Origin of the sequence: Tardiphaga sp. (assembly GCF_041424195.1) — a bacterium.
Classification (GTDB): Bacteria; Pseudomonadota; Alphaproteobacteria; order Rhizobiales; family Xanthobacteraceae; genus Tardiphaga.
This window is the reverse complement of sequence record NZ_JBGMOE010000062.1, coordinates 1-56004: the sequence shown is the minus strand read 5'-3', so window position 1 is coordinate 56004 and position 56004 is coordinate 1. Positions and strand designations below refer to the sequence as shown.

At 61.4% G+C, this 56004-nt stretch carries 59 protein-coding genes (1 of these 59 only partly in view); 35 read left to right on the top strand and 24 right to left on the bottom strand.

Annotated elements, in window-relative coordinates; all coding sequences use genetic code 11:
* Positions 1–21, bottom strand: the beginning of a protein-coding gene (locus tag ACEK02_RS10025; RefSeq protein WP_371421563.1) for a serine hydrolase domain-containing protein. It extends 1179 nt beyond the left edge of the window; the window shows 21 of its 1200 coding nt (coding positions 1–21); its start codon is at positions 19–21; the stop codon falls past the left edge of the window.
* A gap of 204 nt (positions 22–225) precedes the next feature.
* Between ACEK02_RS10025 and ACEK02_RS10020 the strand changes: the two genes are divergently transcribed.
* Positions 226–1233, top strand: a complete 1008-nt coding sequence (locus ACEK02_RS10020) for a helix-turn-helix domain-containing protein (RefSeq protein ID WP_371421562.1) — start codon at positions 226–228, stop codon at positions 1231–1233.
* Between the two features lie 4 nt (positions 1234–1237).
* Here ACEK02_RS10020 and ACEK02_RS10015 read toward each other — a convergent pair whose 3' ends face one another.
* The 3 genes from ACEK02_RS10015 to ACEK02_RS10005 all read right to left on the bottom strand — a co-directional run bounded on the left by ACEK02_RS10015 (position 1238) and on the right by ACEK02_RS10005 (position 6740).
* A complete protein-coding gene (locus ACEK02_RS10015) occupies positions 1238–2251 on the bottom strand; it encodes an NAD(P)H-dependent flavin oxidoreductase (protein ID WP_371421561.1) in 1014 nt (337 codons plus the stop codon).
* A 122-nt stretch (positions 2252–2373) separates the two neighbouring features.
* Entirely contained in the window at positions 2374–5526 is a 3153-nt protein-coding gene (locus ACEK02_RS10010) for an efflux RND transporter permease subunit (RefSeq protein ID WP_371421560.1), read from the bottom strand.
* A gap of 5 nt (positions 5527–5531) precedes the next feature.
* Complete coding sequence (locus ACEK02_RS10005; protein WP_371421559.1) at positions 5532–6740, bottom strand: efflux RND transporter periplasmic adaptor subunit; 1209 nt, start codon at positions 6738–6740, stop codon at positions 5532–5534.
* A gap of 265 nt (positions 6741–7005) precedes the next feature.
* On the opposite strand from ACEK02_RS10005, the gene ACEK02_RS10000 reads away from it, so the two are divergent.
* Together ACEK02_RS10000 and ACEK02_RS09995 are read left to right on the top strand one after the other, a co-directional pair.
* Entirely contained in the window at positions 7006–7620 is a 615-nt protein-coding gene (locus ACEK02_RS10000) for a TetR/AcrR family transcriptional regulator (protein ID WP_371421558.1), read from the top strand.
* A 93-nt stretch (positions 7621–7713) separates the two neighbouring features.
* Positions 7714–8136: a hypothetical protein gene (locus ACEK02_RS09995; protein WP_371421557.1), complete on the top strand. Its 423-nt coding sequence runs from the start codon at positions 7714–7716 to the stop codon at positions 8134–8136.
* A gap of 9 nt (positions 8137–8145) precedes the next feature.
* On the opposite strand, the gene ACEK02_RS09990 is transcribed toward ACEK02_RS09995, so the two are convergent.
* Positions 8146–9357: a glycosyltransferase gene (locus ACEK02_RS09990; RefSeq protein ID WP_371421556.1), complete on the bottom strand. Its 1212-nt coding sequence runs from the start codon at positions 9355–9357 to the stop codon at positions 8146–8148.
* Positions 9358–9616: 259 nt separating this feature from the next.
* On the opposite strand from ACEK02_RS09990, the gene ACEK02_RS09985 reads away from it, so the two are divergent.
* From ACEK02_RS09985 to ACEK02_RS09950, 8 genes are all read left to right on the top strand, one after another.
* Entirely contained in the window at positions 9617–10555 is a 939-nt protein-coding gene (locus ACEK02_RS09985) for a LysR family transcriptional regulator (protein WP_371421555.1), read from the top strand.
* 104 nt (positions 10556–10659) lie between these two features.
* Positions 10660–11550, top strand: coding sequence for a shikimate dehydrogenase (locus ACEK02_RS09980; protein WP_371421554.1), 891 nt, complete (start codon positions 10660–10662; stop codon positions 11548–11550).
* A gap of 60 nt (positions 11551–11610) precedes the next feature.
* A complete protein-coding gene (locus ACEK02_RS09975) occupies positions 11611–12753 on the top strand; it encodes an ABC transporter substrate-binding protein (protein WP_371421553.1) in 1143 nt (380 codons plus the stop codon).
* A gap of 209 nt (positions 12754–12962) precedes the next feature.
* Positions 12963–13838 carry a branched-chain amino acid ABC transporter permease gene (locus tag ACEK02_RS09970; RefSeq protein ID WP_371421552.1) on the top strand — a complete coding sequence of 292 codons (876 nt, stop codon included), beginning with the start codon at positions 12963–12965 and terminating at the stop codon, positions 13836–13838.
* The gene (locus ACEK02_RS09965; protein WP_371421551.1) at positions 13835–14830 is read left to right on the top strand and encodes a branched-chain amino acid ABC transporter permease; all 996 of its coding nucleotides are present in this window, start codon (positions 13835–13837) and stop codon (positions 14828–14830) included. The genes ACEK02_RS09970 and ACEK02_RS09965 overlap by 4 nt, the downstream gene beginning before the upstream one ends.
* Positions 14827–15570, top strand: a complete 744-nt coding sequence (locus ACEK02_RS09960) for an ABC transporter ATP-binding protein (protein WP_371421550.1) — start codon at positions 14827–14829, stop codon at positions 15568–15570. Before ACEK02_RS09965 ends, ACEK02_RS09960 begins: the two co-directional genes overlap by 4 nt.
* Before the next feature lie 10 nt (positions 15571–15580).
* The gene (locus ACEK02_RS09955) at positions 15581–16321 is read left to right on the top strand and encodes an ABC transporter ATP-binding protein (RefSeq protein ID WP_371421549.1); all 741 of its coding nucleotides are present in this window, start codon (positions 15581–15583) and stop codon (positions 16319–16321) included.
* Entirely contained in the window at positions 16318–18177 is a 1860-nt protein-coding gene (locus ACEK02_RS09950) for a bifunctional sugar phosphate isomerase/epimerase/4-hydroxyphenylpyruvate dioxygenase family protein (protein ID WP_371421548.1), read from the top strand. The genes ACEK02_RS09955 and ACEK02_RS09950 overlap by 4 nt, the downstream gene beginning before the upstream one ends.
* Positions 18178–18191: 14 nt before the next feature.
* On the opposite strand, the gene ACEK02_RS09945 is transcribed toward ACEK02_RS09950, so the two are convergent.
* The 3 genes from ACEK02_RS09945 to mnmA are packed head-to-tail and all read right to left on the bottom strand — an operon-like array spanning position 18192 to position 20467.
* Positions 18192–18563 carry a hypothetical protein gene (locus ACEK02_RS09945; protein ID WP_371421547.1) on the bottom strand — a complete coding sequence of 124 codons (372 nt, stop codon included), beginning with the start codon at positions 18561–18563 and terminating at the stop codon, positions 18192–18194.
* 51 nt (positions 18564–18614) lie between these two features.
* The gene (locus ACEK02_RS09940; RefSeq protein ID WP_371421546.1) at positions 18615–19253 is read right to left on the bottom strand and encodes a class I SAM-dependent methyltransferase; all 639 of its coding nucleotides are present in this window, start codon (positions 19251–19253) and stop codon (positions 18615–18617) included.
* 17 nt (positions 19254–19270) lie between these two features.
* Entirely contained in the window at positions 19271–20467 is a 1197-nt protein-coding gene (gene mnmA / locus ACEK02_RS09935; RefSeq protein ID WP_371421607.1) for a tRNA 2-thiouridine(34) synthase MnmA, read from the bottom strand.
* A 317-nt stretch (positions 20468–20784) separates the two neighbouring features.
* Here mnmA and ACEK02_RS09930 point away from each other — a divergent pair, with 317 nt between their 5' ends.
* The 8 genes from ACEK02_RS09930 (at position 20785) to ACEK02_RS09895 (ending at position 28766) form a co-directional block, all read left to right on the top strand.
* On the top strand, positions 20785–22311 hold the full coding sequence (locus tag ACEK02_RS09930) for a flagellar hook-length control protein FliK (RefSeq protein ID WP_371421545.1): 1527 nt from the start codon (positions 20785–20787) through the stop codon (positions 22309–22311).
* 10 nt (positions 22312–22321) lie between these two features.
* Positions 22322–23044 (top strand): flagellar hook assembly protein FlgD, encoded by a 723-nt coding sequence (locus ACEK02_RS09925; RefSeq protein WP_371421544.1) that lies wholly within the window; start codon positions 22322–22324, stop codon positions 23042–23044.
* Between the two features lie 140 nt (positions 23045–23184).
* Positions 23185–23460, top strand: a complete 276-nt coding sequence (locus ACEK02_RS09920; RefSeq protein WP_002714638.1) for a DUF1153 domain-containing protein — start codon at positions 23185–23187, stop codon at positions 23458–23460.
* Positions 23461–23631: 171 nt separating this feature from the next.
* Positions 23632–25245, top strand: a complete 1614-nt coding sequence (gene fliF, locus ACEK02_RS09915) for a flagellar basal-body MS-ring/collar protein FliF (protein WP_371421543.1) — start codon at positions 23632–23634, stop codon at positions 25243–25245.
* A gap of 5 nt (positions 25246–25250) precedes the next feature.
* Entirely contained in the window at positions 25251–26342 is a 1092-nt protein-coding gene (gene fliG, locus ACEK02_RS09910) for a flagellar motor switch protein FliG (protein WP_371421542.1), read from the top strand.
* Positions 26342–26962 carry a FliH/SctL family protein gene (locus ACEK02_RS09905; RefSeq protein WP_371421541.1) on the top strand — a complete coding sequence of 207 codons (621 nt, stop codon included), beginning with the start codon at positions 26342–26344 and terminating at the stop codon, positions 26960–26962. The genes fliG and ACEK02_RS09905 overlap by 1 nt, the downstream gene beginning before the upstream one ends.
* Positions 26963–26983: 21 nt before the next feature.
* A complete protein-coding gene (gene fliN, locus ACEK02_RS09900; RefSeq protein ID WP_089262063.1) occupies positions 26984–27328 on the top strand; it encodes a flagellar motor switch protein FliN in 345 nt (114 codons plus the stop codon).
* Positions 27329–27380: 52 nt separating this feature from the next.
* A complete protein-coding gene (locus ACEK02_RS09895; RefSeq protein WP_371421540.1) occupies positions 27381–28766 on the top strand; it encodes a sigma-54 interaction domain-containing protein in 1386 nt (461 codons plus the stop codon).
* On the opposite strand, the gene ACEK02_RS09890 is transcribed toward ACEK02_RS09895, so the two are convergent.
* Positions 28767–28943 carry a hypothetical protein gene (locus ACEK02_RS09890; RefSeq protein WP_371421539.1) on the bottom strand — a complete coding sequence of 59 codons (177 nt, stop codon included), beginning with the start codon at positions 28941–28943 and terminating at the stop codon, positions 28767–28769.
* Complete coding sequence (locus tag ACEK02_RS09885; protein ID WP_371421538.1) at positions 28940–29326, bottom strand: DUF4345 domain-containing protein; 387 nt, start codon at positions 29324–29326, stop codon at positions 28940–28942. Before ACEK02_RS09885 ends, ACEK02_RS09890 begins: the two co-directional genes overlap by 4 nt.
* Positions 29327–29502: 176 nt before the next feature.
* On the opposite strand from ACEK02_RS09885, the gene ACEK02_RS09880 reads away from it, so the two are divergent.
* The 6 genes from ACEK02_RS09880 to ACEK02_RS09855 all read left to right on the top strand — a co-directional run bounded on the left by ACEK02_RS09880 (position 29503) and on the right by ACEK02_RS09855 (position 33565).
* Positions 29503–30612 carry an ATP-dependent RecD-like DNA helicase gene (locus ACEK02_RS09880; protein ID WP_093759443.1) on the top strand — a complete coding sequence of 370 codons (1110 nt, stop codon included), beginning with the start codon at positions 29503–29505 and terminating at the stop codon, positions 30610–30612.
* A gap of 112 nt (positions 30613–30724) precedes the next feature.
* Entirely contained in the window at positions 30725–31114 is a 390-nt protein-coding gene (locus ACEK02_RS09875) for a BA14K family protein (protein ID WP_371421537.1), read from the top strand.
* Between the two features lie 216 nt (positions 31115–31330).
* Complete coding sequence (gene msrA, locus ACEK02_RS09870) at positions 31331–32047, top strand: peptide-methionine (S)-S-oxide reductase MsrA (protein WP_371421536.1); 717 nt, start codon at positions 31331–31333, stop codon at positions 32045–32047.
* Positions 32048–32088: 41 nt separating this feature from the next.
* On the top strand, positions 32089–32502 hold the full coding sequence (msrB, locus tag ACEK02_RS09865; protein WP_371421535.1) for a peptide-methionine (R)-S-oxide reductase MsrB: 414 nt from the start codon (positions 32089–32091) through the stop codon (positions 32500–32502).
* A 150-nt stretch (positions 32503–32652) separates the two neighbouring features.
* Positions 32653–33033, top strand: a complete 381-nt coding sequence (locus ACEK02_RS09860) for a hypothetical protein (RefSeq protein WP_371421534.1) — start codon at positions 32653–32655, stop codon at positions 33031–33033.
* Between the two features lie 247 nt (positions 33034–33280).
* Complete coding sequence (locus ACEK02_RS09855) at positions 33281–33565, top strand: hypothetical protein (protein WP_068733430.1); 285 nt, start codon at positions 33281–33283, stop codon at positions 33563–33565.
* Between the two features lie 40 nt (positions 33566–33605).
* Here ACEK02_RS09855 and ACEK02_RS09850 read toward each other — a convergent pair whose 3' ends face one another.
* From ACEK02_RS09850 to ACEK02_RS09840, 3 genes are all read right to left on the bottom strand, one after another.
* Complete coding sequence (locus ACEK02_RS09850) at positions 33606–34130, bottom strand: DUF4112 domain-containing protein (RefSeq protein ID WP_371421533.1); 525 nt, start codon at positions 34128–34130, stop codon at positions 33606–33608.
* Between the two features lie 114 nt (positions 34131–34244).
* Positions 34245–35474, bottom strand: coding sequence for a GGDEF domain-containing protein (locus ACEK02_RS09845; protein ID WP_371421532.1), 1230 nt, complete (start codon positions 35472–35474; stop codon positions 34245–34247).
* Between the two features lie 286 nt (positions 35475–35760).
* Complete coding sequence (locus ACEK02_RS09840) at positions 35761–36531, bottom strand: lytic transglycosylase domain-containing protein (protein ID WP_371421606.1); 771 nt, start codon at positions 36529–36531, stop codon at positions 35761–35763.
* A 924-nt stretch (positions 36532–37455) separates the two neighbouring features.
* Between ACEK02_RS09840 and ACEK02_RS09835 the strand changes: the two genes are divergently transcribed.
* A complete protein-coding gene (locus tag ACEK02_RS09835) occupies positions 37456–37692 on the top strand; it encodes a hypothetical protein (RefSeq protein WP_371421531.1) in 237 nt (78 codons plus the stop codon).
* Positions 37693–37930: 238 nt separating this feature from the next.
* Here the strand turns inward: ACEK02_RS09835 and ACEK02_RS09830 are convergent, their stop codons facing one another.
* The 3 genes from ACEK02_RS09830 to ACEK02_RS09820 all read right to left on the bottom strand — a co-directional run bounded on the left by ACEK02_RS09830 (position 37931) and on the right by ACEK02_RS09820 (position 40561).
* A complete protein-coding gene (locus ACEK02_RS09830; protein ID WP_371421530.1) occupies positions 37931–38857 on the bottom strand; it encodes a retron St85 family RNA-directed DNA polymerase in 927 nt (308 codons plus the stop codon).
* Positions 38854–39777: a retron St85 family effector protein gene (locus tag ACEK02_RS09825; RefSeq protein ID WP_371421605.1), complete on the bottom strand. Its 924-nt coding sequence runs from the start codon at positions 39775–39777 to the stop codon at positions 38854–38856. The genes ACEK02_RS09830 and ACEK02_RS09825 overlap by 4 nt, the downstream gene beginning before the upstream one ends.
* 373 nt (positions 39778–40150) lie before the next feature.
* Positions 40151–40561: a DUF4345 domain-containing protein gene (locus ACEK02_RS09820; RefSeq protein WP_371421529.1), complete on the bottom strand. Its 411-nt coding sequence runs from the start codon at positions 40559–40561 to the stop codon at positions 40151–40153.
* A 214-nt stretch (positions 40562–40775) separates the two neighbouring features.
* Between ACEK02_RS09820 and ACEK02_RS09815 the strand changes: the two genes are divergently transcribed.
* A complete protein-coding gene (locus ACEK02_RS09815) occupies positions 40776–40949 on the top strand; it encodes a hypothetical protein (protein ID WP_371421528.1) in 174 nt (57 codons plus the stop codon).
* A gap of 56 nt (positions 40950–41005) precedes the next feature.
* Here ACEK02_RS09815 and rpoD read toward each other — a convergent pair whose 3' ends face one another.
* Together rpoD and dnaG are read right to left on the bottom strand one after the other, a co-directional pair.
* Positions 41006–43132, bottom strand: coding sequence for an RNA polymerase sigma factor RpoD (gene rpoD / locus ACEK02_RS09810; protein ID WP_371421527.1), 2127 nt, complete (start codon positions 43130–43132; stop codon positions 41006–41008).
* 292 nt (positions 43133–43424) lie between these two features.
* The gene (dnaG, locus tag ACEK02_RS09805; RefSeq protein ID WP_371421526.1) at positions 43425–45437 is read right to left on the bottom strand and encodes a DNA primase; all 2013 of its coding nucleotides are present in this window, start codon (positions 45435–45437) and stop codon (positions 43425–43427) included.
* Positions 45438–45900: 463 nt separating this feature from the next.
* Between dnaG and ACEK02_RS09800 the strand changes: the two genes are divergently transcribed.
* From ACEK02_RS09800 to ACEK02_RS09785, 4 genes are all read left to right on the top strand, one after another.
* Complete coding sequence (locus ACEK02_RS09800; RefSeq protein ID WP_371421525.1) at positions 45901–46458, top strand: chlorite dismutase family protein; 558 nt, start codon at positions 45901–45903, stop codon at positions 46456–46458.
* Positions 46459–46577: 119 nt separating this feature from the next.
* Positions 46578–46910 carry a BrnT family toxin gene (locus tag ACEK02_RS09795; protein WP_093759459.1) on the top strand — a complete coding sequence of 111 codons (333 nt, stop codon included), beginning with the start codon at positions 46578–46580 and terminating at the stop codon, positions 46908–46910.
* Complete coding sequence (locus ACEK02_RS09790; protein ID WP_371421524.1) at positions 46852–47175, top strand: BrnA antitoxin family protein; 324 nt, start codon at positions 46852–46854, stop codon at positions 47173–47175. The genes ACEK02_RS09795 and ACEK02_RS09790 overlap by 59 nt, the downstream gene beginning before the upstream one ends.
* A gap of 194 nt (positions 47176–47369) precedes the next feature.
* Positions 47370–48587: an MFS transporter gene (locus tag ACEK02_RS09785; protein ID WP_371421523.1), complete on the top strand. Its 1218-nt coding sequence runs from the start codon at positions 47370–47372 to the stop codon at positions 48585–48587.
* Between the two features lie 59 nt (positions 48588–48646).
* On the opposite strand, the gene ACEK02_RS09780 is transcribed toward ACEK02_RS09785, so the two are convergent.
* A complete protein-coding gene (locus tag ACEK02_RS09780; protein WP_371421522.1) occupies positions 48647–49042 on the bottom strand; it encodes a gamma-glutamylcyclotransferase in 396 nt (131 codons plus the stop codon).
* An 8-nt stretch (positions 49043–49050) separates the two neighbouring features.
* Positions 49051–49959 carry a transglutaminase N-terminal domain-containing protein gene (locus ACEK02_RS09775; protein ID WP_371421604.1) on the bottom strand — a complete coding sequence of 303 codons (909 nt, stop codon included), beginning with the start codon at positions 49957–49959 and terminating at the stop codon, positions 49051–49053.
* A gap of 115 nt (positions 49960–50074) precedes the next feature.
* Between ACEK02_RS09775 and ACEK02_RS09770 the strand changes: the two genes are divergently transcribed.
* Positions 50075–50878 (top strand): N-formylglutamate amidohydrolase, encoded by an 804-nt coding sequence (locus ACEK02_RS09770; RefSeq protein ID WP_371421521.1) that lies wholly within the window; start codon positions 50075–50077, stop codon positions 50876–50878.
* Positions 50879–50916: 38 nt separating this feature from the next.
* On the opposite strand, the gene ACEK02_RS09765 is transcribed toward ACEK02_RS09770, so the two are convergent.
* Positions 50917–51891 (bottom strand): DUF3592 domain-containing protein, encoded by a 975-nt coding sequence (locus ACEK02_RS09765; protein ID WP_371421520.1) that lies wholly within the window; start codon positions 51889–51891, stop codon positions 50917–50919.
* Between the two features lie 69 nt (positions 51892–51960).
* Positions 51961–52578: a LysE family translocator gene (locus ACEK02_RS09760; RefSeq protein WP_371421519.1), complete on the bottom strand. Its 618-nt coding sequence runs from the start codon at positions 52576–52578 to the stop codon at positions 51961–51963.
* 109 nt (positions 52579–52687) lie between these two features.
* Here ACEK02_RS09760 and ACEK02_RS09755 point away from each other — a divergent pair, with 109 nt between their 5' ends.
* From ACEK02_RS09755 to ACEK02_RS09745, 3 genes are read left to right on the top strand one after another with little or no spacing between them, the layout of a single operon-like run.
* Positions 52688–53002 carry an ArsR/SmtB family transcription factor gene (locus ACEK02_RS09755; protein ID WP_371421603.1) on the top strand — a complete coding sequence of 105 codons (315 nt, stop codon included), beginning with the start codon at positions 52688–52690 and terminating at the stop codon, positions 53000–53002.
* Positions 52995–53447, top strand: a complete 453-nt coding sequence (locus ACEK02_RS09750; protein WP_371421518.1) for an SRPBCC family protein — start codon at positions 52995–52997, stop codon at positions 53445–53447. The genes ACEK02_RS09755 and ACEK02_RS09750 overlap by 8 nt, the downstream gene beginning before the upstream one ends.
* Before the next feature lie 10 nt (positions 53448–53457).
* Entirely contained in the window at positions 53458–53976 is a 519-nt protein-coding gene (locus ACEK02_RS09745) for an SRPBCC family protein (RefSeq protein ID WP_371421517.1), read from the top strand.
* A 142-nt stretch (positions 53977–54118) separates the two neighbouring features.
* Here the strand turns inward: ACEK02_RS09745 and ACEK02_RS09740 are convergent, their stop codons facing one another.
* Positions 54119–55729: an acyl-CoA synthetase gene (locus tag ACEK02_RS09740; RefSeq protein ID WP_371421516.1), complete on the bottom strand. Its 1611-nt coding sequence runs from the start codon at positions 55727–55729 to the stop codon at positions 54119–54121.
* Between the two features lie 79 nt (positions 55730–55808).
* The coding region (locus ACEK02_RS09735) for a hypothetical protein (protein ID WP_371421515.1) at positions 55809–56004 on the bottom strand (196 nt) is incomplete at its 5' end.

Genomic DNA, 56004 nt, shown 5'->3' with positions numbered 1-56004 from the left:
CATGACGTCACTCGGCTTCATCTCGACCTCGTATGGCGCTGCAGCATGATAGCGAACCACCCTAGCGGCCGCTCCGATGCGGGATCATCTGCGGGGGCGGCTTAAGCCGTTATCAAGAATCGGCAATTCTTACGAAAATCAGCACATGCCTTTCCGGCGGGACTGGCATAGGCTTTGCTAGATTGACGTCTGCATACTGATTGAGCGGCCAAGAGTGGATCCGGCATGTTGTTGTCTTCTGATGTCTCCGCTGGTGGCAGCGTCGGAATAGCCGGGAATTCCTGGCTATTCGACGCTGCAAGCAATGACGTCGATACGCATTGCGCAAATCTAGGCCGCTGGCGGCTGGACTACGATCAGATCAGTTGCGGCGCTTTTCGCGGCACTTTTACCGAGGTCCGGCTGCCCGGACTTCAGGTGTTCAGGGAAACCACGAGCCAGAAAGTGCGCCAATACGGAATGCTCGGCTCCGACAGCTTCGGCATTGCGTTACCGTGGAATACCCAGACCGACATCAATTTCAACGGCGCCTGCATGTCGCCAGGCAACGTCATCACGTGCTTCGATGCAGAAGTCGACATGTGCACGCCACCGGAATTCGAGTTGCGCGGCGTCGTGATGGACGCGGCCCTGATGGAAAAGACGCTGGCTGCATTGCAAATCGAATTGCCCGCCGGCCTCTGGCATCAGTTGAGGGAATTGAAGACGGACCCCGATGCGATCGACCGCGTTCGGCGTTTGCTGGCCTATGTGCACCAGGTTGTCGAGCAGACACCGCAAATTCTCGATGATGTCGCCGCGCGCCAGCATCTCGAGGACAATCTGCTGTCGGAAATCATCGACCTGTTACCGACGCTGCAGCCCTGCGATGACCTGCGCGGCGGCACTGCCCGCAAGCGCCTGGTCGAGCGCGCCTGCGCCTTGATGCTCGCCCGGCCGGATGAGCCGATGTCGATCCTCGATGTCTGCAAGGGGGTCGGCGCCAGCCGCCGCAAGCTGAACTACTGCTTTCAGGACGTGCTCGGCAGCAATCCGCTTCACTATCTCCGTGCTGTCCGGCTCAATCGCGTACGCCGCGAACTCAAGCAGTGTACCGATGAACAGATCGGTGTGTACGATATCGCGGTGAAATGGGGCTTCTGGCACTTCAGCCAGTTCTCGCTCGGCTACAAGCGCCACTTTGCAGAATTGCCTTCCGAAACCTTGCGCCGGGCGCGGATGCTTCACTCCTAGCGCGCTAGCCCCTCCGGCGAACGCCGTGTCGTTGACGCGCCGTCTCATACTCATCGCGCGTGCGGGCGACCAGCGTTGCTACGGGCTCAATTGCGGCAACACCTGAGACAGAGTGGCCTGCACTCCAGACGTCACGCCATCGCTTAACCCCCGACGTCGCTTGCCGGCCGTAGAGCGCATCGGCGCGCTCCCTGGTCATGTCTGTCGGCAAATCTTTCGGATCGAGCCCCGCGGCGACGATCGAGGGAACCAGCGTATTGGTTTCCAGACCGGTGAAAGCCCGAGACAGCAGCACGTCATCGAGTTCGGAGGTGACGAGCATCTGCTTGTACTCATCCACCGCCATGCTTTCCTGCGTCGCGATGAATTTCGTGCCCATGTAGCTGAGATCGCAGCCCAGCACCTCGGCAGCAAACACCGCCTGGCCGTCGGAGACGCCACCGGCCAGGACAACCGGTCCTTCATAAAATGAGCGAACCGCACGGACGAAGGAAAAACCATTGACCCAGCCGGTCTGCCCGCCGGCGCCCGCGGTCAGCAAGACGAGCCCATCGACACCGGCGGCGATGGCCTTCTTCGCATGGCGGATCGAGGCGACATCGGCAAAGACCATGCAGCCTGCGTCGTGCAGCGGCGCGACGACGGCGTCTGGCGACCCCACGCTGGTGATCACCATCTCGCAGCGATGCCGGATCACCGTGGCAAGATCATCCTGCAAGCTCTCGCGGCGGATGATGAGATTGGGGCAGAGCGGTGCGTCGCCCGCCTCGAGCGCAGCGAGAATGCGCGCTATCCAGCTATCGAGTTCTTCGTCGGTCCGGCAATTGGCGGTTGGAAACGAGCCAATCACACCGGCCTTGCAGGCCGCAATGACGAGATCCGGGCCCGACACGCGAAACATCGGCGCCGCGACCAAAGGCACCGACAGCCGCGGCCGAATTGTTTCCGCAAAACGCCCCGCACTCGCTTTGCCGGTGGAGTCGTCGATCACGTGGCGGTCACCCGAAAGCTGCGGCATCTGTTTCCATCCCTCTCGTTTTGTCGGGAGGATAACCGGAAAAGCCGGGTGACCGCTATAAGCTGGACAGATGGTCGCCCGTCATCGCGGACAACCATGACTTCCGGCCGAGAGCAGCGCGATTACTCCGCCGGCGACGCCACGGCGTGCTCATGCGCCCGCCCTTTCTCGTCCTTCTTGCGGCCCGGAAACAGGCGCTGCACCAGCACGTAAAGAACCGGCACGAAGAAGATGCCCAGCACCGTGGCGGTGACCATGCCGCCCGCGACGCCGATGCCGATGGCATTCTGGCTGGCCGAACCGGCGCCGGTCGCCATCGCCAGCGGCAACACGCCGAGAACGAATGCCAGCGAAGTCATCAGGATGGGGCGCAGACGCTGCCTTGCTGCGTGCAACGTCGCCTCGACCAGCGACTTGCCCGCCGCCTGCTGCTCGATCGCAAATTCGACGATCAGAATCGCGTTCTTCGCGGACAGGCCTATGGTCGTGAGCAGGCCGACCTGGAAATAGACGTCGTTGGCCTGCCCGAACATTGTGGCCGCCGCCAGCGCTCCAAGGATGCCGATCGGCACGGACAGCATCACGGCGAAGGGAATCGACCAGCTCTCATAGAGAGCCGCGAGGCAAAGGAACACGATCAAAACCGAGATCGCATAGAGATACAGTGTCTGGCTGCCGGTCAGCCGCTCCTGAAACGACAGCCCGGTCCATTCATGCGTATAGCCGGCTGGCAATTTCTTCATCTGTTCGTCGACCGCGGTCATCGCGGTGCCCGAACTCGTGCCGGGTGACGCCTGCCCCTGGATCTGCACGGCGGCCACACCATTGTAGCGCTCGAGACGCGGGGAGCCGTAGCTCCAGCGTTCGCTCGCGAAAGCTGTGAATGGCACCATCGATCCCGAATTGTTGCGCACATACCATCTGCCGATGTCAGTCGTGCCCATCCGGAATGGCGCGTCGCCCTGGACGTAGACCTGTTTCACGCGGCCGCGATCGATGAAGTCGTTGACATAGGAGCCGCCCCACGCCGCCGACAGCGTCGTGTTGAGATCGGTCAGGTTGATGCCGAGCGCCGTGGCTTTCGGCTGGTCGATATCAAGGTTGAATTGCGGCGTATCGTCCTGTCCGTTCGGCCGCGACTGCGCAATACGTTTGTCGCCTGCGAGCTGTCCAAGCAGTTGATTACGGGTCTTCAGCAGTTCCTCGTGGCCGGCCCCGCCGGAGTCCTGCAGATAGAAGTCAAAGCCGCTGGCATTGCCGAAGCCCGGCAGCGACGGCGGCAACACGGTGAAGGCCATCGCATCACGAATCTTCGAGAACACCGCCATTGCACGCCCGGCAATGGCTTGCGCCGACTTGGCATGATCCGCACGTTCGGCAAACGGTTTCAGGCTGACGAAAGCAAGGCCGACATTCTGCCCCTGACCAGCAAAGCTGAAACCGCGCACCGCGAACACGCCCTGCACCGTGTCCTTCTCATTCTCCATGAATTGATGTTCGACCTGCTTGATCACATCGAGCGTACGGCCGGCGGTGGCGCCAACCGGCAGCTGAATCAGCGAGATAAGCGTGCCCTGATCCTCATCCGGAAGGAACGAGCTCGGCAAACGTACGAACAAAACAACCATGCCGGCGACGACAGCGACAAAAGCGATCAAGGCCACCGCCGGCCGTCGCACGACAGCGCCGGTGGTCTTCTCATAACCATTGGCAGTGCGATCGAAACTGCGATTGAACCAGCCGAAGAAACCGCGCTTATGGCCATGACTCTTTTCGGGCTTTTTCAGGATCGTGGCACACAGCGCTGGCGTCAGGATCAGCGCCACCAAGACGGAAAGCACCATGGCCGACACGATGGTGAGCGCGAACTGCCGATAGATGATGCCGACCGAACCGGAGAAGAAGGCCATCGGAATGAACACGGCCGACAGCACGACGCCGACGCCAACCAGCGCGCCGGTGATCTCATGCATGGACTTCTCAGTCGCCTCGCGCGGCGACAGGCCTTCTTCCTCCATCACGCGTTCGACGTTCTCCACCACGACGATGGCGTCGTCGACGAGAAGGCCGATAGCCAGCACCATCGCGAACATGGTCAGCGTGTTGATGGAATATCCGGCAATCGACAGCACGCCGAAGGTGCCAAGCAGGACCACCGGCACCGCAATCGTAGGAATGATGGTCGCACGCCAGCTCTGCAGGAACACAAACATTACAATGAAGACCAGCACGATCGCCTCGAACAGCGTGTGCACGACCTTCTCGATCGAGAGTTTCACGAATGGTGTCGTGTCATAGGGATAGATCACCTTCAGCCCCGCCGGCATATTCGCCGTGAGCTGATTGATGCGTGCTTTCACACCCTCCGACGTTGCCACCGCGTTGGCACCGGTTGCCAGGCTGATGCCCATGCCCGCAGCCGGCTTGCCATTGTAGCGCGCCACGGCGTCATAGCTCTTGGAGCCAAGCTCGACCCGGGCGACGTCCTTGATGCGAACCGTCTGGCCCGACGTGCTGGTACGCAGGATGACGTCGTTGAACTGTTCGATGGTCTGCAGGCGGCTTTGCGATGTGATCGTCGCGTTGAGCTGCTGGCCATCGACTGCCGGCAGACCGCCGAGCTGGCCTGCCGTGACTTGAGTATTCTGCGCCTGAATGGCCGCAGTGACATCACCCGGCATCAGATTGTATTTCGCGAGCTTGTCGGCATCGAGCCACACCCGCATCGCATATTCGGCGCCGAACAACTGCACCTGACCGACGCCAGAGACGCGGCTGATCGGTTCATTGATCGAACTCGCCACGTAATCCGCAATGTCGCTCGCGGTCATGCTGCCGTTTTCGGAGACGAAGCCGAGAACCATCAGGAAGCTCGACGACGACTTCACCACGCGCAGGCCCTGCTGCTGCACCACCTGCGGGAGCAGCGGCATCGCAAGCTGCAGCTTGTTCTGCACCTGCACCTGCGCGATGTCGGGATTGGCTTCGTTGCTGAAGGTGATCGAGATCTGCACGGTGCCGGTGGAGGTCGAATAGGACGACATATATTGCAGATAGTCGACGCCGGTCATGTTCTGCTCGATGACCTTGGTCACCGAATTCTCCGCCGTTTGCGCATTGGCGCCCGGATAGGTCGCGGAGATCGTGATCACTGTCGGCGCGATCTGCGGGTATTGGGCAATCGGCAAGCCGAGAATGGCTAGCAAGCCGCCGAACATGATCAGGATCGCAAGGACCCATGCAAAGATCGGGCGTTTGATGAAGAAATGCGACATATCCGTTATTCCTTGCGGGCCGCGGGTGCAGCGTCGGAGCCCGCATCGGCCTGCTTGCCGGGATTAAGGGTTAGGCCGGTGGCGGGATCGACGGTCACCTCGACAGTCCGGGCATTGGCGCCCGGTTTGACCTTCTGCAATCCGTCGATGATCACGCGATCGCCCGATACGGCGCCGCGTTCGACGAGCCAGTTATTGCCGATCGCCTGAGCGACTTCGATGATACGCTGCTCGACCTTGCCGTCCTTGTCGACGAACATGGCGGTCGCCTGCCCGAGCGGATTACGCGACACCGCACGTTGCGGGATCATGATCGCGGCGGGATCGACACCGGCCACGACGCGCGCACGCACATACATGCCGGGCAATAGCGCCCGGTTTGGATTTGCGAAGATGGCGCGGGTGCTGACCGAACCGGTCGCCTCATTCACGCTGGAATCGGTGAAGCTGTATTTGCCTTTCTGATCGTAGGTCTTGCCGTTCTCCAGCAACAGCTCGATCTGGACATGGCCGTCAGGCTGCTTCAACCGCCCGTTCTGAAGCTGCGATCGCAGGCGCTCCATTTCCGAGGTCGATTGATCGAGATCTACATAGATCGGATTGAGTTGCTGGATCGTGGTCAGCGCACTGGCCTGGCTCGCGGTGACCAGGGCACCCGGCGTGATCGACGACTTACCAATGCGGCCGGAAATCGAGGCGGTTACCTTCGTGCGATCCAGGGCGATTGCCGCGGTATCGCGATTGGCCTCTGCAGCCTTCAAATCTGCTTCGCCCTGCTTGAAGGTCGCGACCGCATCATCGACATCCTGCTGACTGGCCGCATTGGTCTTGAGCAACTGCGTCTTGCGCTCGGCCTTGAGCCGCACACTCACGAGATTGGCCTGCGCCTTCAGAACCGCAGCCTCCGCGCTCTCCAGTGCAGCCTGATATTGAACCGGGTCGATCTCATAAAGAAGATCGCCGGCTTTCACTTCCGAGCCCTCGACAAAGTTTCGCTTCTGCAGGATTCCTGTGACTTGAGGGCGCACTTCCGAGACCTGATAGGCGTTGACGCGGCCAGGCAACACCGTGGAGACCGGCGCCTCGCGCGTCTTCAGAACAAGGACGCCAACTTCAGGCGCCGGCGGTACCGCAGCTTCCTTCTTCGCCTCACCACATCCAGCGAGCACCAGCAGGCCAACCAGGGCGAAAGGGCGCGCAATTTCAAGGCTCATCATCAGCTCACCAATGCAAAACGGCGCCCGGCATCCACGCAAATCGCGGATGACGTCGCCGTTGGAAATATGTGGAAACTCTACGGTTTCCGTACAGGAAACTTGGTAGTTTCCTTTTGGGAAGTCAAGCGCTACGCTGCGCGGGAGGTCGCTGCTCAAGCGTTTGTGAGGCGGCCTTCATTAACGGGATCGATGCGCGATGGTTGCAACAAGAAGTGCGAGGAAGAATCGCGACGGCACTTTGTCGCAGGCAATAGGTCTGCCCATGGCCAATCCTGCCGCATCAAGCGCTTCGGCTCCGCCCTCCGGCGAACGCACCGAGCATCTGCTCACGGTGGCCAAAGCCACCTTTACGGTGAAGGGCTTCGCGGCGACCACCATGGATGATATCGCTGGTGCGGCCGGGATGTCGAAGAAAACGCTCTACAAGATGTTCGCCAGCAAGAGCGAACTGTTCCGCGCCATGCTGCTGCGCAGCCTGCCGCAGGTCCGGTTTGGTCACGTGGAAGCCAAGGGCACTCCGATCGACCAGTTGAGGCTATCGCTGAAGCGAATTGTCGATATCGCGCTGGCGCCCGACGAGATCGCGCTGCATCGGCTGATTATCAGCGAACGCCTGCTCTCCCCGGATATCGCCGGTATCTTCGCCGAGGTCATCTTCGAGCTGGGTGCCAGGGACATGGTGGAGGCCCTTAAGCGCGTGACACTCCGGTCAGAGCTGCGCGATCAACCCATCAAGCAGGTGTCCGAAATGCTGCTCGGCATGGTGTTCGCCAATGATCATTTCAGGCTGATGGCGGACAACAGTTATCGTCTCAACCGGCGCATGCTTAACGCGCGGATCGACGCGGCGATCGCGATGTTCTGCAAGCCCGCCTGATCGCGCATCCGATTTCTTAACCGATTGATCACCATAATCGGCCAAGCTCCGCCATTGTGCGGCATACCGCCGCGCGCTTGGACCGGATACGGCATGTTCCAGATGTTCCTGCGGGCTCGTGCCCAGAACTATCTTCGCAGCCTTGTCGGCGAGCGTGAGTTCAGGGCACGTTCGGCCGAGCGCGATGCCGAGACCGATCGCGAGCGGCTAGATTTCGTCCTTTCGGCCCTTGATAGCGCACTTAGCAATGCCGAAGCCGAGCAGGCCGGCCTCACCCGGCGCGTCGACGATGTGCTGGCGCGCGCGGCTGTGACCTTCGGCAATGGGGACGATGAGTATCTGACGCGGGAGAAGCTCGACAGCGATCATCTGGATCTGTTCGAGACCGAAATTTCAAACGGCCAGCGCCGGTTGCGCGACCTTGCTGTCAGCATCTCGCACTTCAAGTTCCTGAAGGCCGCCATGCTGTCGCGGTTTCCGGATTACAAAGCCCCTGGGTCGCGGGCACCATCATAACGCAAACGCCTATTCGCTGCGGGCGGAATCCTTGGCATCGCTCCAGCGTCGCTTGAAGCCCGCCGGATCCGGCGACCCGCCATCGCGATTGCGCCGCCGCTCACCGCTGAATGTCCGCATGTGATCATTCACGAACGACGTCAGTTCATTACGGAAACGCTCGGCCGAGAACTTCTCGGCCTGCATCCGGCAGTCAGCGCGCGAAAATGAGCTTTCATTCGCGACGAATGCACGAACGCATTCCGCAATCGCTTTCGGCTCGTTGGAATCGAAGAACATGCCGGTGCGCAATTCGGGCGAGGCCGAAACCGTTTCACGCGCACCGCCGCGGCCGAATGCCAGAACCGGCGCGCCCTCGGATTCCGCTTCCACAACGATGATTCCGAAATCTTCCTCCGCGGCAAAGACGAAGGCACGCGCCGTCGCCATCAATTCGCGCAGCTTCTCATCACTGACGAATCCGACAAATGTCACGTTCGGGCCAGCGATGGCCTTCAATCGCTCGGCATCCGGGCCGTCGCCCGCGACGATCAGCTTCTGGTCCGGCAGTTCGGCAAAGGCCTGGATCACAGCTTCGATTTTCTTGTAGGGCACCAGACGACTTGCCGCGAGGAAGTGGTCCCCGGTCGGCAGATCAGCCGGCAGCTTCGACATGGTCACTGGCGGGTAGATGACCTTGGCGTCGCGGCCATAGACCTTCTTGATCCGCTTGGCGACGAAATTGGAATTCGCCAGCATGGCATCCGGTCCATGGGCCGTGCGCACGTCCCAGATCCGGATCCGGTGCAGCAGCGCTCGCGCCAGCGCGCTCTTGATGCCAGCGGTGTAGCCACTCTCGTTCAGATATGCATGCTGCAGATCCCAGGCATAGCGCATCGGCGAATGTACATAGGATATATGAAGCTGGTTGGGCCCGGTGATGACGCCCTTGGCCACGGCATAACTGCTGGAAATAACAAGGTCGTAGCCAGACAGGTCGAACTGCTCGATCGCGATCGGCATCAGCGGCAAATATGACCGATGACGTTTGCGGATGAACGGCATTTTCTGCAGGAAGCTGGTACGCGCCTTCTTGAAGCCGATCTTGGCGCGATCTTCCGGCGTCAATACATCGAACAGCGTGAACACATCCGCTTCCGGATAGCACTGCAATATCTCGCGCAGCACCTGCTCGGCACCGCCCAGCGTGTAGAGCCAATCGTGGACGACAGCGACGCGCATAGGACCTCAACGGCGAAAACGACGAATATGGGCTGACCTGAAAATAGACCAACGCGCCCCTTCTACAATCCACTCCTACAACTTGCGTTAATTCGATTGCGAACTGTCGGTAAAAATTGAATCAATTCAGACGCATTCTGATAACCTCTGCGGAAGATGCTCCCCAATTCGCAGGGCGCGGGCGGTGCCATATCCAGGGCAGAGGAGCGCGCATTCTGGCGCACCATCCACGCCGTTCAGCACAACGAGAGTTTTGCGCATGATGACGTTACGCCAGGTTGAAGTGATCCGCGCCGTCATGGTGACGGGTACCATTGGCGGCGCCGCCAAACTCCTGAACGTGTCTGCGCCCGGCATCAGCCGCCTGGTCAAATATACCGAGAAGTCGCTCGGCATCCGCTTCTTCCAGCGCCAGAACGGTCGCTATTTCCCGACGCCTGAAGCGCAGAATATTTTCGAGCAGATCAACGGCGTCTATAAGAAAGTCGACGATCTCAGCGAGATCATCTCCAAAATCGGCCACGGAGCGCTGTCGGAACTGCGCATCGGATCGGTTCCCAGTATCTCGCAGGTGATGGTACCCCGCGCCATCGAGCAGGTGCGACGTCGTTACCCCGACCTGCGGATCGACATCAACATTCTTAAGCTCGAGGAGGCGATCGACTACCTGCTGCTCGGTCGCGGCGACTGCGTCGCCATGAGCTATCGGCTCGAACATCCCGGGCTCGACTTCATGCCGCTGGCATCCGGCGAACTGTTCTGCATCGTCCCGGAGGGACACGAACTCGCAGGTCGCAAGCAAGTGTCGGCCAAGGAGATCATCCGGTATCCCCTCATCGGCATCGATCCCAATGATCCCTACGGTCGGATCATGGCGGAGATCTTCGCGCGCAATAAACTCAAATACGACATCACCATCCGGGCGAGATTTGGCACCACGGTCTGTGCCCTGGTGAAGGCGGGATTGGGCATCGCGGTCATCGACCAGTTCACGGTGGCCCACGGCGGCTATCCCGGCGTCGAGGTGATCCGCATCGTCGAACCCACCCGGTTCGATACCTATGTCGCGGTGAAACGCGGCGCGCCGCTCTCGCTGCATATCGAGCATTTCATCGACTGCCTGCGCACCGAGATGCGTGCAGTCGGCCCTCACAAAATTGCCGCTGCAAAGCCGGTCTCGCGCGCCCGTAAAAGATAACATCATGTTATGTTTGTTGCATAACAGGGTAATTGTGTTAGATCGCTGCCGCGCTATCTTCTGTCCCGTTTCTGATGATGATTGACAGTATTGGCCATCCGTTCATGACCTCTTCGACGCCCCATAGCCCCGCGACGGGCCAACGCTTCCTCACCGGCCTGCTCGGTGCGCCGATCGCGCATTCGGCGTCGCCGGCGATGCATGAGCGGGCCGCCAAGGCCATGGGCGCACACGGCTACTATCAGCTGATCGAGATCGCTGGCGCCGACCGCAGCGAATTGCGCACCATTCTGGACAGCGTTCGCCGCCTGGGCTTTGCCGGCATCAATGTGACCTTTCCGTATAAGGAAGCAGTAGTCGATCTGCTCGATGAGCTCTCGCCCGGGGCCAAGGCTATCGGCGCCGTCAACACGGTCGTGGTCCGCGACGGCAGGCTGACTGGCCACAACACCGACACCACAGGCTTTGCCCGCGCAGTCAGGCAGCTCGTCACCAATTCCAACCACGGCCCGGTCGCAGTCATTGGCACCGGCGGCGTCGGCAAGGCCATCGCTTTTGCGCTGGCCGATCTCGGCGTTTCCGAGATCAGGATATTCGATACCGACACGGCCAAGGCCCGGCACCTCGTTTCCCTGCTCCAGAACAGGCAACGCATCCGCGTGGCAGACAGCGTCGATGATGCCGTTCGCGGCGCAGTTGGCATCGTCAACGGCACACCCATCGGCATGCTGCCCAACCGCGGCACGCCGGTGCCCGATGCGCTGCTGCATGCGGAAGCGTGGGTTGCGGATGCGGTGTATTCCCCGCTGTGGACGCCGCTGCTCAACGCCGCCAAGGCGAAGGGGGCACCGGTCATGACCGGCCGCGATCTGGCGATCTACCAGGCCGCCGATGCCTTTGAGTTGTTTACAGGATTTGCGCCTTCTACGGCTGAAATGGGAATTGCTTTCGACGCCGTCATGGTCAAAAGGTACCCGACACCAAACGCAGCCTGAATGAAGCGGCCGCCCATAAGGCCGCGTCGATAAACACAACAATAGCAACAGGAGGATTCCATGAAGCCAGTGTTTTTGGCGAGCGCTCTGCTCGCGACTGTATTGACCGGTGCTGCCATCGCACAGTCCGGAGCGCCTATCAAACTCGCCAATGTCGCCGAATTGTCCGGTGGCGGCGCCACTGTCGGCACCAACTGGAAAAACGGCATCGATCTCGCGATCGAAGAGATCAATTCCAAGGGCGGCGTACTCGGCCGCAAGCTCGAAGTCACGCACGCGGACTCGCAATCCAATCCCGGCGTCGCCCGCGCGCAGGTTCAGAAGGCACTTGACGCCGAGCCTTATGTGCTGCTCGGGCCCGGCTATTCCGGTTCGGTGAAGGTCACGGCGCCATTGGCAGCCGAAGCCGGCATCACGCAGATCATGGGTGGCGAAGCCGCCGAACTGACCCAGGCCGGCAACAAGTTTCTGTTCCGCACCTCGTTCGGCCAGCAGTCATCGATGCCCAAGGTCGCCAAATATATCAACGATGAACTGAAGGCGAAGTCCGTCGCCATCGTCTGGGTCAACAATGACTTCGGCAAAGGCGGGCGCGATTCCATCACCAAGGAATTCGCCAAGTACAATATCAAGGTCGCCGCCGATCTCTCGACCGAAGCCGGCCAGGCGGACTTTGCCGCCGACGTCAGCAAGATCAAGGCAGCGGCTCCCGACGCGGTCTTCGTCTATGTCAATGAAGAAGAGAGCGCGCGCATGCTCAAGGAGCTGAAGCGGCAGGGCGTCACCGTGCCGCTGGTCGGCGAAACAACGCTGGTCGGACAGAAGGTCGTCGAACTCGCCGGCGACGCAGCCAATGGCGCCCGCGGCCATGTCGGTCTCACCACCGACGCGCCGGTCGAACTGATCAAGGCGTTCCGCGACAAGTTCGTGAAGAAGTACAACTACGTCCCGGACCATAACGGCCTCAAGGGCTGGCTCGCGATCTACATGATCAAGGCCACCACCGAGAAGATGGGCAAGGTTGATTCCAAGGGCTTCGCCGACGCCCTGCACGGCTTCACCATCACCGCCGCCAAGGAACCAGGCATTCTGATGGACGCCACTTTCGACGCCAATGGCGACATCGATCGCCAGGGTTTCCTGGTCGAGATCGTCGAGGGCAAGCAGGTCGTCAAGCAGGTGCTGCCGAAGCTCGGCAACTGAGGCGTTTCTTTTCTAACCTCTCCCCGCTTGCGGGGAGAGGTCGTCCGGCGAAGCCGGGCGGGTGAGGGGGGCTCTTCACACGCTCCGAGCCTACGGAGGCTCCCCTCACCCGCCCTCTCCCCGCAAGCGGAGCGAGGGAGCGTACGGCCTGAGCGTCGCGACTACCAAGCCTTTAACTGCGCCATGAGCGCAGTACCGAGAGAACAACCATGTCCAACCTCCTCGACCTCCTAATCGCGGGCCTTGCGACCGGTGCGATCTACGCCATCGTCGCCGTCGGCTTCACGCTGCTGTGGCAGACCTCGCAGACCATCAATTTTGCACAGGGCGAATTTGTCATGCTGCCGGCCTTCCTGATGCTGGCGGTGATGCATGCTGGCGCACCGTTCTGGCTGGCGATCCTGATCGGCATCGCGCTGTCGCTGCTCCTACTGGGCCTCGGCTTCAAGATGCTTCTGGTCGATCCCATGCTGCGCCACGGCGTGCTGCCGCTGGCGATTGCCACCATGGCACTGGCCATCGGCATCAAGGAGGCCGCCAAGCAATTCTGGAGCGCCGAAGCCTCTCCCTTTCCCTCGATCATCCCGGGCGGCGACATCACGATTTTCGGCCGCATCGTGGCCCTGCAGAGCATCGGCGTGCTCGTGCTCGCGATCCTTGCCGTGCTCGGCCTGACGACGCTTTTGAACCGCACCTCGATCGGCCACCAGATGCAGGCGGCTGCGCAGAACCCGACGGTCGCCCGCATCATTGGCGTGCCGGTCGAGCGCATGATTCTGCTGACCTTCCTGATCAACGCATTCCTGGTGGCGCTCGCCTCGTTGCTCATCACCCCGATCTATCTCGCCAAATTCTCCAATGGCGAAGTGCTCGGCCAGGCCGCATTCATCGCAGCCATCGTCGGCGGTTTCAATCAGGTCCGCGGTGCCATCGCCGGCGGACTGCTGATAGGCGTCGTCGACAATCTATCCGCCGCCTATGTTTCGACCCAGTATCGCGCCGCTGTGCCATTGATCCTGTTGATTGCGATCATTCTGTTTCGCCCGCAGGGCATGCTCGGCCGGCCTGAGGAGCGCACCGTATGACCGCGGCGAAGACCCTCAAGATCGGCTTCGGCATCGTTGTCATTGCCGCGCTGATCATTGTCCCGATGAATTTCAACCGCTACGGCCTGTTCATCCTGAGCCAGTGGGCTGTGATGACCATCGCCGCCATGGGGCTCAACCTCACGCTCGGCTATGCAGGACAGGTCTCGCTGGCGCAGGGTGCCTTTGTCGGCATCGGCGCTTATACGGCTGCCATCATGACATCGAACGGCCTGCCGCTCATCGGCGCGCTCGGCGTCGCCATCGTGCTGTGCTTCGCCATTGGCTGGATACTCGGCTATCCCGCGCTACGCGTACAGCACCACTATCTGGCTTTCGTCACCCTAGCCTTTTCGACGCTCGCTTTTCTCGTGTTTAGGAACGAGGACTGGCTGACAAAGGGCATCTACGGCATCAGCAATATCCCGCGCCCAGAAATCTTCGGCTATCCGACGCGGCGACCACTGCCGTTCTATTATGTCTGCCTGGGCTCGCTCGGCGTCGTTTCGCTGGCCGTCTGGTGGCTGATCCGTTCTCCCTGGGGTCGTGCTTTCATTGCGCTGCGCGAGAATCCGGTTCGCGCGCTCTCGCTCGGTATCGATACACGACGCTATACGCTGATGGCCTTTGCGATCGGCTCCGCGCTCGGCGGCGTCGCCGGCACGCTCTATGCGCCGCTCACCCAGTATGTCGATCCCGTGCCATTCCACCTGTCGCTATCCCTTGATCTCCTGATGATGGTGATCGTCGGCGGCTCCGGCTTCTTCTTCGGACCGTTTCTCGGCGCGATGATCGCCGTGCTGCTGCCGGAATGGCTACGCTTCACGCAGGGTTACTACCTGATGCTTTATGCCATCGCGGTGATCCTGCTGCTGATCTATTCGCCGACCGGCATCCTCGGCATTCTCGACCGCTTCATCTCCGAACGGCGCACGAAGGTCGCTTCCGCCCAGCGTGCAGTTGCGAAGGCCAAGCTGGAGGTGACGCCATGACCGCGGTTCTCGAAGTCACCAACATCCGCAAGAGCTTTGGCGGCATCACGGCCGTCAATGGCGTCTCGTTCGATGTGCAGGAAGGCGAAATCCTCGGCCTGATCGGTCCGAACGGCTGCGGCAAGTCTACTTTGTTCAACTGCATCCTCGGCCAGCTCAGCCCAAGCGCCGGTGAGGTCAAGATCGACGGCAAGGTCGTCACCGGTATGCGCCCTTCCGAACTCAATGGCCTCGGCGTCAGCCGCACCTTTCAGCTGCTGCAGGTGTTTCCAAAACTCTCCGTGCGCGAAAACCTGATCCTCGCCGGCCAGGAGCACCAGGGCAACATGCTGACGCGCCTGCTTGGTCCATCCGACGCCGGCCTCACTGAGGCAGCCAATCAGATGATCGGCTTCTTCAAGCTCGACCATCTCGCCAATGAGCCAGCGGGCGGCCTGTCTTATGGCCAGCAGAAGCTGCTCGATGCGGCGATGGCCTTCATGGGTGGGCCACGTCTCGTGCTGCTCGACGAACCCGCCGGCGGCGTCAACCTGACCATGCTGGCCGATCTCAAGGATCGTCTGCGTGCCATCAATCAGGAGAAGCGCGCGACCTTCGTGGTGATCGAGCACAATATGGAATCCGTGATGTCGCTCTGCACGCGCGTCATGGTGATGGCCGAAGGCAAGGTTCTGGCTATTGGCAGGCCTGACGAGGTCCGCGCCAATCCCGCCGTCATCGAAGCCTATCTGGGACATTGAGGATAACGCCATGAGCGATGCAATCCTGGACGTTCAGAATCTGGTCGGCGGCTACGGCAAGATGACGATCCTCAACGGTACCGCTTTCTCGGTCCCGGCCGGATCGATCACCACCGTCATCGGGCCAAACGGCGCTGGCAAGTCCACGGTGTTCAAGGCGATCTTCGGCCTGCTGAAGCTGCGCGAAGGCAAGGTTACATTCAAAGGCAGGGATGTCACGGGGCTCGGCCAGCGCGCGCTGCTGACCGCGGGCATCTGCTACGTGCCGCAGGGCCGCAACATCTTTCCGGAACTCACGGTCCGCCACAATATCGAACTCGGCGCCGTCGCTGCCGGCCGTGACATCACCGATCTGCCGGCCCGCATCGAGGCTGCGCTCGATAAATTCCCCGTGCTGCGTACCAAAGCCAAGCAACAGGCATCCACCCTGTCCGGCGGCGAACAGAAGCAGCTCGAAATCGCCCGCGGCCTGCTGCTCAATCCACAACTGGTGCTGATCGACGAACCCTCCATCGGGCTGTCGCCGCTGATGGTGCTGCAGACCTTCAACATCCTGAAAGAGCTGCGCGACCGCGGCGTCTCGATCCTGATGATCGAACAGAACGCCCGCTCGGCGCTGGAGATTTCCGATTTCGGCATCGTGCTCGAACTCGGCCAGACCCGCTTGATGGACAGAGCCGACCGCGTGCTCAACGATCCGCGCATCGGACAGTTGTTCCTCGGCGGCGCCATGACGGAGACCGCGGCATGAACAAGCTCTCGATCGCCACCGTCTCGCTATCAGGCGCACTGGATGAGAAACTCCGCGCCATCGCTGCTGCCGGCTTTGACGAGGTCGAGATCTTTGAAGCAGACCTTCTCTCTTTCAACGGAAGCCCCAGGGACGTCGGCCAGATGTGCCGCGACCTCGGCCTGACCATCTGCGCTTTCCAGCCGTTCCGCGACTTCGAAGGCATGCCGGAGCCGCAGCGCAGCCGCAACTTTGCGCGTGCGGCGCGCAAATTCGACCTGATGAAGGAGTTGCAGACGGATTTGATGCTGATCTGCAGCAATATCTCGCCGGCCTCGCTCGGCGGCATTGACCGCGCCGCCGCCGATTTTCGCGAGCTTGGCGACCTCGCCGCAAAGCATGGCATGCGTGTCGGCTTCGAAGCCCTCGCATGGGGCGCTCATGTCAACGACTATCGCGATGCCTGGGAGATCGTCCGCCGCGCCAATCACCCGTCCATCGGCGTGATCCTCGACAGCTTCCATGCCCTGGCTCCGGCGTTTCCTGTCAACGCCATTGCATCGATCCCGGCCGACAAGATCTTCCTGGTGCAGCTCGCCGACGCGCCGAAGCTGGGCCTCGATGTCTTGTCCTGGAGTCGGCATTTCCGCTGCTTCCCCGGTCAGGGCGACCTGCCTGTGGCCAAGTTCATGGAAGCCGTGCAGGCCACCGGCTATAGCGGCGCTTGGTCGCTCGAGATCTTCAACGACCAGTTTCGCGCGGGCTCCGCGGTCCGCACTGCCACTGACGGGTTACGCTCACTCATTCTGTTGCAGGATCAATTGGCGAAAACGGCGGCTGAGGCCCTGCAGCCGAAGACATCGACCCGCGGCGTCGGCTTCATCGAATTTGCTGTCAACGAGACCAAGGCAACCGACCTCGCGACGCTGTTCAGCCAGCTCGGCTTTCGCAAGACCGGCGCTCATCGCAGCAAGGACGTCGAGCGCTGGTCGCAGGGTGCGATTGAGCTCGTGATCAATTCCGAACCGGATGGTTTCGCGCATTCGCATTACGTGACGCATGGCGCGGGCGTGTGCGCCATCGCATTGGACGTGGGCAATACCAAGCAGGCGATGGCGCGCGCTGAAGCCTTGCAGGCGCGGACATTCTATCAGCCGGTGGGACCGGACGAACTGGAGATCCCGGCGATCCACGGAGTCGGCGGCAGTCTTCTCTATTTCCTGGAAGCAGCCGGCAAGAACTGGGACGTAGATTTCGAGCCGCTGCAGAGCGATGACGGTACAGACCATCTCTCCGTCGTCGATCACATCTCGCAATCGATGCCCTATGACGAGATGCTGTCGTGGCTGCTGTTCTACACTGGTATTCTCGACCTGCAGCGCCTGCCGCAAATGGAGATTCCCGACCCGGTCGGCCTCGTGCAAAGCCAGGCGCTGATATCAGCCAATCAGTCGCTGCGCATCATCCTGAACGGATCATCCGCAACGCGCACGCTGTCGAACCGCTTCATCTCGGAGTTCTTCGGTTCCGGCGTGCAACACATTGCGTTTTCGTGCGGCGATATCGTTGCGGCTGTGGCCGAGATGCGCAAACGCGGCGCCAAATTCCTGCGCATTCCCGATAATTATTACGATGACGTGGAAGCCAAGTACGGGCTCGATGCCGATCTGATGGCTGCGCTGCGCGACAACCAGATCCTGTATGATCGCGAAGGCGACGGTGAATTTTTCCAGATCTACACGCCGAGCTTCGACGAACGTTTCTTCTTCGAGATTGTCGAGCGCCGCAACTATCAGGGATTTGGTGCGGCCAATGCGGGCATCCGGCTCGCCGCGCAAACGCGTGACGCGCGACCCGTTTCCATGCCGCGCGCCTGACGACTCGTTAAGACTTATTTCGGCCGAACGCTTGGATCGCCACCGGGGCTGCCAGGCGGCGGAATGACCGGCGTGTTGCTGCTATCCAAATTCGGGGTAGGCGCCCGCATCGCGGGATCGATATTGCTCGGCGGACACAGAACACCATCTGATTTCGCAAGTTTATCGCCCAACGGTTCCGGGCTCTGCCCGGTGGTCGTGCCGCCCGGAGCAATTGTCCCCCGCGGCGTCGTTTGTGTCGGTGCACAATTGGCATTTGCGCGCTCGGCTGCCGGCGGCGCGGTCTGGGCGGGTGGCGTGGCGGGCGTCGGCGGCGCCTGCGCGAAGGCTGCGCCGGAACCGACGACGATAAGACCTGCGAAGACGAGCGACTGTTTGATCTGCATTCGGAGCAAACCGCGGCCGCGATCGGAGGTTCCGGTCTCGCGCTGCAATAGTCAGGATTTAATGTATCGGATCAGCGAAAAATGCCCCATCGGCGGCATCGGTCGGCGCTCGGCCAGCGAAATTCCACCATGCGCTGCTGCCCAGTCCACCAATCGTTTCCAGGGAAACTCCGGTCGCCAGCCGAGGCGGCGCGCCAATGGCGCAAAGGCCAGTTCGAAAATCTTGCGCGGACCGCTTTCAGCACCGATGTGATTGACGAGAATGAGTTCGCCGCCCGGCTTCAACACACGGACGAAATCGTCCAGCGTGGCTTCAGGGTCGGGAACAGCGGTGATGACATACTGCGCCACGACTGCATCGAAATGATTGTCGGGGAATGCGAGGTTCTTCGCATCCATGACCGCCAGCGTCTCGACATTGGTGAGATTATAGGCGCGGACGCGCTCATGCGCCTTGCGCAGCATCGGCTCGGAAATATCGACGCCGCAGATTTTGGTTGTGCGGGCGTAATCGACCAATGACAGGCCTGTACCCACGCCGACATCGAGAATACGGCCGCCGATGCGATCGGCTTCGACAATGGTCGATTGCCGACCGCTATCGAACACCTTGCCGAACACCATGTCATAGATTGGTGCCCAGCGCCCGTAAGCCTTCGCGACCCCCGCTCGGTCGATATCGCCAGCCATGCCCCTACCCTGAACTCTTACACACGCATCGCTGCGACAGCAGGGACATTAGCATCGCGTGGGGATGTGCTGACAGGGCTTTTCGCCGCAGCGCTCTTGATGAAGCCGCCGCCAAGCACGCGGGCCTGACCGTCCGGCGCGTCGTAGAACACACAGGCCTGACCGGGCGACACGCCCTCTTCGCCGCCGATGAGTTCGATCTCGTAGCCGCCATTCACAGCACGCAGCCAGGCCGGCTGCGGTCCACGGGTCGAGCGCACCTTCACGAACAGCTCGAGACCATCGCCAACGGCACGATCCAGCGTCCCGCCGCCGATCCAGTTAACGTCGCGCAGCACGATGCGGTGCATCCGCAAGGCCTCGCGCGGACCGACGACCACGCGCCGGGTGATGGCGTCGAGCTTGATCACATAGAGCGGCGCGCTCGCTGCAATGCCGAGACCGCGGCGCTGCCCGATGGTGAAATGAATAATGCCGTCATGGCGGCCGATGACATGGCCGTCCATATCGACGATCTCGCCCGGTTCCAGAGCATTCGGCTTCAAACGTTCGATCACGTCGGTATAGCGGCCGGACGGCACGAAGCAGATGTCCTGGCTGTCCTGCTTGTCAGCGACCGACAGATTGAATTGCCGGGCCAGCTCACGGGTCTGCGGCTTGCTCATGTCGCCGAGCGGAAAGCGGAGATAATCGAGCTGTTCCTGGGTGGTGGCGAACAGAAAGTAGCTCTGGTCGCGGTCCGCATCTGCGGCGCAGACCATGGCGCGCGACCCATCAGCGAGACGGCGCGAGGCAACGTAATGGCCGGTCGCCAACGCCTGCGCACCGAGATCGCGCGCGGTGGCAAGCAGATCGCGGAACTTGACCGAGCGATTACACTCGATGCACGGCACCGGCGTTTCGCCGGAGGCATAGCTTGCAGCGAAATTGTCGATGACTGACTCGCGGAACCGACTTTCGTAGTCCAGCACGTAATGCGGAATCCCGATACGTTCGGCGACATCGCGGGCATCGTGAATGTCGCGGCCGGCGCAGCAGGCGCCCTTGCGATGGGTGGCGGCGCCATGATCATAGAGTTGCAGCGTAATACCGACGACGTCGTAGCCCTGCGATTTCAACAACGCAGCCGTCGCCGAGGAGTCGACGCCACCGGACATCGCCACCACGACCCTGGTGTCCTGCGGACGGCCTTCGAGATCGAGACTGTTGAGCATGGTTTCGGTCACTGATGCGACCGCGCTGGCTGCAAACCGTCGCGATCAGGAAAACGGAGCCAAATCCCGGAACTTAAGGTCGGTCCGACAATGGTTGGGATATGGCACTTTAATATAGGCCACCTTGCGCTCAATCAATCACGGCGCCTCGCCGGGAACGGCAATTCTTGCCGCCGGGCAGAAAAGAAGTGGCCATGTGCCCCGTCACGACAGACGTCGCCCTGCTTAATCTATTGAATTATAACGACTTTCCGATTCAATAGCGGATGGCCCGGTCCTTGCTCAAGGAGGATAGAACTCTTCTGGAAAGGCCACCCGTGGTTAGCGTTACGCAGGATATCGCCTCAACCGTCTCATTTCAGAGCGCGCGTTCGACTTCGTCCCGCGACGATCAGCGGTCGAACGCCAACAGCTTCGGCTCGCTGGTCGACAGCAACACCGTTGCCAGCGCCAATAACGAACGCGCCGCGGTCGCGACCCAGCCGGATCTGCCAGCCTCCGCGCGGCGCGACGACACGCGCTCCTCAGGCAATGACCGCCCACGGCAGGCCGACGATCGCGCCGACGACGCGGCCGCCAATGCACGCGGCCGCGACACCCAAGCAGCCGATGCCGCGCATGACTCCCGCAAAGCGAAGAAGAGCGACCCGAGCGACACGAAGGTCGATTCCAAGGCCGACGCGAAGACGGGCGACAAGACCGACACCAAGGACGCCCCGTCCAAGGATACCGACAAGACAGCAACAACCGACGCCGACGCAACGGCCTCAACCGAGAAACCCGTCGCGGTTGCCGCCGTCGCCGTTGCGATCCCCGTGCCTGCGGCCACGACTGATGTTGCAGTAGCTCCCACAGCGCCCGAAACCACCGGCGTTGCACAGCCTCTCGCCATCGCTGCAGCCGTTTTGAAAGCCCAGACGGCAGTGACCGAAACCGCAACGGTTGACGCCGAAGCGGCGCCTGCGACGACGCCCCCGGAAGCCGAAGTGAATTTCGCGGCACTTATCGCATCCGCGACGCCTGCGGGCGGCAAAGCCGGCGCGAAGAAGACCAGTGCAGCCGATGCCACAACGGCCTCAACGGCTGAGGTCAAATCAGAAGACAAGACCAAGACCACCGAGACGACATCCGCGCAGCCAGCCGACGCGGCCGCAACGTCGACCGTCGGCAAGCATGCCGGGTCGGGCGACAAATCCGTCGATGGCGTAGCAACCGACCCGACCGCCGTTGTACCGGAAGCTGCAAAGCCTGCGGCTGGCGCTGCCCATGAGCGTCGTACCGAACACACCGCCCAGGCTGCATTACCGGATGTAGCTGCGCCGACCACCAATAGCTTGCAGCAGCAGCCGTTGCAGACCACACCGACGCCGATTGCAGCTGCGCCCCCGCAATTGACCGCCACGATCGCGACCAATGCACCAGTGCCTTTGAACGGTGTCGCCGTCGAAATCGCGCAGAACGCCAAATCGGGAAAGAGCAGCTTCGACATCAGGCTCGACCCTGCCGAACTCGGCCGTATCGATGTCCGGCTCGAAGTCGACAAACATGGCAATGTCACCTCACACCTCACGGTCGAGAAGCCGGAAACCCTGACCATGCTGCGCCAGGATGCGCCGCAACTGCAGCGCGCGCTCGAACAAGCCGGCCTCAAGACCAGCGACAGCGGACTACAATTCAGCCTGCGCGATCAGTCGCAAGGCCAGCAACAGAACAGTGGCGAGAATTCGGGCCGCAACGCCCAACGCCTTGTGATCCACGAAGACGAGTCCGTGCCTGCGATTGCTGCGGGCCGCGGTTATGGCCGCATGCTGGGATCCAGCAGCGGCGTCGACATCAGTATCTGAGGAGCAAACCATGGCAGTCGATACAGTAGTGAACCCGGTCGTATCCGGTACGTCACCGACCTCCGGCTCATCGAGCGGCGGCAGCTCGACACCAACCACGGGCATCGCAGATAATTTCCAGACATTCCTGACGCTGCTGACGACGCAGTTACAGAATCAGAATCCGCTCGATCCGCTCGATACCAATCAGTTCACGCAGCAGCTAGTGCAGTTCGCGGGCGTCGAACAGCAGCTCAAGTCGAACGATCAGCTGAAATCCTTGGTCGATCTTGGCAAGGCTACGGAAGCGACGCAGGCGCTCATCTATGTCGGCAATAACGTCGCCGTTGATGGCAGCACGGCGCAATTCAACACGTCGGCCACGTGGAATCTGCTCGCCGATAAGGACTCTACAGCCACCGTCAACATTACGAATTCGGCTGGTAACGTTGTCTACACCGGCAAATATACGTTGCAGTCGGGCAACGGTACTTTCGTATGGGACGGCAAAGGCAATGACGGCGTTCAGTATCCCGCAGGGGCCTATAAGCTGACGGCAACGGGCAAGGACGCCAACGGCCGCGATGTTGCCATCTCCACGGAAGTCCAGGGCGTTGTGGATTCCGTCGATCTGTCAGCGAGCCCCGCCCTGCTCTCGATCAACGGCGCCAACTATACGGTCGATAAGATCAAGCGCGTGGTGCGTGCGACGACACCCCCGACCACAACGCCGCCGACCACACCGACGACCTGACGGTACATCATGCCCTGAGGCGGGCGTTTCCAACCAAATCCAGTTCTATTCGCATTGGAGTTGTAGGCTTAGGCAAATTTTAAGTCGCTGGGCGTAGATTGTTGAAGTGAGTTCAGTGGTTGAGAGTTTGTGAGTACGCCATGACAGAACCCCATCGCCCGAGGGTCAAATACGTCATCGGGCCTGACGGCAGTCCGTTAACAATTGCGGATCTGCCCGCGCCCGGAACCAAACGGTGGGTCATCCGCCGCAAAGCCGAAGTTGTGGCCGCCGTCCGCGGTGGCCTTCTGTCCCTGGAGGAAGCCTGCAGCCGTTATACGCTGACAGTCGACGAATTCCTCTCCTGGCAGTTCTCGATCGACCAGCACGGTCTGGCCGGACTGCGGACCACCCGCATCCAGCAGTATCGCCAGTAAACGAATCGTTAATATTTCCAATTCGATGAAAACCGGCTCCCTCGCGGGAAGCCGGCTTTCGCCATTTTGCCGTATTTTTGCCACCCGTTAACCGCCGTTAACCATATCGAAACCATACCCCGGCAAAATTTGCCCAGTCGGTCCCTGAGACCGAATCTCAGGGGCTGGTTCGTGCAGAGTCTTCTAAGTTTCCTTAAAGGTCTCGGCGCGGCGCGCCTGATGGCGATGGTTGCGGTGACCGCCGCGCTCATCGGCTTCTTTGCTTTCGTCATCATGCGGGTCACCACGCCGCAAATGACCACCCTCTTTACCGATCTCAGCGTCGAGGACTCCTCGGCGATCATCAAGGACCTGGAACGCCAGGCCATTCCTTATGAGCTGAAGAACGACGGTGCCGCCATCATGGTGCCGAAGGACAAGGTCACCCGGCTCCGCATGAAGCTCGCCGAAGGCGGACTACCCAAGGGCGGCGGCGTCGGCTACGAGATCTTCGACAAGTCGGACGCTCTTGGAACAACAAGTTTTGTTCAAAATATCAACCACTTACGGGCTCTCGAAGGTGAACTGGCGCGAACCATCCGCGCGATCGACCGGGTGCAGTTCGCCCGCGTTCACCTTGTCCTGCCGGAACGTCCCCTGTTCTCCCGCGAAGCGCCTGAGCCGTCGGCCTCGATCGTGGTCCGCGTCCGCGGCGCCCTCGACCCGCAGCAGGTCCGGGCGATCCGCCATGTGGTCGCCTCGGCGGTTAACGGCCTGAAGCCCACCCGGGTCTCGATCGTCGACGAAGCCGGACAGCTGCTCGCCGACGGCGCCGCTGACGCGACCATGGAAGGCGCTACCGGTGACGAGCGCCGCGCCGGCTTCGAGAAACGGATGCGCAGCCAGGTCGAGGCGATCGTTTCCTCGGTGGTGGGCGCAGGCCGGGCGCGGGTCCAGCTCACAGCCGACTTCGATTACAACAAGGTCACGCAGACTTCCGACAAATTCGATCCCGAAGGCCGGGTATTGCGCTCCAGCCAGAGTCGCGAAGAATCCTCCGCGGTCGGCGAGCGGGATGGCCAGGTCACCGTCAACAACGAACTGCCCGGCAATCAGGCGGCAGGCAACACGGGGACGGCGAAGGATCAAAGCAAGAAGTCGGAAGAAACCAACAATTACGAAATCTCCCGCATCACCAAGACCGAAGTTACCGAAGCGGGCCGTGTCAATCGCATCTCGGTCGCCGTCCTGGTTGACGGCAGCTACACCAAGAACGAGAAGGGCGAGCAGGTCTACGCTCAGCGCCCCAAGGAAGAACTCGATCGCATCGCTGCACTGGTCCGTTCGGCCATTGGCTTCGACCAGAAGCGCGGCGATCAGGTCGAGGTCGTCAACCTGAAATTCGCCGAGGGCCCAACTGTCGTTCCGACGCCGGAGCCGACAGGTCTGCTCAGCATGATGCAGTTCACCAAGGATGACGTGATGCGCGTCATCGAACTTGCGGTCATGATGCTGCTCGGCCTGGTCGTGATGTTCATGGTCATCCGCCCGCTGGTCCGCCGCGTCCTCGCCTCCGAGCCAGCGCCGGCGCTCCCTGCAGCCAACGCCCTCGTTCTTCCCGACGGTGTCGCCCTCAGCGCAGACGGACAGACCGTCATTCCCGCCGGCGGCCCCAACATGATCGACGTCGCGACCATCCAGGGTCAGGTCCACGCGCAATCCGTGCATCGCGTGGGCGAACTGGCCGATCGTAACCCCAACGAAACCGCAGCCATTGTTCGCGCATGGCTGCAGGAACCGGCGTGATCTGAATGGCATCCGTTCCGCAAACCACCGGCGACAACAGCAGCGACATCGCCAGCGTCGTAGCATCGCTCGCACAGCGTCAGGGTGGCCGCGCGCCGGCGAAGCCGCTGAGCGGCCCAAAGCGGGCCGCCATCCTGATGCTGGCGCTGGGCGAACAATATGGCGGCAAGGTCTGGGCGCAGCTCGACGACGACGAAGTGCGCGAGCTTTCACTTCACATGTCGTCGCTCGGCACCATCGAGCCGGAGACAGTCGAAGATCTGCTGCTTGAGTTCGTGTCGCGGATGTCCGCCTCAGGCGCCCTGATGGGCACTTTCGATGCCACCGAGCGTCTGTTGACCCAGTATCTGCCGTCCGAGCGCGTCAGCGGTATCATGGAAGAAATCCGCGGCCCTGCAGGCCGCAACATGTGGGAAAAACTCTCCAACGTGCAGGAAGAGGTTCTCGCGAACTACCTGAAGAATGAATATCCGCAGACCGTCGCCGTGGTGCTGTCAAAGTTGAAGCCGGAGCATGCGGCGCGCGTCCTCGGCATCCTGCCCGAGGAGCTCGCGCTCGACGTCATCAACCGCATGCTCAAGATGGAAGCGGTGCAGAAAGAAGTCATTGAGCGCGTCGAACAGACGCTGCGCGTCGAATTCATGTCGAACCTCTCGCAAACCCGTCGTCGCGACGCGCACGAAGTCATGGCGGAAATCTTCAATAACTTCGACCGTCAGACCGAAACGCGTTTCATCACCTCGCTGGAAGAAGACAATCGCGAGGCGGCCGAGCGCATCAAGGCGCTGATGTTTACCTTCGACGACCTCATCAAGCTGGATGCCGGCTCGGCACAGACCTTGATGCGCAGCATCGACAAGGACAAGTTGGGCATCGCTCTGAAGAGCGCCAACGAGGAAGTCCGCGCCTTCTTCATGGGCAACATGTCGTCCCGCGCCGCCAAGATGCTGACCGACGACATGGCCGCGCTCGGCCCGGTCCGTCTGCGCGACGTCGACGAGGCACAGGCGCTGCTCGTTAATCTCGCCAAGGATCTCGCGGCCAAGGGCGAAATCGTGCTGACCAAGAACCGCGCCGACGACGAGCTGGTGTATTGATGGCCGCCCCCGCAAAATTTCTGTTCGATATGGACTTCGCAGCGCCCGACAAGACGCGTGCGCCCGCGATCACGCCCGCGGAGATCGCGGAGAAGGTCGCCAACGCCGAAGCCCAGGCCTATCGCGCCGGATTCGATGCAGCCCAGCGCGAAGCCAAGGCCGAAAACGACCGTCGCGCTGCATTGGCGCTGGAACAGATCGGCGTTGCGATTTCCTCGATCTCGTCGCGCTTCGGGGCCATCGAAAAAAAGATGGAGACTGAAGCCGTCGATGTCGCGGTGTCGGTAGCACGCAAACTCTGCAATGAATTGATCGCCGTCGAGCCGCTCACCGAGATCATGGCTCTGGTCCACGACTGCTTCAAGAATCTGGTGTCGACGCCGCATCTCGTGGTGCGCATCAACGACCAGCTCTACGACGAGGCACGCGACCGGATCGAGAAACAGGCCAAGCAAAGCGGCTTCGCCGGCCGCCTCGTCATTCTCGCCGAGCCGGACATCGAAAATGGCGACTGCAAAATCGAATGGGCGGATGGCGGAGTTGTGCTGGAGCGCGCAACCATCGACGCCAAGATCAACGAACTCGTCGGACGCTACATGGCGTCGCGCAATCAGGCCTGACAGGGCTGTGAGGACTAGAACATGAGCGATCCCCAAGTGCCGCTTCCCGACCTCAATGCCACCGATCCCGGCGCGATGGGAGACGTTGGCTATGCTGATGAGGAACAGGTCACGCGTATTGCCGCCGACCTCGAGGCGGTATTCGACGTTCCGGTTCAGGTATCGGCCGTGCTCGGCCGCTCCAAGATGGGTGTCGGCGAGTTGCTGAAGCTCGGACCCGGCACCGTGCTCGAACTCGACCGCCGGGTTGGCGAAGCGATCGACATCTACGTGAACAACCGCCTGGTGGCGCGCGGCGAAGTCGTCCTCGTCGAAGAAAAGCTCGGCGTCACCATGACTGAAATCATCAAGGCTGAACGCAGCTAATCGAGACAAACAGCGCCTCAATGGCGCGACCACGAGATAACAGGAGATCACCATGCGGCTTCTTATCGTTGGCACCCTGAAGGGTCAGCTTACCACCGCCACCAAGATCGCCATGGATAATGGAGCCTCCGTCGTTCATGCCGAAGGGCACGACCAGGCAATGGGGGTGTTGCGCGGCGGCAAGGGTGCAGACCTGCTGCTGGTCGATGTCGCTCTCGACATCCGCGACCTCGTGATGCGGCTGGAGGCTGAACACATCCATGTGCCGATCGTCGCCTGCGGCATCACCACCGATGCCCGCGCGGCGGTTGCCGCGATCCATGCCGGCGCCAAAGAATACATCCCGCTGCCGCCGGACCCGGAACTGATTGCCGCTGTCCTCGCCGCTGTCGCCAATGACTCCCGCGACCTGATCTATCGCGACGAAATGATGGGCAAGGTCGTCAAACTGGCACAGCAAATCGCCGGCTCCGACGCGTCGGTGATGGTCACCGGCGAGTCCGGTACCGGCAAGGAAGTGCTGGCGCGTTACGTCCACACCCGCTCGAACCGCGCCAAAAAGCCGTTCATCAGCATCAACTGCGCAGCGATCCCGGAGCATCTCCTGGAGTCCGAACTGTTCGGCCATGAGAAGGGCGCCTTCACCGGCGCGATCGCACGGCGTATCGGCAAATTCGAGGAAGCCACCGGCGGCACGCTGCTGCTCGACGAAATTTCCGAAATGGACGTCCGCCTGCAATCGAAGCTGCTACGCGCCATTCAGGAGCGCGTCATCGACCGCGTCGGCGGCACCAAGCCGGTGCCGGTAGACATTCGCATCATCGCAACGTCGAACCGCAACCTGTCCGACGCTGTGCGCGAAGGCACGTTCCGCGAAGATCTGCTGTTCCGTCTGAACGTCGTCAACCTGAAGATCCCGCCGCTGCGCGATCGGCCGGCCGATATTCTCGAACTGGCGCAGCATTTCGCCAAGAAATATGCCGACGCCAACGGCGTGCCGGTGCGCCCGATCTCCGCAGAAGCGCGCCGTGTGCTCACCGCCAATCGCTGGCAGGGCAACGTCCGTGAGTTGGAAAACACCATCCACCGTTCGGTGCTGATGGCCTCGGGCGACGAAATCGGCCCCGATGCGATCCTGACTCCGGATGGCGATCGCCTCGATCTCGCCAAGACACCGCCAGCCGTGGCGCATGCCACCATGGCAGCGGAGACGGTGACCCGCGCTCTGGTGGGCCGCACCGTGGCCGATGTCGAACGCGATCTGATCCTCGAAACGCTGAAGCATTGCCTCGGCAACCGGACCCATGCGGCCAACATTCTCGGCATCTCGATCCGCACGCTGCGCAACAAACTGAACGAATATGCCGATGGCGGCCTGCCGATCACCCCGGCCGGAGCAGGCGCCGGCGACTATCGTGCCGCCATGGGCGCGATGTAATCAGACGAATTGCGACGCGCCTTGCGAATAGCTGGGCGCGTTCTGATTACGAAAGATCTTGATCGGATCACCCGGCGTCAGTTCTTGCCGGGTGAACATCGCATAGGCGTAGAGCGCGAGATAACCGATCGAAATCGCGCCGATGACATAGACGATCCAGGCGCCAATCCGCTTCATGCCGGGGCACCCCTTCGGACCAGATGGCGATGCCACAGCCAGATCAGCGGCACGACCACGAGCTCGCCGATCAGGCTGATCAGCAATCCCACGGTCGGAAAGCCGTGACTGAGCACCGCCAGCAAACGCGCGGCGGCGCCGAACACGAGTATGAAGGTCAAGATCGAAATGCGTTCGCCACGCTTTTCGATCTGCGGGATCGCCGACCAGTAGATCAGCCCGACCGCCACCAGCACGCCCTTGATGAAGCGCACATAGCCTTCCATCGTCACGCCGAGCCTGACACCCGACAGGCTGGTGCCGAACAGCACGCCGGTCAGGCCGAAGGTGATGGCGACAAGGCCGACAATCGCCAGCGCGATCTGAAGCAGTCTGCGTTCCAAAATGGGCTCTCCCTGGACTCAAGCAGCCTATAACTGCGTCATGGGGCGACAATGAGCAACCGGCCACGATGGCGCACGCGACCTGGAGGTCTCCGACTTGCGTCAAGCGCCTGAATGGTTAGCTTTCCCCGCTGAGTCGCAGCAAAATGGGCTGCGAACCGCTTTCCAGAGACACTATGCCCACATTTACCCCGCATCAGGATGCCGCCCTGAAAGCCGTCGACGACTGGCTGAAGGCGAAGCCAGGCCGCAACGGTACACCGCAGGTGTTCCGGCTGTTCGGCTTTGCCGGCACCGGCAAGACGACGCTGGCGCGGCACGTCGCCGACAATGTCGATGGCGAGGTGAAATTCGCAGCCTTCACCGGCAAGGCGGCCCTGGTGATGCGCAACAAGGGCTGCGACGGCGCCTCCACGATTCACTCGCTGATCTATCGCGCCCGTGAGAGCGGCGAGGAACAGCCGAATTTCGAATTGTGGGATGACGCACCCGCTTCAAAGGCCAAGCTGATCGTGATCGACGAATGCTCCATGGTCGACGCCGAGCTTGGCCGCGACCTGTTGTCGTTCGATTGTCCGCTGCTGGTGCTGGGCGACCCCGCCCAGTTGCCGCCGATCCAGGGCGGCGGTTTTTTCACCGAGACCGAACCCGACGTGATGCTGACGGAAGTGCATCGCCAGGCCGAGCATGATCCGATCGTACGCATGTCGATGGATGTGCGCGAGGGCCGCTCGCTGCAGCCCGGGCAATACGGCCTCAGCGAGATCGTCTCGCGCAAGGCGCTCGATCCGGACCGCGTGATGGCCGCCGATCAGGTGCTGGTCGGACGCAACAATACACGGCGCGCCTACAATATGCGCGTGCGTCAGAAACTCGGCATCGAGGACCTGTTGCCGGTGGCCAATGACAAACTGGTTTGCCTGCGCAACAACCGCAAGAAAGTGCTGTTCAACGGCGGCCTGTGGCGCGTGAAGGCGCGCGCGGCATCGAAGTCGCAGATCATCACCATGCGGATTTCGCCGGACGAGGACTTCGGCGGCAAGGTCACCAAGGTGTCGGTACGCGCTGACTGCTTCTCGGGTGGTGTCGAGACGCTGCCATGGGAGCAGCGCAAGCCTTACGACGAATTCGACTACGGCTATGTGCTGACCGTGCACAAGAGTCAGGGCTCTCAATGGGACGATGTCGTTCTGTTCGACGAGAGCTTTGCATTTCAGGAGAGCCGCGCCCGCTGGCTCTACACCGGCATCACCCGCGCCGCCAAGCGCTTGAGCATCGTAGTGTAACGCGCGTATCTTGCAGCATGCGTTGATCTGACGCATCTCGGCTGACTATGATTGTGGAACCATACGATCGTCCAAGCATTTATCCCACTTACGCATAATTAAGGAGTTCGATATGCATCCCGCGAAAATCCTGACGATGGCCACGATGATCGGCGCGAGCGTGCTGACGGTTTCCGCACCGGCAACGTCTGCGCCGCTGGTTAGTCAGCCCGGCCTCGCCAGCGCCGTACCGTCGGCCACTGAAAACGTGCAGTATTATCGCCGTTACGGTTACGGCCCGCGCTATGGCTACGGTCCTCGCTACTATCGCCGGGGACCCGACGCCGGCGCCGTGATCGGCGGCCTCGCAGCGGGTGCCATCATCGGCGGCGCGATTGCCGCCGGCCAAGCCAACGCCGCAGCCCAGCAGAACGCAGCCTATTGCGCGCGGCGCTATCGCTCCTACGATCCAGCGTCAGGCACATATCTGAACAACGACGGCAACCGTTATCCCTGCCCATAAGCGGACTGCCACCGCGTTGACCGAAGAGCCGCGGAGCACATGTTCCGCGGCTCTTTCGTGCCCATCCAGATCCTCACGAACTCGTGTCCTGTATCGCGTAACGGCCGGCATCCTCTTCCGTATCTCCGATGTGCCGACCGGAAATGCCGATTGCGAACCACGGGCTCCGGTCTAGACTGCCGATACCCGGCCATCGATCATCCAAGAGGACCTGCTATGCGCCGTTCCCTGTTCAGCCGCCTCTCGCTCTGCGCCTTTGCGGGCACATTGGCGATTTCAACCGCCATCGTCGCCCCTGCTTTTGCTGCCGAAGAGGCCGTCATCATTCCCGCGCCCACGGCGGACACGCCGGCCGCGACCGGCATTCAGACTGCGGTGATTGCGGGTGGGTGCTTCTGGGGCGTCCAGGGCGTATTCCAGCACACTGCGGGCGTCGTCAACGCCGTGTCCGGCTATGCCGGCGGCTCCAAGAGCTCCGCCAATTACACCGCGGTAAGCACTGGCTCGACCGGCCATGCCGAAGCCGTCGAGATCAAATACGACCCGCAAAAGATCAGCTACGGCAAGATCCTGCAGATCTATTTCTCGGTGGCGCACGACCCGACCCAGCTGAATCGCCAGGGACCGGATTCAGGCACGCAATATCGGTCGGAAATCTTCGCGACCACGCCGGAGCAGAAGAAGGTGGCGGAAGCCTATATCGCCCAGCTCAACGCCGCGAAGGTCTACAAGAAGCCGATCGTCACCAAGCTCGGAATGCTCGAAGCCTTCTATCCTGCAGAGGCCTATCATCAGGACTACCTGACGCTGCACCCGAACCAGCCCTATATTGCCTATAACGATATTCCGAAGGTCGAGAACCTGAAGAAGATCTTTGCCCAGAACTATATCGAGAAGCCGACGCTGGTGAGCGCGTCGAAGGTCACAAACTGACCCGATTGCTCGCAGCCCCGGCCGATCGGGAAGGAGAAAGAATGACCGATACCAAGACAACGCCCGGCAAGGTCGAAAAGAGCGAAGCCGAATGGCGCCGCGAGCTGACCCCGATGCAGTATGCGGTGCTGCGCGAAAAGGCGACGGAGCGTCCGTTCACCGGCGAGTACGAACATGACCATACGCCGGGCACCTTCGTCTGCGCGGGCTGTGGCCAGACCCTGTTCGAATCCGACGCCAAGTTCGATTCTGGCTGCGGCTGGCCGAGCTTCACGCAGCCCTCACGAGAAAGTCATATCGACGAAGAACGTGACGTGAGCCATGGCATGATTCGCACGGAAGTACTGTGTTCGAAGTGTAATGGTCATCTCGGGCATGTGTTCGACGATGGTCCCGGCCCCACGGGATTGCGTTACTGCATCAACTCTGCGGCCTTGAAACTTCAGCCTAAATAAATACGTATCTGGTATCGAACTGTTTCCATGCCTCGCGCGACTCATCGAAGTCTCGCGGGGCATTTCTGTCCCAACCTTTGCCCACTGCCTGTTACTTGAACATGCCCCAGTGGCATGCACGTTCGCGACGAAGAATAAGAAAGTACCAAGATGTCTACCCGTTCGAACCGTTTGTTGCTCGGCTTTGCACTTGCGGGTCTGATCCTCGAAAGCCTGGTGTCCCACCCCGCACTGGCGACCGACAAGGTGTCGCTGTTCAAGGTGATCACGGCCAAGGACGAGATCATTATCGGCATTAACGATGACCAGCTCTCCACCTTCGAAACCAAGAATGCCGGCGGCGTCGCCAAGCATCTGGTCCAGAAGGGTACCCTCACGGCCTGGCAATACGGCGTGCGCAAGGCTGAAGCGGGCGCGCTCGAACAGGCTCCGCTGCGGCAGGTGGGCCTGATGTCGAATGACGCGCTACGGGTCGAACCCTACACGACCCCCCTCAAAATCGTGCCGCTCCCTGACGTGACCGGACAATAGGCAAATATTGGCCGGGCCTATGCCGCTGCCCATGCCTTGAGCGCGCGCTAAGCTCTTTAAATCACAAAGCTATTACAGCAATACCGTCCGCGCACCGCGATTCATCATGCTGTATCGCGGGTGTCGCAATCGGCCAAAACGTGCTTATATTGGGGTCTGTCCTGAAATGATGTTCCGCGCGCCGCCGGATCGGCTGCATTGCGAATGAAGCGTCGTTTCGTTGCGTATTCAGATGAGGTCCCCGACCATGGCAGCTTTCAGCTACAACACCGCAGCCGAACTCTTCCCCGCCGCGATCCGCAAGAAAAAACGTGCCGGTTTCGCCTATCGTCGTTTCGATACGGCCGCCGCTGCTGTGCAGTTTGCGATCGAGGAGTTGCCCGCTGACTCGCTGAACGGCGCCTATCTGCAGGTCGAGGAAGCGCGTTTCGACCAGAGCGGCATTCGCTCGCTCTATGAGAGCCAGGACTTCCCGCTCGAGCGCCGCGTGCGCGCCGAGGAGCCCGCGACCGACGACGCCGACGCGGCGTAAGATTTTTCCTGGTTGAGACGATTGAAGCCCGGATTCTGAACTAGAGTCTGGGCTGTTTTTCGAGCCACTTCCGCAGCATTCTGACGTTGCGGACATTGGCCCTGAACATCACGTCGAACGCATCGCCGACGAACGGCACGATGCCGACTGCGCCGTCCAGCGCCACATTGCCGAGCATGCGCGCCGTGAGGTGCCAGGGCGCACCGAGCGCCCGCGCCTCGCGCACCACCCATAGCGAGATCGCCGTGGTGATGATGTCGCCCAGCACCGGGATCAAACCGATCAAACCATCGATACCGTAACGGATCTTCGTGCCCGGCAGGACGAAAGCGACGTCGAGCAGTTGCGCCAGCGCATCCAGCCGCGCCAGCCGTTGCTCACGCGTGAGATTGGCAAACGGATTGGCGCCTGCTCCGAAGTCAAACCGGAAGCCCTGCACATCCGGCCGAAGCTGCTCGGGCCGAACCTCAAAACCATCCTGATCAATGATCGGACCATGCGCCGACGACGCCGGCTTGCGCGGGCGGCTGGCATCGAAAGTGTATGATTGACCTGTGCTGACCATGGCCGTGACATGGGGGCTGGGCGCAAGCTATGCAAGCGGCATCGCGTCACGCCCTGCCCGGCGCACTCATCGACCTCACCCGCGACAGGACGATGAACCGGGCCTGCGGAACCATCAGGCCAGCTTGCGGGCGCGGTCGATCGCTTCATCCATGTCGAGTTCCGGCACCATGGACGGCGCTTCGAGATCGCAGATGGCGAAGCGGTTCTTGCCGTCGTTCTTGGCGGCATAGAGCGCCTGGTCGGCGGCTGCGATCAGCCGTTCCGGATATTGCCCGACATGCGGTTGCCACTGCGCAACGCCGATCGATGCGGCGACCGAAATCTCGCCCGGCGCACAAGCAGCAGCATCGAGGCGACATGTCTCGAGGATGCGGCGCGCAATGGCGGCGGCTTCATTGAGCGTGGTGGACGGCAGGATGATGCTGAACTCGTCGCCGCCGGAACGTGCCAGAAGATCGCCGGGGCGCAACTTGCTCTGGGTCATCAGCGTGAAGTGCCGCAGGCAATCGTCGCCGGCAGCGTGGCCGTAGCCGTCGTTGATTTCCTTGAAGCCGTCGAGATCGATGGCCAGTAGCGCGAACGGCTTCTGCGTGCGGCGCGCCAGCGCACATTCCTCGGTGAGTCGCTGCACGAGATGACGACGATTGGCGACGCCGGTGAGATCGTCGACCAGCGCGAGCTCGGCGACTTCGCCGCGCAGCCGGTCGATGGCCATCAGCAGGAATCCGAAATTCCATGACATCGCCAGGAACACCAGCACCAGCACCATCATGGCCTGGAAATTGTTGAAATTGGCGAAGGTCATGCCGCCGCCGATCTGCGTCAGCGCGGCGACGGAGCGCACGGCATGCACGGCGATGAGCACGATGGCGAGCCAGCCGGCGAGACGGGCGCCGGCATTGCCGCCGCCATCCTTGCGCGACAACAGCAGCGGCACGGTCATGGCAATCGTGACCGACTGGCCGGCGGAATAGATCATCACGCGCATCGCCATGTCGTCGTGCCACAGCGTGAACAGCAGCAGGCCGGCCACGCTTGCGGCGATGACGGCCACTTGCGGGCGCCATCCGGCAGGGCGGCCGTAGAACTGGTTCATGCCGATGGTGGCGAGACTGGTGGCCAGCAACAGCAGACCGTTGCCCAGCATGATGGTGACCAGCGGCTCGACGCCGACGCCGCGCAGAATCGAGACGCAGGTGCCGAGTGCCCCGGTGAAAGCCGCCGCGGTCCAGTAACGCGCGGCATGCAGGTTGGGATAGCTATTGGCCACATAGGCCCAGACCACGCCCAGCGCCAGAAAATTGACGGTGAACACCGTGAACAGCGTACTGACGTTCAACATCGGCCGGACCCGCCGCGTCGTGTGCCGCGCAGTCGCGCGCTGCCGTCGATCCCCGTCACCATCGTCCCACTCACCGCTCGTTCCCAGTGGGTGGTAAAATGCGTCGGCGACGCTTAACGGAATCTGACTCGCGGCGGATAATCCCCAGCGTGGTTTTGAAAGGGTGAAAGGGAATGGGTTAATCCGACCTTCACCATCCGGGCTCCGCGGGTTCGCCCAGCGGCCGCGCGGCTTAACAAGAGTTTAACACCGCGCGCCCGTGCGCCTGCCGTCCCCGTCCCGCGGCCTATCGCCCCGCCGCCAGCCGGTCGGCGAAATAGCCGATGGTCTTGCGATAGATCGTGGCCCTGTTCCATTCGCGCATCGCCTCGAAATTCGCCGTGCCCTCGCCGTAAGGCTGGCCGCCCTTGAAGCCCGCCATGTGCAGCAGGTTGGCGGTGGAGGCCAGCACGTCCGGCACCGAATGCCGGAGATCCACATGGCCGTTGCCGTCGAAATCGACGCCGTATTTGATGTAGCTCGACGGCAGGAATTGGGTCTGGCCGATCTCGCCGGCATAGGCGCCGATCAGGTCGCGCAGCGGCAGGTCGCCGCGCTGCAGGATCTTCAGCGCGGCCAGCAATTCACCCTGGAACAGTTCGGTGCGGCGGCAGTCATGCGCCATGGTGGCGAGGGTGCGGATCACCGGCATCTTGCCGATATCGCCCTTGCCGAAATCCGACTCGAGGCCCCAGATCGCCACCACGATCTGCGGCGGCACGCCGAAGCGCGCCTCGATGCGCGACAGCAGCGAGGCGTGGCGCTGCATCATCTGCAGGCCCATGGAGATGCGGCCCTGGCCGACGCGGGTCGAGACATATTGCTCGAAAGTCTTGTTGAAGGTGCCGCGCTGGCGGCGGTCGAACGACAGCACCGCGGGGTCCGGCGTCACGCCGGCAAAGGCCTGCGAGATCACCCCCTGCGACACGCCGGCGGCAGCCGCCTCCTGCGACATGGCCGCGATGAAACCCTGGAAATCGCCGCCGCATCGGGCGGCCTGCGAGGCCGTGGGCGTCATGGCGAGCGCGGCAAAAGACACAGCGGCAATGGCGATGGCGGTGATACGAGTCATGAAAAACCTGCTGGGGTTGGCGATACCGGAGTGTGGCATGAGCGATGTGTCCGGACAACGGCGGCCCCTCGCCGGCACCGAACCTCCCGCAACGGACCTGTCACCGGACATGCGTCATCGCCCCTGTTGTTTGCGGCGCGGGGGCGCCGTCGTCCCTTGCATTCCCGCCCCCTGGCGAGAGGGCATGCGGAACGCCGGGTGCCCGATGCACCCCTGGGCCTGACGCCGATGCGGTCGTCCGCAAGGGAATGCGTCAGGACTTTCGGAGCCACCGGGATCAACCCGGCGTTCCGCACGCGGTGGGTGGTGACGGCTCGCTTCGCGACAACCCTGGTGACCGAACCTGTAGTTTCATCACCACTCCAGAGACTGCCCGCTCTCCGCTGGAGAGTCCGGCTGGCCTCATGGCACAAGGCGACGTGCCGGGATCTCGCGACTTGGACCGCTCGCCTTTGAAGACGGTCGTCCGCCGTGTGGTGCAGGAGATCTTGCCGTCTTTGGGTAGGCCGGCCCGTCTGTCCCAGTGGTATCCTGACCACAGCAGAGCCGTCCTGCCCGCGGGCAGCCGTCATTCATGCACCGCGCGACGCCGCATCTCCGGCGTCCACCGCATCCCGCCCCGCAATCGTGACGATCGCGATCGCCCCTCTCGGTGGGGCAGGACGGAACGGATCATATTCCTTTTGCCAGATCCGTCAAGAACAAACTAAGAACATTGCGGCCGCGAGCCGGCCTGCGCCCCGCGGGAGGCCAAGGTCCGCCCGTCCCGTCATCACCCGGACACCCCTCACGATTTTTTGCCCACAACCGCATGCATGCCCCGCGCCGATTGGCTTTGACTTCGGCCGCGCCATCGCCCACTTAACCGCCATGGCCAAGAAACCCGGTACCAACCCCAAAGGCGAATTCGCCTTTTTCAACGTCTTCTATGAAGACGGCTCGCAGCGCTCCAACCGCCGCGTGCCCTCGGAGCTGCTTGGCGGCCTAGACGGGGATGAGCCGGCCAAGGCCGCCATCGCCGAGCAGGACCGCGAGATCGCCGAAAAGTCCGGCCGCCCGGCGCTGGAAATCAGGAGCGTCGAACGCGTGGGCGCGAAGAAGAAGTAGGCAGCTCGCTTTTTATCCCTTCCCCGCCCTTGCGCGGGGTCTAGCGGACGAATTCGTCCGCCATGGGTGGCCGGCCACTTGGCCGGTCGGGTGGGGGTGGCGCCCTACAAACGACGCCCTCACTTGTGAAGGTGGCCTCCACTGCGGCTTCGCCGCTTGATATTTCAAGACTCGATGAACTCACTAGACCACCTCAAGGGTTCCACTCTTGCGGCATACTCTCGAGCCATTACAGACGCTATTGTTCCTGCAAGCGCCTAATAATTCCGGCGCCGTATTTATTCTCAATGCGCACGAGAAAGTCCGGTTCAACATCGTGAATAAACGCCAAGAATCCTGCCAACTCTCGTTTCTCGCCTGAACTAAGTTTACCTGTCAGCGCCCGATGCACGGCTGCACGAACTATCCTTTTACGGTCGTGGCCTATAGAAACTGCACCGTCATTGGTAAGAACAAGCCCCGTGACGAAGCGCTTGTACTTTGTCGTAGCAAGGACCGTTTTCGCTTCATTTATTGACAAGGATGGAGACTTTAACTCCCGGATTATTTTCCTGAGGTTAGATTCAACCTTTGTCAAAAAGCCGGTCCGCTTTGCTGAAAAGGTCAAATCGTCGGCATAGCGAGTATATGTGACTTGATCCTTGCGAACGATCTCTGCGACCTTTTCATCGAACTCATGCATCAGGATATTCGACAAAAGCGGAGACGACGGAGCGCCTATGGCAAGCACAAGAGAAGATCTTGCGTAGTCCTTCTTAAAAAACACGTTTGTAGTTAGCCAAAGATCCACTTCACTACGGAAAAGCGATCTCCGCTCGCAGTATGTTCGCCAGTCCCTCGCTGTAATTGAAGGAAAGAAGTTTTCAAAGTCGAACTTCATTATCGGGCCATTCTGAGCATGGGCCAAAGCATTCGCTTTTATCGAAATTCCTTCGCGATATGCTGTCGCAGCAACATGCACAGGCAGCTTTGCCAACAATTCGGCCATAAGTATTCGCTGCAGGGCCTTTAGCTCGCGGGCGGGCTGCGATATTACACGCTCTCCACCGTTCCGTTTCTCAATGGCGTAGGTCTTGTAACGACGAGGCGCGTTGCGGATGATCCCGAGAATATCAGACTCGCTGAGCCCAGTCTGAGCTATAAGAAGAGGAATGAGATCACTCATATACTGATCCCCCGAGCACCTTCTAACATTGCTCTGTGACGCTGAGGATCCTCTCTTTCCCAATACTCTCTAATCGCTATTCGCCTGCGTTGCTTATTCCTGATCTCCGCCTCTTTCTTAGAAAGAATTGTGGCCGCGTCCGACTTATTTGCTTTTGCAACGTAGTAGTCGCAAGTTCCTTTTGAAATTTGAACTACCCACCCGATTGCCTCAGCGCAGAGAAGATATCTACGAACGTCTTGCTCGGTCTTCCCAACGCCTATTATTTTGAGAAGCTCAAGAATCTCCGCTATCTGCAGAGCGCCGTACTCTTGGACCAGCCCCACAACCAATTTAATGACGTGACCCGACCGACTCGCATCGAACGTCGACGGTTCACTCGGCTTTGCCAGCCTTTCGGAAATCGGCTTCTTAAGCAGATCAACAAGCAAATTCTTGTCGACCTTCGCTGCTGAGTCGCCCTGCATTCCAACAACTTTATCTTCGACTATAAAAATAGCCCCTCGCCCATGCCTGCCTTCTATCCGTCGCAACGGCCCCAATCGCACAAACGAGCTTTTCTTCCAGTGCTTCTCTCGAACGATTACGAAAAGATGCGCAGCAATCTCTTCTGTCATCGCAAACGCACCAAGTTCGGCCAGACTTCCTTCGCTTTCGGAGAATAGTATGATGAGCTCGACTATCTGGGCGATATCGATCTCGAACTCAAGAATATCGGCGTAGATGTCGAAGAAAGAGAACGCTTCAGTGATATCTTCCGCTTGAACTAAGTCTCTGTTCTTCAAGATCGGATTATCGACAACCTTCAGGAAGGCGTCGCGAAGAGACAGCGGAGTAGGTACAGAGAGGTCTGATCGCTGTCCGCCACAAAGGAATATGATGTTCGACGCAGCCTGAACATGTATCCCGTTCGGATCCAAATCATCGGCTAACGGAAGCGGCAAAAGAGCTTACCTTTAAAGCCCCAAACGATAGATCCACGCTATCGAGCGGAGCGTCCCGTAGGGCGACAGCGTGGAGCTATCGTTTGGGGCGCCAAAACTCAGCAATAATATGAGGTCCAGCGAAACACCAGACCAAGCACCTAGCTAGTAAGTGCTCAACGCGTAAGCAGGCATAGAATATTACCGTCGGTAGTGAAAAGTCAATTCAACTCGCGTAGTAAATCTGAGTACTCGCAAACAACGAAACGAACGCAGTATTTTTCATTCTACAGTATGGAAAATCGAGAGCCCGACTCAAACCCAATACAATATTATTTTGGCGGATTACCGCTCGGATGCTCTAACCTTCTCACCCCGCCCCGCCCGCCATCTGCCTGTTCGTCATCATCTGCGCCGCGATGATGATCCACGGGAGCACCAGCTCCGGCACGAGATAGGTGATCCACACTGCATGCGGTTCGGGCAGGCCGACTTTTGATATCGAGAGCACGCGGCCGAGGCCGCCGACGAACACCGTCGCCGCCATCAGGACAATCAGCGTGTTGTGCTCGCGAATGGTCGATGCCGCCCACAGGCCCATGACGCCGGACATCAGATAGATGCCGCCCATGAAGCGATGCACATTGTCGAGCCGCGGCGCGGTCTCGGGCTGGCCGAGAACCATCTGCAGCGAGCCGCCGAAGATGGCGATGGCGCCCACCAGAAACAGGCAGACCTGGGCAACGCGCTGGCTGAGCAGCATCGGGGCGAGCGACGTCATGGCAATGTCCTTTTGAAAAATGGATAGAGCAATGCGCGACGCTAGCGTGCGGTGAGCCTCCATCAAAGGGCGTGTTGCGCACCGGCCGCGACCTCCTGCGTCCCCGCTGCACGCGGCGGGGCGCGGTGAAGGAAGCGCGGCTGCGAAGCCTCTTGACATCAAGAACAAAACAGGAACATACTTGCAGCCATACTAATCAAACGACGAGCGCGTCATGGCCGACATCACCTCTTCGTCGCAACGCCCTTTCCGGATGGCGGATCCGGGTCGCCGGCGGCGTATGAACGCACGGCACGCACCAACGAAAATGCCCGGCGCATCTAGCGAAGCTTGCTTCGCGCTGGCCGGGCATCATCAGAAGGATCAAACGATCGAAAGCGACGGTTAGTTATTCAGGAACGACCGCATCCGCCTTCGCCAGGAGGCTTCGGCGGACGAGGCTTGCTAGTTATCCAGGAAGCTCCGCAGCTTGCGGGACCGCGACGGGTGCTTGAGCTTGCGCAGCGCCTTGGCTTCGATCTGGCGGATACGTTCGCGGGTCACCGAGAACTGCTGGCCGACTTCTTCCAGCGTGTGGTCGGTGTTCATGCCGATGCCGAAGCGCATGCGCAGCACGCGCTCTTCGCGCGGGGTGAGCGAGGCCAGCACGCGGGTGGTGCTCTCGCGCAGGTTGGACTGGATCGCCGCGTCGATCGGCAGGATCGCGTTCTTGTCCTCGATGAAATCGCCGAGATGCGAGTCTTCCTCGTCACCCACGGGGGTTTCGAGCGACAGCGGCTCCTTGGCGATCTTGAGGACTTTGCGCACCTTCTCCAGCGGCATGCCGAGCTTTTCGGCGAGCTCTTCCGGGGTCGGCTCGCGGCCGATCTCGTTGAGCATCTGCCGGGAGGTGCGCACGATCTTGTTGATGGTCTCGATCATGTGCACGGGAATGCGGATGGTGCGGGCCTGGTCGGCGATCGAACGCGTGATCGCCTGCCGGATCCACCAGGTCGCATAGGTCGAGAACTTGTAGCCGCGGCGATATTCGAATTTGTCGACGGCCTTCATCAAACCGATATTGCCTTCCTGGATCAGATCCAGGAACTGCAGGCCGCGGTTCGTATACTTCTTGGCGATCGAGATCACGAGACGGAGATTGGCTTCCACCATCTCCTTCTTGGCCTGGCGGGCTTCGCGCTCGCCCTTCTGCACGCCGTGCACGATCTTGCGGAATTCGCCGATCTCGAGGCCGGTAAGGGCCGCGAGCTGCTGGATTTCGCCGCGCAGTTCCTTGATGCGGTCCTTCTCGACCGCGACGAAGTTCTTCCAGCCCTTGGCCGAGAGTTTCGAGACGCGGTTGAGCCAGCGCGGATCGAGCTCCGAGCCCTGATAGTTGCGCAGGAAGTCCTCGCGCGCGACGCCGTGGCTGTCGCCGAGGCGCAGCAGGCGGCCTTCGAACGAGACGAGGCGCTTGTTGATGTCGTAGAGCTGCTCGACGAGTGAATCGATACGCGCCTGGTTGAGGCGCAGCGACTTCACCTCGACGATGATTTCGTCCTTGAGCTTCTTGTACTTGCGCTCCTGCGACGGCGACAGCGAGGGGCCCTGCGAGGCGCTCTCGAGCTGGTTCGCGATGTCCTGTTCCTGCAGCTTGCGCAGCTTCTTGTAGCTGTCGGCGATCTTGTCGAAGGTCTCGACCACCTTCGGCTTCAGCTCGGCCTCGATGGCGGCGAGCGACATCTGGTTCTCGAACTCGTCGTCGTCCATGTCGCCGTCGGCAGCGCCTTCCGACGTGCTTTCGCCGGCGGGAGCCGCAGCAGGCGCCGAACGCGGCGGCGCCGGACGGAACGGGGTGGCGGACGGCGGAGCAGCAGGCGGAGCGGCCACGGCTTCGGCACCCTCGGCCACAGCTTCACCATCGACCGGCGGTGCGATCAGCGCCGGGTTCATGTTGTTCTTGGCGTCGGGACCGGCATAGGTCGCTTCGAGATCGATGATGTCGCGAAGGAAGATCTTTCCTTCGTTGAGTTCATCGCGCCAGATGATGATGGCCTGGAAGGTCAGCGGGCTTTCGCAGAGGCCTGCGATCATCGCCTCGCGGCCGGCCTCGATGCGCTTCGCGATGGCGATTTCGCCTTCGCGCGACAGCAGCTCGACGGTGCCCATCTCGCGCAGATACATGCGGACGGGATCGTCGGTGCGCTCGCCGGGCTCCGACTTCTTGACTTCGGTGACGGCCTTTTGCGTGACTTCGACGAGTTCGTTGTCGGTATCGTCGTCGTCGTCCTTGCTCTCCTCCTCGCCGTCCGAGTCTTCGTTCTCGGAGACGTTGATGCCCATGTCGGAGAGCATCGACATGATGTCTTCGATCTGTTCGGGCGAGGTGGTGTCCGACGGCAAGACTTCGTTGAGCTGATCGAAGGTCACGAAGCCGCGCTTCTTGGCCTGCTTGATCATCTTCTTGACGGCAGCGTCGGACAGGTCGAGCAAAGGCGACGGCGCTTCAGCGGAGTCCTTCTCCGGCGCGTCAGCTGCCTTGTCGTCTTTTTCCTTGTCCTTGGTCTGCAGCGTCTTTGCCTTGGTGGCCATTCAATGCTCCTGAAACGCGCTCACGCCGGGGGCGTCACCGCCCCGCTATCAATCCAGGGGGCGCAGGCGCCCCGATCCAATCATCGTCACCGCTTGACGCACAAAGGGCGGCGCATATCCATCGCCACCCCCGACGTCGTCTTCGCGGTTTTCACTACTTAAGCCCCAGACCCTTAGCGTGGAGAGCCTTAAGCTCGGATTAACCCTGTTTTTGCAGCCAAACCATGGGTTTGGCGAGTCTTTTCGCGGTTTGCCCGGGCACCATCCGCAGCAAAGTTGCCTTCGGCAGACCTTACGAACTGCGCTGGAACCGCCCCGAGGATTCTCCGAACCCCTCGATCAGCGCCTCGATCCCGTCGACCTCAGCCAACCGGGCCTTCACATCGCGCAACCAGCCGTAGTTCGTTTCGCTTGCTTCTGCGCCCAGAGCAAGCTCCGCGTCTTTGAGTTCTCTAAGTAATGAGTGCCACTGGCGATGCAAGGCAACGAGCTGCGTCCAGGTGGAAAGAACGTCCTCGCGGGCCGCGCCGGGCCGGGCCGCCCATACCGCCTGGGTGGTAACTGCCTGCTCAACGTGTTGTAATTGCTCGGAATACCCGGCCTTAACCAGATCTGAACGCATTTCCGCACTTTGCTCGGCCTCGTCGCCATGATGATGCTCATGGGCAAAGGCCGCGATGATCGCCGCGCGCAGCTTGTGCATCTCCGGATGGGCGAGTTCCAGCGCCGCCACCTCCTCCAGCCGGTCATGCAGCAACCAGGGATGGTTGATCAGCGACTGCACGATCAGCGCCTCGCGCCGGGAAATGGCGCTGCGCTGGCCGCGCATGATCGAGGAGGTCGCAAGCTGTGGACTGACCACCTGATAGGGCCCGCGCTGGATGGTTTGCGGCCCGGCATTGGCCCCAAACCGCCCGCCGCCACTGATTCGCCCGGCCGGACCGGGCGTGAACGGGCGCGGACTGCGCGCAAAACCGCCGCCGCCCGGCTGGAAGCCGCCGCGGCCGCCATTGTTAGCGCCATAGTTGCGCGGGCCGGTGCCGAAGGCGCGCTGCAGCCGCTCGGTCATGTCCTGGCGGTAGTATTTCTTCACCACCTCGTCGCGGATGCCGTTCGACAATTCGTTGATCCGCGCCTCCAGCGCCGCGCGGCGCTCCGGCGTCGCGAAAGTACCGCCGGCGATCTCGCGCGCCCAGATCAGGTCCGACAGCGTGCCCGCCGCCGCCATCACGTCCTCGATGGCCGCGCGGCCGCCGGAACGTGCGAGGTCGTCGGGGTCCTGCCCTTCGGGCAGCAGCGCGAAACGCAAGCTCTTGCCGGGCTTGAGATGCGGCAGCGCCAGTTCCGCCGCGCGCCAGGCCGCCTTCTGGCCGGCCCTGTCGCCGTCGAAACACAGGATCGGCTCGTCGGCCATCCTCCAGAGCAGTTGAAGCTGGTTCTCGGTCAGCGCGGTGCCGAGTGGGGCGACCGCCCCGGGAAAGCCGACGCCGACCATGGCGATGACGTCGACATAGCCTTCGACCACCACCAGCGGCGCGCCGTCATGGGCGGCCTTGCGCGCCATCGGCAGGTTGTAGAGATTGTCGCCCTTGTGAAACAGCGGCGTTTCCGGCGAGTTCAGATATTTCGCCGGCGCATCCTTTTTCAGCGCACGGCCGCCGAAGGCGATGACGCGTCCGCGCACGTCGGAAATGGGAAACATCACGCGATCGCGAAAGCGATCATAGGGCACCGGGATGTCCTCGCCTGATATCAGCAGGCCCGCCTCGACCATGTCGGACACCGGCACGCCGGCGGCGCCGAGATATTCCTTCAGCGCGAAACGATCTTCGGATGCAAAGCCCATGCGGAACTGGAGCTGAACCGCAGGCGTGATGCCGCGATCGGCGAGATAGCCGCGCGCCCGGGCGCCTTCGCGCCCCACCAGCGTCTCCGCGAAGAATTTCGCGGCGAGATCCATCACGTCATAGAGCGTCTTGCGGCGCTGCTCGTGGCGCGCGGCATCGGGCGTCGCCGCCGGCAGTGCCACGCCCGCCATCTGCGCCAGCCGCTCCACCGCCTCGACGAAACTGGCGCCGTCGGTCTCCATCACGAAATTGATGATGTCGCCGTGCTTGCCGCTGGAGAAGTCGTGGTAAAATCCCTTCTCGTCATTGACGAAAAACGATGGCGACTTCTCCTGCTGGAACGGCGACAGCCCCTTCCACTCCCGCCCGGCCTTCTTCAACTTGACGCGCTTGCTCACGACTTCCGAAACCGGAAGCCGGGCACGCAGATCGTCGAGGAATTGGGGCGTGAAGCGCATGGGGTGTTTATGGGTCGATCGGGTTAGGTAAGCGTTGCCGGTCAAACGGCCCAGGACCGGGTCTGAGCCCAGCCGACCATGGATATAGGTTTTCCGGGAGCAGATTTGAACCGGCTGTTATTAATACCGCTATTCACAGGGCAGGGCCGGGCCGGATCGGGTTGCGCTACACTCCAACCTCATCCTGAGGAGCGCGCCCTTGCGCGCGTCTCCTTGCGAATGGCGGAGCCATTCGCTGGGGATGGCGGGCCATTCGCTGGAGACGCACCCCACATCATGGTTCGAGACGGCGCAAGAGCGCCTCCTCACCATGAGGACGGAGTTTTTGGTGAGATTCCCCGCCATTCCAATTGGAACGGCTGAGGTTCGCGCGAGCTTCGCTCGCACGCCCCGGAATGACGTAGCTGTGGCAAGCTTGTTTCAATTTGCTTGAACTCACCCCGGTTCCACGCTCTCATATCCCATGTTCACGACATTCCGCGGCGGAAATACCGGTGCATGGCAGGTGATCTCGATCTCGCCGGTCAAGGGCGAGACGCTGAAACCCGTCAACGCGCTCTCCATCACCCATGCCGACGCCATCTCGCTGCCGCTGCTGCCCTCGCAGACATCATGGCGCCTCGCCGGCGTCGCCAGTCATGTCCGCTATGTCGAGCGCACCGAGAAGATCGCGCTGGTTGCAGCACAGGCCGGGCTCGGCCGACCAGAGGCGACCCATGGCGCGCTGATCCCGATCAGGAAGAACGCCGCCTGGTGGGACATGACCCAGAACGAGCGCCGCCGCATATTCGAGGACAAATCCCGCCACATCGCCGACAGCCTGAAATACCTGCCGGCCATCGCGCGCCAGCTCTATCATTCGCGCGATCTCGGCGAGCCGTTCGATTTCCTCACCTGGTTCGAATATGCGCCGGAACACGCGCAGGAATTCGAGGATCTCGTCGGCGGCCTGCGCGAGACCGAAGAATGGAGCTATGTGGAGCGCGAGGTCGATGTGCGGGTGGTGAAGGTGGTGGTTTGATATCCACTAAGCCTTGACCAACACGAAATACTTTTGTATATACAATCATCGCACTGAACGGCTCGTTCCAAACTTGAAGAAGGCAATGCAGATTGTAACTTCTTCTCGATGGGGCGCAGATGACGGCCGAACGCGATACGAGATTTAAGACTCTGGAGCCCGCGGGCTTCGAATGGGATGATCTCAAGAGCCAAGCGAACCTAAAGAAGCACAACATTGCTTTTGAAGAGGCAAGTGAGATCTTTTACTCACCGATCATTGCCTGGCGTTCACCCCGTAACAACGAGGAGCGATGGATAGCGATAGGGGAAGCTAATGGTCGAATCATTTCGGTTATTTTCACACACCGAAGTGAACTGATCAGGATCATTTCCGCGCGCCATCCGAGACCAAATGAAGAAAGAGCATATCGTAACGCGACAATGGGGCGATCGCCGCAAGGGAAAGACTGACTGGGCGCGTTTCGACGCGTTGACGGAGAAGGACATCGAAACCGCGATTGCCAATGATCCCGATTGGAAGGAATTCGAGGATATCGATTGGTCCAAAGCTGTCCTCCTCATGCCTGCAAAGAAGAAAGCCATCTCCATCCGCATCGACGAGGACGTTCTGGATTTCTTCAAGAGCGAGGGCGACGGCTATCAGGGCCGGATGAATGCGGTGCTGCGGTCTTACATGCTGCAGAAGGCCAAGCCGAAGACCAAGAAACGGGCATAGTTCTCCCGGCATTCCCCGCCGCTCCGTGGGAGCGGCTGAGGGCGGGACCGGCACCAAAGGCGGCGTGCACGTCAACCGCCTGACAAGGCCCGAACATCCGACCTGCATGGCTCCCATTCAAGATGCCGCACTTCTGGCATGGCATCACATGCGTCATATCTCCCGGCGATCGTCCCGCCCGCCTGAAAGCCTCCATGACGCCATCGTCCGAACACGCCCCCCGCGACTCCGGTCCCGGCGGCTGGCTGATTTTTTCCTTTGCCGTCGCCTGCGGCGTCACCGTCGCCAATGTGTATTACGCGCAGCCGCTGGTCGGGCCGATCAGCGAAGCCTTCGGGCTGGACCTGTCATCCGCCGGCGTCATGCTCACCATGGTCCTGTTCGGCTATGTGTTGGGACTCTTGTTCCTGGTGCCGCTCGGCGATCTCGTCGAGAACAAGACGCTGATCCTGGTGACGCTCGGCTGCCTGATCGCGAGCCTGCTGATCGCGGCGGCGGCACCAACGGCATCGATCTTCCTCGCCTCATCGCTGCTGCTTGGCGGCACCGCCGTCGGCACCCAGATGATCATGCCGGTGGTGGCACATCTCGCACCCGAGCGTATTCGCGGGCAGATCGTCGGGACCGTGATGAGCGGGCTTTTGTTCGGCATCCTGCTGTCGCGGCCGCTGGCCACCATGGTGGCCGGCTCATTCGGCTGGCGCGCGGTGTTCGTGATGTCGGCGGTGCTGATGTGCGGTGTGTTCGCGCTGATGATGGTCGCGTTGCCGCGCCGGCAACCGACGCATGAACTGACCTATGCGACGCTGATCCACTCGCTGTGGGATCTGATGCTGACCACGCGGGTGCTGCAGCAGCGTTCGGCCTATCAGTGCCTGCTTTACGGCGCCTTCAGCCTGTTCTGGACGGCGATGCCGCTGGTGCTGGAGCAGCCGCCATTCGCGTTCGGCCATATCGCCATGTCGGCCTTCCTGCTGTCGGGCGCCGGCGGCGCACTGGTGGCACCGCTCGCGGGACGCCTCGCCGATCGCGGCCGCGGCGATCTCGTCACCGTCACCGCGATGCTGCTGGTGCTCGCGAGCTTCGTGCTGACCTGGATCGCCGGCCACACCGGCGGCACGCTTGCCATTACGCTGTTCGTCATCGCGGGAATCCTGATTGACGCCGGCACGCAGGGCAATGTGGTGGCCGGACAGCGCGCGATCTACGCCCTCGCCGGCCATATCCGCAGCCGGCTCAACGCGCTGTTTCTCGCCTGCGCCTTTTTCGGCGGCGCGGTCGGTTCAGGCCTTAGCGGGTTTGCGGTGGCATCGGGCGGCACCTCGATGATCGCCTTGATCGGCATCGGTGCATCGCTGATTGCGCTGGCGCTGTTCGGGCTGGAAGTGGCGGGCAGACGCAAGGAAGGTTAGATTTTCTATTTGAGCATGATCTTTTCGGAAAACCGGTTTCCACTTTTCCGGATCATGCTCTAAGGCGCCAGGAAGCGGCCCGACCTGATGCGCGTCGTTTCATCGACCGGCCTGTTGTAAATATAGGTCCAGGCTTCGCTCACGCTGCCATCGGCCAGCGTCACGGCAATCCGCTCGCGCAGATACAGCGTCGGCTGCGGGTGATCTGGGCCGACGCTTTCATAGTCGTCGAGCGCTGCCATCAGCTCATCCGGCTTGCGCAACCGAAACAGCTCGCCGAATACGATGTCACGGGCATCGTCGGAATGCAGCAGGCCCGGATAATGCGCGACCATATACAGCCTGCCGCGGCACGAGGCTTCGCCGAGAAAATCCGCGCCGGATGACAGCAGCTTCGACATCGGATGATCGAAGCCGCGCATGAGGGTGCCATAGACGAAAACGCGATCGGGCATGGTGTCGGTCAGACTTTCTCGGCAAGCGCCGCGGCGACATCGTCGCCGGCGGACACCACATTGATACTCACATCCATGCCGAGAAGCGCATCTGCCGAGCCCATATAGGTGCCGTGCAGCGGCACCGCCTGGCGCGGATCGCGCGCCACGGCGACGCGAATGAGATCCTTGCTGCCGATGATGCCGTTGGTCGGATCGAATTCGATCCAGCCTGCAGCAGGCAGATAGACCTGCACCCAGGCATGGGTGGAGCCGCCGCCGACATAATTGTGATCGCGGTCGCCATGGATGAACAGATAGCCCGACACGAAACGCGCGGCGATGCCGAGCCGGCGCAGCGCCTCGATCATGAACAGCGCGAAGTCGCGGCAGGTGCCGGATTTGGTCTGCAGCGTATCGAGCGGATGCTGGGTGCCATGCTCGTAGCGCTTGCGATAGGCGAACTGCTTGCGGATGCCCAGCGTCATGCCGGAGAGAATATTGTAAGTCGGCGTGCGGCCCTGCGGATCGAGAAAGCCGCGCGCCCATGCGGCGAGTTCGCCATCGGGATCGCCATATTGCGGCCGGATGAATTCCTGCAGATCCGGCAGTTCCTCGGCGTCATACAGGAACGGATAGAAATAGGCCTTGTCGTCGGCCGTCAGCGCGAACTCGTCCGACGGCAGATGTTCGATGGTTGCGGTGGACACGAAAGTGAGTTTGCGCGCGTGCTCATCGAAAGTGGCAATGGCGACCGAATTGCCGAACACGTCGTGGATCCAGCGCAGCGATGCCGGCTCCGGCGTGATCTCCAGCCTGCCATTGAGCATGCGCAGATCATGGCCATCGCGCGGCCGCAACATGATCCGGTGCTCGCCAAACGCAACGGGATGTGCGTAGCGATATTCGGTCTTGTGATGAATCGTAAGCAGGGGCATCAATGGATCGTTCATGCGTGATTTGTCCCGTGCAGCTTATACGGAAGACATTTTTACGGAAGGCCCGGCAATCACAGGCCGGAATGCCGCATCGTTAGGCAGATTGGGAAAGCCTTTGGATAGCCATCAGGACACGGTTCTACACCTCGGGCCAGAGGAAGTTCCTCCGGTTCTGGAGCTCAATATCCGGGGAACGTCCCCTTTTCTCCTGACTTGCGATCACTACGGCCGGCTGGTTCCGGAGATGCTCGGCGATCTCGGCCTGCCCGAAAGCGAGTTCGCCCGCCACATCGCCTGGGATGTCGGCATCGCCGGCGTCGCCGAGCAGATGGCTCGGGCGCTCGATGCACATCTGGTGGCGCAACGCTATTCGCGGCTGGTGATCGACTGCAACCGGCCTCCGGACGCGGTGAGCGCGATTCCACTGATCAGCGAAGCGACCACAGTGCCCGGCAATGATGGCCTCACGCAGGACGCCAAGGCGAGGCGGCGCGAGCTGATCTTCGATCCGTATCACCGCCGCATCGACGAGGTGATCGATGCACGGCTGGCGAACGGGCAGCCGACGGTGCTGGTGTCGCTGCACAGCTTCACACCGGTCTATGCGGGCATTCAGCGCCCCTGGCATATCGGCACTCTGTATCAGCACGACACCAAACTGCCGCCAGTGCTGCTGCATCATTTGCGCTCCGAAGCCGATCTGGTGGTGGGCGACAACGAACCCTATGCAGTCTCGGATGCGACCGACTACACGATCCCCGTGCATGGCGAGAAACGCGGACTGATGAATACGGGGATCGAGATCCGGCAGGATCTGATCACGGACGCAAGCGGTCAGACCGAATGGGCGGAGCGGCTGACGCGCATCTTCACGGAAATCGAGGCGACGCTGATCACGCCGCACGCCTCGCACCTGTAGCCTTGTAGCTGCCAATGCACCCGCGCGGCGCGAAGTGCCTAGCCGTGCGTCGCGATGAAATAGGCCACCACCATAAATCCCGCCGCGACCATCCACAGGAAATAGGCGGCACGACCTCCGGGACGCAGTGTCGAATCGGATGGATTGTCGGGATTGACGAAGACCTTCACCGCATCGCCGTTCTTGTAATCCATCCCGAACAGCCGCAACTGCCATGACGGCGGGTTCGGATTGCTCGTGCTCAGGCTTCCGGCGGACCCGATATAGGCGACGTGCTTGAAGCGATAGTTGTACTGCACGTTCCGGGTCTGCATCACCGGCCCGCTGCGCCCGGTATCGCTGTCGCGACTCACATAAGTTTCGGGCGCGCCCAGTTTGACGGTGCCCGGCACCACCGGCCACTTCCGCGCCAGCGACCCCTGCCGGTGCAGCGCCAGGCCGAACAAGGCAACGAGCAAGCCGAACCCGCAAAGCGCCGTCACCATCGGAGACACCTTTGGGTCGGTCAGATGTGCGGCGATGAATTCATTGATGCGTGCCGCACCGAAGATGCCGCCAATCACAAGCGTCAGCACGATGACGGCGGCGATGCCAAGGCAGCCGCCGATCCCCTTCGGCATCTCGCGATCGAGTACGGCATCGCGCGGGTGCCGCGGATTGTAATAGACCATCACCGCAGTGCCGACCGGATAGCGCGCGATTGTTTCCGCGACTTCGAAATTGCCGCGGTCTTCGCCGATGCTGACGCGGTTATTGGTGAGCTTCTGTCCGCTGACTGTATATTCGTAGACGATATTCGCGAAGTTGCGCTGCTCGGTCCGTTTGCGATCTTCCCGGGTGTCGTCGAGCACCTCGACGTTACGTACTTCGGATGTCGAGACAATCACCTTGCCGAAGGTGGATGGCCAGTCGCTGGCAGCACGGACCTGCAGATATTTAGTGCCGGCGGCGGCCAGGATCAGGCCGAACGGCGCCAGCAGCATGGCATAGACGAACCAGGGAATGTCGGGCACGGCGGATCCTTGCGGCACGAACGCCGGCGGCGCCCTCAGATCGTTGGACGTGCGGACGCGGCATAAGGTTCAGCGGGCGCGTGTCAGCGCCAGCCAGACCCCGCCGCCGATCATGAAGCCGCCGGAGATGCGCGACAGCAGCCGTGTCCGCCGTGCCGAGAAGAACTGTCGCGCGCGGCCCGCCGCCACCGCATAGACCATGTCCGTCAGCGCCGCCGTCACCATGAATGTGGCGCCGAGGATCCCGACCTGAAGGAAGTGGTTCTTCTCCATGTCGACGAATTGCGGAATGAAGGCGCCGAAGAACACCAGCACTTTCGGATTGCTGAGCAGCACCATCATGCCCTGCAGGAAGAACCCGCCGCGCGGCGGCGCCGGCGGCGTATCGGCGTCGATGCCCTCGACCGGCGCGCGGACCAGCTTGATGCCGAGCCACACCAGATAGGCAGCGCCGGCAAAGCGCACCCAGTCGAACCAGTAGCCCATGGTGGCCATCAGCGTCGCCAGACCGAGCGCGACGATGCCGATCACCACGGCAAGCCCCGCTTGCGTGCCGGCAATGCTGATCATCGCCGCACGCGTGCCGTAACGCAGCCCATTGGCGATCACCAGCGTGACATTCGGACCCGGCAGCAGCGCCAGCGCGATGCAGGCGACGACGAACGCGAGATAGACTTGAAGCGACATGGCGTTTCTCTCAGGGGAGTCTTGCTGGTGGCCGAACTCTAGCCCACGCGCTGCACCAGACAAGAGCATCGCTTGACAGGCAACCATTTGGTTGCCTATTATCCCGGCCATGGATGAGGTCTTCAAGGCACTGGCCGACGCGTCGCGGCGCTCATTGCTGGACCGGCTTCACGCCGACAACGGCCAGACGCTGAACGAGCTCTGCGACGGGCTGGACATGTCACGGCAGGCCGTGACCAAGCACCTTGCAATTCTGGAAGCGGCCAATCTCGTCGCCACCATCAGGCATGGCCGCGAGAAGCTGCACTACATCAATCCCGTCCCGATCCATGAGATCGGCGAGCGCTGGATCAGAAAATTCGAGCGCGGCAGGCTCGCCGCGCTCAGCGAGTTGAAACGACAGCTGGAGACGCGTGATGAGTAAGCCGGAATTTGTCTATGTCACTTTCATCGAGACCACGCCTGACAAGCTTTGGCAGGCACTGACGAACGGCGACTTCACCGAACGCTACTGGTTCGGTTACCGCCTCGATAGCGACTGGAAAGTCGGTTCGGCCATGACGCTCGGCAAGGGCGGCATCGTGATGGATGAATGCGTGATTCTGGAATCCGATCCACCGCGCCGGATCTCATATAGCTGGCATCCGATCTATGACGACGACATAGCCACGGAGAAGCCGTCTCGCGTCACGCTCGATCTCGAACCACGCGGCAAGGTGGTCAAACTCACCGTCACACATCAGGGCTTCCCGGATCACAGCAAAGTGCTGCCGAGCATCTCCCGCGGCTGGCCGATGGTGTTCGCAAGCCTGAAGACCTTCCTCGAAACCGGGCAGCCACTGTCGCTCGACCCGACGAGCGAGACGTAAGGAGCAGCCGATGGATATCAGCACATTCAAACCCGCCTTCGCCTACACGATCTACATTGCCTCCACGCCGGAGAAAGTCTGGCAGGCGCTGACCTCGGCAGAGTTCAGCCGGCAGTATTTTTCCGGCTTTGCCGTCGAACTTGAGCAGAAAGTCGGCGGTACGTTCAGGGTGCTGATGCCGGACGGATCGCTGCATATCTCCGGCGAAGTCATCACCTGCGATCCACCGCGCAAGCTTGTCATCACCTGGGACGTCAACTGGCCCGGACTTGTCGAGGCGCTGGGCTCAACGCTGGTGACCTATGACATCGCGCCATCCGGTGAGGCGGTGAAGCTGACACTGACGCAATCGCATGACCGCGAACTCAGCGACGACATCCTCTCCGGCGGCCGCGCCGGCTGGCCGGCGATCCTGTCGGGACTGAAGAGCTTGCTGGAAACGGGCAAGGTCCCGGCGATCCAGATGGAGCCACCGCTGCGGCTGCTCGCGGCGTTGAAGGAGATGGGGATCAAGGTGCCGGGGATGTGATTTCGTAGAACCTCATCCTGAGGAGGCGCACTTGCGCCGTCTCGAAGGATGGGTTCGGGCGCTCGTGGCCATGGTTCGAGACGCGCGCAGCGGCGGAGCAAGCGCTCCGCCTGCGGGCGCGCTCCTCACCATGAGGTCCGAGCTACCCCAGCGCCCGTAACTCCCGCCGCAGCACCTTCCCCGTCGCCGTCATCGGCAGGCTCTCCGCAAACTGCACATGGCGCGGATATTCATGGGCGGCGAGTTGCGACTTCACAAAGTCCTGCAGCTCGCGCGCCAGCGCGTCGCTGGGCGCGAAGCCCGGCCGCAGCACGATCCAGGCTTTCACCGCCTCGGTGCGGATCGGATCGGGAATGCCGACCACTGCCGACAGCGCCACCGCCGGATGCTTCAACAAGGTATGCTCGATCTCGGAGGGGCCGATGCGATAGCCGGCCGAGGTGATCACGTCGTCCTCGCGCGAGACATACCAGAAGTAGCCGTCATCATCCTGAATGCCGAGATCGCCAGTCAGCAGAAACTCGCCGGCGAATTTCTTCGCGGTGCCTTCCGGGTTTTGCCAGTAGCCCAGCATGGTGCAGGGATTGGGCTGGCGCACCCCCACGATGCCGCGCTCGCCGCGCGGCAATTCCTCGCCCTGTTCGTTGACGATACGCACATCGAAGCCCGGCGTCGGCTTGCCCATGGAGCCCGGCCGAATCGGGAACAGGTCGGCATTGTTGCCGACCACCAGATTGCATTCGGTCTGGCCGTAGATCTCATGGGCGTCGATGCCGAACGTATTGCGCACCCAGTCGAGCAATTCCGAACCGAGCGACTCGCCGCCGGTGAGCATGCTGCGCAGCTTCACGCCATCATGTTTGACGTTTGCCTGCCGCATCAGCTTCAGCGCGGTCGGCGGCAGGAACACGTTGCGTATCTTGTGATCGGCCATCAGCTGCATCGCGGCTGCCGGTTCGAATTTCTTCGCGCGATAACCGACAATGGGAACGCCGTGATACCAGGCCGGAAACAGCGCATCGAACAGTCCACCGATCCACGCCCAGTCGGCCGGCGTCCAGTAGACATCGCCGGGCTTGGGGAAGAAACCATGCACCATCTCCACATTGGGCAGATGGCCGAGCAGTACGCGATGCGCATGCAGCGCGCCCTTGGGATTTCCTGTGGTGCCCGAGGTGTAGATGATGATCGCGGGATCGTCACAGGACGTATCGACCGTGGTGAAGTCTTCGGACGCCGCCTCGATCGCGGACCAGAACGGTTTGGCGCCGGCATGCGGTGCACTGTCCGTGACGTAGATGTCCTGTAAATGAGGCAGCCGCTCGCGGATCTTCGACAACTTGTCCCAGCCACTCGCGTCGGTAACGATGGCCTTGGCCCCGGAATTGGCAAGGCGGAATTCCAGCGCGTCCTCGCCGAACAGCGTGAACAGCGGCACCGAGACCAGACCCGAACGGAACGCGGCGAGATGCACGATCGGCAGTTCCACCGATTGCGACAAGAACACCGCAATGCGGTCGCCGCGCTGCAGGCCGTCCGCCTTCAGCACATTGGCGAAGCTGCGCGAGAAAGCCTGCATCTCGTCGAAGGAGAAGTGATGCGTGCCGCGGTCCTCGTCCACATAGATCAGCGCCAGCCGCCCGCTACCGTCGGCATGACGGTCGCAGGCCACCGTCGCGATGTTGAATCGCTCCGGAACATCCCAGCGGAAATTGCGGACGAGCGTCTCATAATCCGTGGTTTCGACCAGCATGGCAGGCTCCCTGCGGCCGCGTTTGCTTCTTCTCGTTATTCCAGGGGAGAAGTCTGAACGGCCGCAGCGACGTCATAGCCTATTTCCAGACGGCGTTGAACTCAGCCCTCATGGTGAGGAGCGCGCTCTGAGGCGGAGCGCTTGCTCCGCCGCCGCGCGCGTCTCGAACCATGATATGTTTGTCGCCATCCTTCGAGACGGCGCCAAGGGGCGCCTCCTCAGGATGAGGGCTGGTGTCCGCCAAAGTGCCTTGAAATTCCCGGCCCGGCATGGTC

Coding starts and splice junctions, on each gene's coding strand:
- fliN (WP_089262063.1), top strand. CDS start 26,984: ATGAGCGATCCCCAAGTGCCGCTTCCCGACCTCAATGCCACCGATCCC.
- ACEK02_RS09895 (WP_371421540.1), top strand. CDS start 27,381: ATGCGGCTTCTTATCGTTGGCACCCTGAAGGGTCAGCTTACCACCGCC.
- ACEK02_RS09760 (WP_371421519.1), bottom strand. CDS start 52,578: ATGTCGCTTCAAGTCTATCTCGCGTTCGTCGTCGCCTGCATCGCGCTG.
- ACEK02_RS09920 (WP_002714638.1), top strand. CDS start 23,185: ATGACAGAACCCCATCGCCCGAGGGTCAAATACGTCATCGGGCCTGAC.
- ACEK02_RS09795 (WP_093759459.1), top strand. CDS start 46,578: ATGACGGCCGAACGCGATACGAGATTTAAGACTCTGGAGCCCGCGGGC.
- dnaG (WP_371421526.1), bottom strand. CDS start 45,437: ATGCGCTTCACGCCCCAATTCCTCGACGATCTGCGTGCCCGGCTTCCG.
- ACEK02_RS09980 (WP_371421554.1), top strand. CDS start 10,660: ATGACCTCTTCGACGCCCCATAGCCCCGCGACGGGCCAACGCTTCCTC.
- ACEK02_RS09800 (WP_371421525.1), top strand. CDS start 45,901: ATGTTCACGACATTCCGCGGCGGAAATACCGGTGCATGGCAGGTGATC.
- ACEK02_RS09940 (WP_371421546.1), bottom strand. CDS start 19,253: ATGGCTGGCGATATCGACCGAGCGGGGGTCGCGAAGGCTTACGGGCGC.
- ACEK02_RS09890 (WP_371421539.1), bottom strand. CDS start 28,943: ATGAAGCGGATTGGCGCCTGGATCGTCTATGTCATCGGCGCGATTTCG.
- ACEK02_RS09860 (WP_371421534.1), top strand. CDS start 32,653: ATGTCTACCCGTTCGAACCGTTTGTTGCTCGGCTTTGCACTTGCGGGT.
- ACEK02_RS09905 (WP_371421541.1), top strand. CDS start 26,342: ATGGCCGCCCCCGCAAAATTTCTGTTCGATATGGACTTCGCAGCGCCC.
- ACEK02_RS09745 (WP_371421517.1), top strand. CDS start 53,458: ATGGATATCAGCACATTCAAACCCGCCTTCGCCTACACGATCTACATT.
- ACEK02_RS09740 (WP_371421516.1), bottom strand. CDS start 55,729: ATGCTGGTCGAAACCACGGATTATGAGACGCTCGTCCGCAATTTCCGC.
- ACEK02_RS09880 (WP_093759443.1), top strand. CDS start 29,503: ATGCCCACATTTACCCCGCATCAGGATGCCGCCCTGAAAGCCGTCGAC.
- ACEK02_RS09955 (WP_371421549.1), top strand. CDS start 15,581: ATGAGCGATGCAATCCTGGACGTTCAGAATCTGGTCGGCGGCTACGGC.
- ACEK02_RS09830 (WP_371421530.1), bottom strand. CDS start 38,857: ATGAGTGATCTCATTCCTCTTCTTATAGCTCAGACTGGGCTCAGCGAG.
- rpoD (WP_371421527.1), bottom strand. CDS start 43,132: ATGGCCACCAAGGCAAAGACGCTGCAGACCAAGGACAAGGAAAAAGAC.
- ACEK02_RS10020 (WP_371421562.1), top strand. CDS start 226: ATGTTGTTGTCTTCTGATGTCTCCGCTGGTGGCAGCGTCGGAATAGCC.
- ACEK02_RS09990 (WP_371421556.1), bottom strand. CDS start 9,357: ATGCGCGTCGCTGTCGTCCACGATTGGCTCTACACGCTGGGCGGTGCC.
- ACEK02_RS09970 (WP_371421552.1), top strand. CDS start 12,963: ATGTCCAACCTCCTCGACCTCCTAATCGCGGGCCTTGCGACCGGTGCG.
- ACEK02_RS10000 (WP_371421558.1), top strand. CDS start 7,006: ATGGCCAATCCTGCCGCATCAAGCGCTTCGGCTCCGCCCTCCGGCGAA.
- ACEK02_RS09960 (WP_371421550.1), top strand. CDS start 14,827: ATGACCGCGGTTCTCGAAGTCACCAACATCCGCAAGAGCTTTGGCGGC.
- ACEK02_RS09925 (WP_371421544.1), top strand. CDS start 22,322: ATGGCAGTCGATACAGTAGTGAACCCGGTCGTATCCGGTACGTCACCG.
- ACEK02_RS09750 (WP_371421518.1), top strand. CDS start 52,995: ATGAGTAAGCCGGAATTTGTCTATGTCACTTTCATCGAGACCACGCCT.
- ACEK02_RS09875 (WP_371421537.1), top strand. CDS start 30,725: ATGCATCCCGCGAAAATCCTGACGATGGCCACGATGATCGGCGCGAGC.
- ACEK02_RS10010 (WP_371421560.1), bottom strand. CDS start 5,526: ATGTCGCATTTCTTCATCAAACGCCCGATCTTTGCATGGGTCCTTGCG.
- ACEK02_RS09815 (WP_371421528.1), top strand. CDS start 40,776: ATGGCCGACATCACCTCTTCGTCGCAACGCCCTTTCCGGATGGCGGAT.
- ACEK02_RS09780 (WP_371421522.1), bottom strand. CDS start 49,042: ATGCCCGATCGCGTTTTCGTCTATGGCACCCTCATGCGCGGCTTCGAT.
- ACEK02_RS09835 (WP_371421531.1), top strand. CDS start 37,456: ATGGCCAAGAAACCCGGTACCAACCCCAAAGGCGAATTCGCCTTTTTC.
- ACEK02_RS09755 (WP_371421603.1), top strand. CDS start 52,688: ATGGATGAGGTCTTCAAGGCACTGGCCGACGCGTCGCGGCGCTCATTG.
- msrA (WP_371421536.1), top strand. CDS start 31,331: ATGCGCCGTTCCCTGTTCAGCCGCCTCTCGCTCTGCGCCTTTGCGGGC.
- fliG (WP_371421542.1), top strand. CDS start 25,251: ATGGCATCCGTTCCGCAAACCACCGGCGACAACAGCAGCGACATCGCC.
- ACEK02_RS10005 (WP_371421559.1), bottom strand. CDS start 6,740: ATGAGCCTTGAAATTGCGCGCCCTTTCGCCCTGGTTGGCCTGCTGGTG.
- ACEK02_RS09995 (WP_371421557.1), top strand. CDS start 7,714: ATGTTCCAGATGTTCCTGCGGGCTCGTGCCCAGAACTATCTTCGCAGC.
- ACEK02_RS09820 (WP_371421529.1), bottom strand. CDS start 40,561: ATGACGTCGCTCGCCCCGATGCTGCTCAGCCAGCGCGTTGCCCAGGTC.
- ACEK02_RS09790 (WP_371421524.1), top strand. CDS start 46,852: ATGAAGAAAGAGCATATCGTAACGCGACAATGGGGCGATCGCCGCAAG.
- ACEK02_RS09785 (WP_371421523.1), top strand. CDS start 47,370: ATGACGCCATCGTCCGAACACGCCCCCCGCGACTCCGGTCCCGGCGGC.
- ACEK02_RS09840 (WP_371421606.1), bottom strand. CDS start 36,531: ATGACGCCCACGGCCTCGCAGGCCGCCCGATGCGGCGGCGATTTCCAG.
- ACEK02_RS09950 (WP_371421548.1), top strand. CDS start 16,318: ATGAACAAGCTCTCGATCGCCACCGTCTCGCTATCAGGCGCACTGGAT.
- mnmA (WP_371421607.1), bottom strand. CDS start 20,467: ATGCTCAACAGTCTCGATCTCGAAGGCCGTCCGCAGGACACCAGGGTC.
- ACEK02_RS10015 (WP_371421561.1), bottom strand. CDS start 2,251: ATGCCGCAGCTTTCGGGTGACCGCCACGTGATCGACGACTCCACCGGC.
- ACEK02_RS09850 (WP_371421533.1), bottom strand. CDS start 34,130: ATGGTCAGCACAGGTCAATCATACACTTTCGATGCCAGCCGCCCGCGC.
- ACEK02_RS09845 (WP_371421532.1), bottom strand. CDS start 35,474: ATGTTGAACGTCAGTACGCTGTTCACGGTGTTCACCGTCAATTTTCTG.
- ACEK02_RS09985 (WP_371421555.1), top strand. CDS start 9,617: ATGATGACGTTACGCCAGGTTGAAGTGATCCGCGCCGTCATGGTGACG.
- ACEK02_RS09855 (WP_068733430.1), top strand. CDS start 33,281: ATGGCAGCTTTCAGCTACAACACCGCAGCCGAACTCTTCCCCGCCGCG.
- ACEK02_RS09965 (WP_371421551.1), top strand. CDS start 13,835: ATGACCGCGGCGAAGACCCTCAAGATCGGCTTCGGCATCGTTGTCATT.
- ACEK02_RS09975 (WP_371421553.1), top strand. CDS start 11,611: ATGAAGCCAGTGTTTTTGGCGAGCGCTCTGCTCGCGACTGTATTGACC.
- ACEK02_RS09775 (WP_371421604.1), bottom strand. CDS start 49,959: ATGCCCCTGCTTACGATTCATCACAAGACCGAATATCGCTACGCACAT.
- msrB (WP_371421535.1), top strand. CDS start 32,089: ATGACCGATACCAAGACAACGCCCGGCAAGGTCGAAAAGAGCGAAGCC.
- ACEK02_RS09945 (WP_371421547.1), bottom strand. CDS start 18,563: ATGCAGATCAAACAGTCGCTCGTCTTCGCAGGTCTTATCGTCGTCGGT.